The organism is Collimonas sp. (genome assembly GCF_035566555.1).
GTDB lineage: Bacteria > Pseudomonadota > Gammaproteobacteria > Burkholderiales > Burkholderiaceae_D > Collimonas.
This window is the reverse complement of the sequence record NZ_DATMRB010000032.1, coordinates 1-57,671: the sequence shown is the minus strand read 5'-3', so window position 1 is coordinate 57,671 and position 57,671 is coordinate 1. Positions and strand designations below refer to the sequence as shown.

Annotated in this window: 50 protein-coding genes and 1 tRNA gene (1 of these 51 running past the window's edge); 32 read left to right on the top strand and 19 right to left on the bottom strand. The window is 55.4% G+C overall.

Features of this window, described 5'->3' with window-relative positions; genetic code table 11:
* Positions 1-2,552 carry the 3' portion of an Hpt domain-containing protein gene (locus tag VNZ65_RS04930; protein WP_325666656.1) on the top strand. Its footprint begins 3,388 nt before the window's first position, so only the last 2,552 of its 5,940 coding nucleotides appear in the window; the start codon falls outside the window, past its left edge; it ends in the stop codon at positions 2,550-2,552.
* A gap of 52 nt (positions 2,553-2,604) precedes the next feature.
* On the opposite strand, the gene VNZ65_RS04925 is transcribed toward VNZ65_RS04930, so the two are convergent.
* Positions 2,605-4,092: a deoxyribodipyrimidine photo-lyase gene (locus tag VNZ65_RS04925; RefSeq protein WP_325666654.1), complete on the bottom strand. Its 1,488-nt coding sequence runs from the start codon at positions 4,090-4,092 to the stop codon at positions 2,605-2,607.
* 113 nt (positions 4,093-4,205) lie between these two features.
* On the opposite strand from VNZ65_RS04925, the gene VNZ65_RS04920 reads away from it, so the two are divergent.
* The 6 genes from VNZ65_RS04920 (at position 4,206) to VNZ65_RS04895 (ending at position 8,941) form a co-directional block, all read left to right on the top strand.
* Entirely contained in the window at positions 4,206-4,871 is a 666-nt protein-coding gene (locus VNZ65_RS04920; protein ID WP_062112126.1) for a YqgE/AlgH family protein, read from the top strand.
* Between the two features lie 30 nt (positions 4,872-4,901).
* Positions 4,902-5,309, top strand: a complete 408-nt coding sequence (ruvX, locus tag VNZ65_RS04915) for a Holliday junction resolvase RuvX (RefSeq protein ID WP_325666651.1) — start codon at positions 4,902-4,904, stop codon at positions 5,307-5,309.
* Positions 5,310-5,337: 28 nt separating this feature from the next.
* Positions 5,338-5,859: a bifunctional pyr operon transcriptional regulator/uracil phosphoribosyltransferase PyrR gene (gene pyrR, locus VNZ65_RS04910; RefSeq protein WP_325666649.1), complete on the top strand. Its 522-nt coding sequence runs from the start codon at positions 5,338-5,340 to the stop codon at positions 5,857-5,859.
* Entirely contained in the window at positions 5,852-6,811 is a 960-nt protein-coding gene (locus tag VNZ65_RS04905) for an aspartate carbamoyltransferase catalytic subunit (protein WP_014004791.1), read from the top strand. Before pyrR ends, VNZ65_RS04905 begins: the two co-directional genes overlap by 8 nt.
* 61 nt (positions 6,812-6,872) lie before the next feature.
* The gene (locus tag VNZ65_RS04900) at positions 6,873-8,162 is read left to right on the top strand and encodes a dihydroorotase (RefSeq protein ID WP_325666647.1); all 1,290 of its coding nucleotides are present in this window, start codon (positions 6,873-6,875) and stop codon (positions 8,160-8,162) included.
* Positions 8,159-8,941: a lysophospholipid acyltransferase family protein gene (locus VNZ65_RS04895; RefSeq protein WP_325666645.1), complete on the top strand. Its 783-nt coding sequence runs from the start codon at positions 8,159-8,161 to the stop codon at positions 8,939-8,941. The genes VNZ65_RS04900 and VNZ65_RS04895 overlap by 4 nt, the downstream gene beginning before the upstream one ends.
* A gap of 30 nt (positions 8,942-8,971) precedes the next feature.
* Here the strand turns inward: VNZ65_RS04895 and VNZ65_RS04890 are convergent, their stop codons facing one another.
* Positions 8,972-9,805 carry a symmetrical bis(5'-nucleosyl)-tetraphosphatase gene (locus VNZ65_RS04890; protein ID WP_325666643.1) on the bottom strand — a complete coding sequence of 278 codons (834 nt, stop codon included), beginning with the start codon at positions 9,803-9,805 and terminating at the stop codon, positions 8,972-8,974.
* A gap of 384 nt (positions 9,806-10,189) precedes the next feature.
* Here VNZ65_RS04890 and rfbB point away from each other — a divergent pair, with 384 nt between their 5' ends.
* The 16 genes from rfbB (at position 10,190) to waaC (ending at position 26,772) form a co-directional block, all read left to right on the top strand.
* A complete protein-coding gene (gene rfbB / locus VNZ65_RS04885) occupies positions 10,190-11,269 on the top strand; it encodes a dTDP-glucose 4,6-dehydratase (RefSeq protein WP_325666641.1) in 1,080 nt (359 codons plus the stop codon).
* The gene (rfbA, locus tag VNZ65_RS04880; protein ID WP_325666639.1) at positions 11,269-12,174 is read left to right on the top strand and encodes a glucose-1-phosphate thymidylyltransferase RfbA; all 906 of its coding nucleotides are present in this window, start codon (positions 11,269-11,271) and stop codon (positions 12,172-12,174) included. Before rfbB ends, rfbA begins: the two co-directional genes overlap by 1 nt.
* Positions 12,171-12,716, top strand: coding sequence for a dTDP-4-dehydrorhamnose 3,5-epimerase (rfbC, locus tag VNZ65_RS04875; RefSeq protein WP_325666638.1), 546 nt, complete (start codon positions 12,171-12,173; stop codon positions 12,714-12,716). Before rfbA ends, rfbC begins: the two co-directional genes overlap by 4 nt.
* A 341-nt stretch (positions 12,717-13,057) precedes the next feature.
* Positions 13,058-13,780, top strand: a complete 723-nt coding sequence (locus tag VNZ65_RS04870; RefSeq protein ID WP_325666637.1) for a GNAT family N-acetyltransferase — start codon at positions 13,058-13,060, stop codon at positions 13,778-13,780.
* On the top strand, positions 13,731-14,906 hold the full coding sequence (gene rffA, locus VNZ65_RS04865) for a dTDP-4-amino-4,6-dideoxygalactose transaminase (RefSeq protein ID WP_325666635.1): 1,176 nt from the start codon (positions 13,731-13,733) through the stop codon (positions 14,904-14,906). Before VNZ65_RS04870 ends, rffA begins: the two co-directional genes overlap by 50 nt.
* Positions 14,907-14,922: 16 nt before the next feature.
* Entirely contained in the window at positions 14,923-16,197 is a 1,275-nt protein-coding gene (locus tag VNZ65_RS04860; protein ID WP_325666634.1) for an O-antigen translocase, read from the top strand.
* 45 nt (positions 16,198-16,242) lie between these two features.
* The gene (locus tag VNZ65_RS04855; protein WP_325666632.1) at positions 16,243-17,160 is read left to right on the top strand and encodes a glycosyltransferase family 2 protein; all 918 of its coding nucleotides are present in this window, start codon (positions 16,243-16,245) and stop codon (positions 17,158-17,160) included.
* Positions 17,161-17,164: 4 nt separating this feature from the next.
* Complete coding sequence (locus VNZ65_RS04850) at positions 17,165-18,166, top strand: EpsG family protein (protein ID WP_325666630.1); 1,002 nt, start codon at positions 17,165-17,167, stop codon at positions 18,164-18,166.
* Positions 18,163-19,143, top strand: a complete 981-nt coding sequence (locus VNZ65_RS04845; RefSeq protein WP_325666628.1) for an NAD-dependent epimerase/dehydratase family protein — start codon at positions 18,163-18,165, stop codon at positions 19,141-19,143. The genes VNZ65_RS04850 and VNZ65_RS04845 overlap by 4 nt, the downstream gene beginning before the upstream one ends.
* Positions 19,140-20,279 carry a glycosyltransferase family 4 protein gene (locus VNZ65_RS04840; protein WP_325666626.1) on the top strand — a complete coding sequence of 380 codons (1,140 nt, stop codon included), beginning with the start codon at positions 19,140-19,142 and terminating at the stop codon, positions 20,277-20,279. Before VNZ65_RS04845 ends, VNZ65_RS04840 begins: the two co-directional genes overlap by 4 nt.
* 21 nt (positions 20,280-20,300) lie before the next feature.
* Positions 20,301-21,245: an SDR family oxidoreductase gene (locus tag VNZ65_RS04835; RefSeq protein WP_325666624.1), complete on the top strand. Its 945-nt coding sequence runs from the start codon at positions 20,301-20,303 to the stop codon at positions 21,243-21,245.
* Between the two features lie 11 nt (positions 21,246-21,256).
* Complete coding sequence (locus VNZ65_RS04830; protein ID WP_325666622.1) at positions 21,257-21,817, top strand: sugar transferase; 561 nt, start codon at positions 21,257-21,259, stop codon at positions 21,815-21,817.
* 59 nt (positions 21,818-21,876) lie between these two features.
* A complete protein-coding gene (locus tag VNZ65_RS04825) occupies positions 21,877-23,811 on the top strand; it encodes a nucleoside-diphosphate sugar epimerase/dehydratase (RefSeq protein ID WP_325666620.1) in 1,935 nt (644 codons plus the stop codon).
* A gap of 45 nt (positions 23,812-23,856) precedes the next feature.
* Positions 23,857-24,177 carry an H-NS histone family protein gene (locus VNZ65_RS04820; RefSeq protein ID WP_325666618.1) on the top strand — a complete coding sequence of 107 codons (321 nt, stop codon included), beginning with the start codon at positions 23,857-23,859 and terminating at the stop codon, positions 24,175-24,177.
* Between the two features lie 195 nt (positions 24,178-24,372).
* Entirely contained in the window at positions 24,373-25,761 is a 1,389-nt protein-coding gene (locus tag VNZ65_RS04815) for a phosphomannomutase/phosphoglucomutase (protein WP_325666616.1), read from the top strand.
* A 24-nt stretch (positions 25,762-25,785) separates the two neighbouring features.
* Positions 25,786-26,772, top strand: a complete 987-nt coding sequence (gene waaC, locus VNZ65_RS04810) for a lipopolysaccharide heptosyltransferase I (protein ID WP_325666615.1) — start codon at positions 25,786-25,788, stop codon at positions 26,770-26,772.
* A 6-nt stretch (positions 26,773-26,778) separates the two neighbouring features.
* Here the strand turns inward: waaC and VNZ65_RS04805 are convergent.
* The 7 genes from VNZ65_RS04805 to fdnG all read right to left on the bottom strand — a co-directional run bounded on the left by VNZ65_RS04805 (position 26,779) and on the right by fdnG (position 36,057).
* Positions 26,779-26,874 (bottom strand) — tRNA-Sec (locus tag VNZ65_RS04805).
* Between the two features lie 40 nt (positions 26,875-26,914).
* Positions 26,915-28,855: a selenocysteine-specific translation elongation factor gene (gene selB, locus VNZ65_RS04800; protein WP_325666613.1), complete on the bottom strand. Its 1,941-nt coding sequence runs from the start codon at positions 28,853-28,855 to the stop codon at positions 26,915-26,917.
* Entirely contained in the window at positions 28,852-30,294 is a 1,443-nt protein-coding gene (selA, locus tag VNZ65_RS04795) for an L-seryl-tRNA(Sec) selenium transferase (RefSeq protein WP_325666611.1), read from the bottom strand. Before selA ends, selB begins: the two co-directional genes overlap by 4 nt.
* A complete protein-coding gene (gene fdhE / locus VNZ65_RS04790) occupies positions 30,295-31,242 on the bottom strand; it encodes a formate dehydrogenase accessory protein FdhE (protein ID WP_325666609.1) in 948 nt (315 codons plus the stop codon).
* A gap of 128 nt (positions 31,243-31,370) precedes the next feature.
* The gene (locus VNZ65_RS04785; protein ID WP_325666607.1) at positions 31,371-32,012 is read right to left on the bottom strand and encodes a formate dehydrogenase subunit gamma; all 642 of its coding nucleotides are present in this window, start codon (positions 32,010-32,012) and stop codon (positions 31,371-31,373) included.
* Positions 32,009-32,980, bottom strand: coding sequence for a formate dehydrogenase subunit beta (gene fdxH, locus VNZ65_RS04780; RefSeq protein WP_325666605.1), 972 nt, complete (start codon positions 32,978-32,980; stop codon positions 32,009-32,011). The genes VNZ65_RS04785 and fdxH overlap by 4 nt, the downstream gene beginning before the upstream one ends.
* A gap of 8 nt (positions 32,981-32,988) precedes the next feature.
* Positions 32,989-36,057 (bottom strand): formate dehydrogenase-N subunit alpha, encoded by a 3,069-nt coding sequence (fdnG, locus tag VNZ65_RS04775; protein ID WP_325666603.1) that lies wholly within the window; start codon positions 36,055-36,057, stop codon positions 32,989-32,991.
* Between the two features lie 229 nt (positions 36,058-36,286).
* On the opposite strand from fdnG, the gene VNZ65_RS04770 reads away from it, so the two are divergent.
* The 4 genes from VNZ65_RS04770 (at position 36,287) to VNZ65_RS04755 (ending at position 40,118) form a co-directional block, all read left to right on the top strand.
* Positions 36,287-37,168 carry a Kdo hydroxylase family protein gene (locus VNZ65_RS04770; protein WP_325666601.1) on the top strand — a complete coding sequence of 294 codons (882 nt, stop codon included), beginning with the start codon at positions 36,287-36,289 and terminating at the stop codon, positions 37,166-37,168.
* A complete protein-coding gene (waaA, locus tag VNZ65_RS04765) occupies positions 37,165-38,511 on the top strand; it encodes a lipid IV(A) 3-deoxy-D-manno-octulosonic acid transferase (protein WP_325666599.1) in 1,347 nt (448 codons plus the stop codon). Before VNZ65_RS04770 ends, waaA begins: the two co-directional genes overlap by 4 nt.
* A gap of 2 nt (positions 38,512-38,513) precedes the next feature.
* Positions 38,514-39,314 (top strand): YdcF family protein, encoded by an 801-nt coding sequence (locus VNZ65_RS04760; RefSeq protein WP_325666597.1) that lies wholly within the window; start codon positions 38,514-38,516, stop codon positions 39,312-39,314.
* Positions 39,315-39,503: 189 nt separating this feature from the next.
* Positions 39,504-40,118 carry a 2'-5' RNA ligase family protein gene (locus VNZ65_RS04755; protein WP_325666595.1) on the top strand — a complete coding sequence of 205 codons (615 nt, stop codon included), beginning with the start codon at positions 39,504-39,506 and terminating at the stop codon, positions 40,116-40,118.
* 120 nt (positions 40,119-40,238) lie between these two features.
* Here the strand turns inward: VNZ65_RS04755 and VNZ65_RS04750 are convergent, their stop codons facing one another.
* The 3 genes from VNZ65_RS04750 to VNZ65_RS04740 are packed head-to-tail and all read right to left on the bottom strand — an operon-like array spanning position 40,239 to position 46,043.
* The gene (locus VNZ65_RS04750) at positions 40,239-41,669 is read right to left on the bottom strand and encodes an efflux transporter outer membrane subunit (RefSeq protein ID WP_325666593.1); all 1,431 of its coding nucleotides are present in this window, start codon (positions 41,667-41,669) and stop codon (positions 40,239-40,241) included.
* On the bottom strand, positions 41,662-44,814 hold the full coding sequence (locus VNZ65_RS04745) for an efflux RND transporter permease subunit (RefSeq protein WP_325666591.1): 3,153 nt from the start codon (positions 44,812-44,814) through the stop codon (positions 41,662-41,664). Before VNZ65_RS04745 ends, VNZ65_RS04750 begins: the two co-directional genes overlap by 8 nt.
* 11 nt (positions 44,815-44,825) lie before the next feature.
* Positions 44,826-46,043 (bottom strand): efflux RND transporter periplasmic adaptor subunit, encoded by a 1,218-nt coding sequence (locus VNZ65_RS04740; RefSeq protein WP_325666589.1) that lies wholly within the window; start codon positions 46,041-46,043, stop codon positions 44,826-44,828.
* Between the two features lie 272 nt (positions 46,044-46,315).
* On the opposite strand from VNZ65_RS04740, the gene VNZ65_RS04735 reads away from it, so the two are divergent.
* Positions 46,316-46,960 carry a TetR family transcriptional regulator gene (locus VNZ65_RS04735; protein ID WP_325666587.1) on the top strand — a complete coding sequence of 215 codons (645 nt, stop codon included), beginning with the start codon at positions 46,316-46,318 and terminating at the stop codon, positions 46,958-46,960.
* 110 nt (positions 46,961-47,070) lie between these two features.
* On the opposite strand, the gene VNZ65_RS04730 is transcribed toward VNZ65_RS04735, so the two are convergent.
* The 5 genes from VNZ65_RS04730 to VNZ65_RS04710 form a co-directional block, all read right to left on the bottom strand.
* Complete coding sequence (locus VNZ65_RS04730; RefSeq protein ID WP_325666586.1) at positions 47,071-48,372, bottom strand: TolC family outer membrane protein; 1,302 nt, start codon at positions 48,370-48,372, stop codon at positions 47,071-47,073.
* Positions 48,373-48,403: 31 nt separating this feature from the next.
* Positions 48,404-48,727 (bottom strand): rhodanese-like domain-containing protein, encoded by a 324-nt coding sequence (locus tag VNZ65_RS04725; protein ID WP_325666584.1) that lies wholly within the window; start codon positions 48,725-48,727, stop codon positions 48,404-48,406.
* Positions 48,728-48,735: 8 nt separating this feature from the next.
* A complete protein-coding gene (locus VNZ65_RS04720) occupies positions 48,736-49,401 on the bottom strand; it encodes a protein-L-isoaspartate O-methyltransferase (protein ID WP_325666582.1) in 666 nt (221 codons plus the stop codon).
* Positions 49,402-49,544: 143 nt separating this feature from the next.
* Positions 49,545-50,198: a TetR/AcrR family transcriptional regulator gene (locus tag VNZ65_RS04715; protein WP_325666580.1), complete on the bottom strand. Its 654-nt coding sequence runs from the start codon at positions 50,196-50,198 to the stop codon at positions 49,545-49,547.
* Between the two features lie 150 nt (positions 50,199-50,348).
* Positions 50,349-52,415, bottom strand: coding sequence for an aminotransferase class V-fold PLP-dependent enzyme (locus VNZ65_RS04710; protein WP_325666578.1), 2,067 nt, complete (start codon positions 52,413-52,415; stop codon positions 50,349-50,351).
* Between the two features lie 123 nt (positions 52,416-52,538).
* On the opposite strand from VNZ65_RS04710, the gene VNZ65_RS04705 reads away from it, so the two are divergent.
* The gene (locus tag VNZ65_RS04705; protein WP_325666576.1) at positions 52,539-53,018 is read left to right on the top strand and encodes an Lrp/AsnC family transcriptional regulator; all 480 of its coding nucleotides are present in this window, start codon (positions 52,539-52,541) and stop codon (positions 53,016-53,018) included.
* Positions 53,019-53,056: 38 nt separating this feature from the next.
* Here VNZ65_RS04705 and VNZ65_RS04700 read toward each other — a convergent pair whose 3' ends face one another.
* Together VNZ65_RS04700 and VNZ65_RS04695 are read right to left on the bottom strand one after the other, a co-directional pair.
* On the bottom strand, positions 53,057-54,739 hold the full coding sequence (locus VNZ65_RS04700; RefSeq protein WP_325666574.1) for a BBE domain-containing protein: 1,683 nt from the start codon (positions 54,737-54,739) through the stop codon (positions 53,057-53,059).
* A gap of 99 nt (positions 54,740-54,838) precedes the next feature.
* The gene (locus tag VNZ65_RS04695) at positions 54,839-55,558 is read right to left on the bottom strand and encodes a lytic polysaccharide monooxygenase (protein ID WP_325666572.1); all 720 of its coding nucleotides are present in this window, start codon (positions 55,556-55,558) and stop codon (positions 54,839-54,841) included.
* Between the two features lie 226 nt (positions 55,559-55,784).
* Here VNZ65_RS04695 and VNZ65_RS04690 point away from each other — a divergent pair, with 226 nt between their 5' ends.
* The 3 genes from VNZ65_RS04690 to VNZ65_RS04680 all read left to right on the top strand — a co-directional run bounded on the left by VNZ65_RS04690 (position 55,785) and on the right by VNZ65_RS04680 (position 57,618).
* Positions 55,785-56,054 (top strand): YkgJ family cysteine cluster protein, encoded by a 270-nt coding sequence (locus VNZ65_RS04690; RefSeq protein WP_325666570.1) that lies wholly within the window; start codon positions 55,785-55,787, stop codon positions 56,052-56,054.
* Between the two features lie 49 nt (positions 56,055-56,103).
* Positions 56,104-56,676, top strand: coding sequence for a DUF1439 domain-containing protein (locus VNZ65_RS04685; protein WP_325666568.1), 573 nt, complete (start codon positions 56,104-56,106; stop codon positions 56,674-56,676).
* Between the two features lie 96 nt (positions 56,677-56,772).
* The gene (locus VNZ65_RS04680; RefSeq protein WP_325666566.1) at positions 56,773-57,618 is read left to right on the top strand and encodes an undecaprenyl-diphosphate phosphatase; all 846 of its coding nucleotides are present in this window, start codon (positions 56,773-56,775) and stop codon (positions 57,616-57,618) included.
* Positions 57,619-57,671 lie beyond the last annotated feature (53 nt).

The following is a 57,671-nucleotide window of genomic DNA, read 5'->3' as shown; positions in this document are numbered from 1 at the left end:
CGATCGCCGCCGTGGCCGAATCTGCTGACAGCTGGAACGAAGCGCTGCACGTGCAGCCGCTCACGCTTGCCGCCGTAGCACCGCATCAGCCCGCCGTCGTGGCGGAAGCGCCGCATCTGTTCGAGGCACCCAAGGACGAGGATATCGATCCTGCACTGGTGGTGCGCGATGAGCTGGATCCAGATTTGTTGCCGGTGTTCCTGGAAGAGGGTAGCGACATGCTGCCGCAGATCGGCAGCGCCTTGCGCAGCTGGCAGGAAAACCCGGTCGGAACCACCAGCGCCCATCCGGTGCCGCAGGCGATCCTGCGCCATCTGCACACCATCAAGGGCAGCGCCCGCATGGCCGGTGCGATGGTGCTGGGCCAGCACATGCACGAGATGGAAAGCCACATCGAGGTGATTCTGCAAGCGGGCAGCTCGTCGCGCCACACGGTCGACGAATTGCTGGCGCACTATGACTGCGGCGTGCAGATGTTTGACAATCTGCGCAATCCGCAGGCCGCCAAGCCGGTGGCACCAGCTGCGCCGGTTGCTGCCGAGGCCGCAACTGACGCGCATGCGCCGGTCAACCTGCCGACCGTGATGCCTTCGCTGGCGGCTGGCGCGGTGGTTCGTACCGCGGCGCCGGTGCTTGCCAGCCACACAGGGCTGGTGTCGCAAGTGCGTGTCAATGCGGATATCCTTGACCGCCTGGTGAACCAGGCCGGTGAAGTATCGATCACCCGTTCGCGGCTTGAATCCGGTATCGGCACCTTGCAATTGTCTTTGTCGGAACTGACCGAAAACGTGGATCGCTTGCGCGGCCAGCTGCGTGAAATCGAGATCCAGGCCGAGGCGCAAATCAGTTCGCGCATGACGCTGGCCGGCGAACGCGAATTCGACCCGCTCGAGTTCGACCGTTTTACCCGGCTGCAGGAACTGACGCGGATGATGGCGGAGAGCGTCAACGACGTCGCCTCGCTGCAAAAGAACCTGACCAGCACGGTCGAAGGCGCCAATGTCGACTTGCTGACGCAACGCCGGCTGACGCGCGATCTGCAGCAGGACCTGATGCATGTGCGAATGGTGCAGTTTGCCAGTATCGGCGAACGTCTGTACCGGCTGACGCGCCAGGTCGCCAAGGAACTGGACAAGCGCGTCAACCTCGACATCCGCGGTAGTCACGTGGAAATCGACCGTAGCGTGCTGGAAAAGATGATCGCTCCGTTCGAGCATTTGCTGCGTAACGCTATCGTGCACGGGATTGAGTCACGGGAAGAGCGGCGCGCCGCGGGCAAGAGTGAAACCGGCGAACTGAAGATTGAAATCCGCCAGGACGGCAATGAAATCCTGATTCAGCTGTCGGACGACGGCCAAGGCTTGAACTTGCCGCGCATCCGCGACAAGGCGCGTACGGTCGGCTTGCTGGAAAGCGATCAGCAGTTGTCCGACCTGGAAACCACCGATCTGATTTTCCGCCCGGGGTTTTCTACCGCCGCCGATGTCACCGAGCTGGCCGGACGCGGCGTCGGCATGGACGTGGTGCGCTCGGAAGCAGCGTCGCTGGGCGGCCGCGTGGCGGTCACCAGCGATCCTGGCCAAGGCACGCATTTCACGATTCACTTGCCGCTGACTCTGGCAGTGACACAGGTAGTGTTGCTGACCACAGGCGGCAATACTTATGCCGTGCCGTCGGCGCTGGTGGAACAAGTGCAGCAGTTGAAGGCGAAGGCGCTGGCCGCCGCCTACAACGATGGCATGCTGATGTGGCAAGGACACAAGGTGCCTCTGCAATATCTGTCGACCCTGCTCGGCGATGCCGAGATGGTGCCGGTGGCGCAGCAGTATTCGCCGATCATCATTTTGCGCAGCGGCAATGACCGCGTAGCCTTGCATGTCGACGAAATCGTCGGTAACCGAGAAGTCGTGGTCAAGAATATCGGTCCGCAATTGTCGCGGATGATCGGGATTGCCGGCGCCACGGTGCTGGGTTCCGGCGATATCGTGCTGATCTTGAATCCGGTGCCTTTGATGCAGCTGCAACTGCAGCGTTCCGCACACGAACATCGGGCGCCGCGCCAGTCGCATCTGGCGACCCACGATGTGATGGGCGCGGTGGCCGAAATGGCAGTCAATCCGGAAGCCGTCTTGCCGCCAGCGGCACAGCCGGTGCAGGGTTTGCGCAGCCAGAGCGTGGTGATGGTGGTCGATGATTCCCTGACCGTGCGCCGGGTTACCCAGCGCCTGCTGTCGCGCGAAGGCTACCAGGTTGTGCTGGCGAAAGACGGCGTCGACGCGCTGGAGCAGCTGCAAGCGATTACCCCCGACGTCATGCTGGTGGATATCGAAATGCCGCGCATGGACGGTTTCGACTTGAGCCGCAATATCCGCAACGACGAACGCACGCGCCATATCCCGATCATCATGATCACCTCGCGTACCGCCTCCAAGCATCGTAGCTATGCGATGGAACTGGGCGTCAACGAGTATCTGGGCAAGCCGTATCAGGAAGATGAACTGATCCGCAGCATCAAGTCGTTCATCAACAAAGAAGCAAATACGCTGCAATAAAATTGAACGAGCGGGCGGCAGAGGTATTGCCGCCCGCTCGTTCAACTCCTTCTTACTCCCCAATCGCTTTCTTCACCACCGCATAACGCTGCAAGGTCAGTTTGCGCGCTTCATCGTGCTGCACCAAGGGCAGCGGATAATTTTCTCCCAGGCGGATACCCGCATCCTGCAAAACTTTTGCCGGCGCTAGCCATGGCGCATGGATATGCTTGTTGTCGAGACCGGCAAGCTGGGGCAGGTAGCGGCGAATGAATTTGCCCTCCGCATCGAATTTCTCGGATTGCGTAAGCGGATTGAAGATGCGGAAATAAGGCTGTGCATCGCAGCCGGACGAGGCCGCCCACTGCCAGCCGCCGTTGTTGGCGGCGAGATCGAAGTCGTTCAGCTGTTCGGCAAAATAGCGTTCGCCCCAGCGCCAGTCGACACCCAGGTCCTTGATCAAAAAAGAGGCAGCCACCATGCGCAGACGGTTATGCATATAGCCGCTTTGATTAAGCTGCAGCATCGCCGCATCTACCAGCGGATAGCCGGTGTGGCCGGCGCACCAGGCCTGGAACAGTGACTCTGCATGCGGGCCGCTTTCCCAATGGATCGCGTCATAATCCGGCTTGAAAGCGCGTTGTGCGACATGCGGGTGGTGATACAGGATCATGAAATAGAAATCGCGCCAGACCAGCTCCGACAGCCATACCGCAGCGCCGCTGGCGTCGGCGCCCTGGTGCAGGGCTTGATAGGCGGCGCGGGCCAGGGTACGGATCGATATGGTGCCGAAACGCAGGTGGACGGACAGATAGGAAGGACCCTTGATCGCGGGGAAGTTGCGGCTGTCTTCGTATTGACCGATGCGTGGCAGGAAATCCTCCAGCAGACTGGCGGCGCCTGACATGCCCGGCGTAATCTTCAAGGCGCCCAGATTGGTTTCTCGAAAACCGAGTTCTGCCAGGCTGGGAGTTTGTCCCGTTCCAGGCAAAGATGAGGCTAGCCGCGTTGCGTACCGTTCGATCGGGTACGGCTTCAAGAAGAACGGCCCGTCGGCCGCCGCCAGTCTTTTCATCCAGGCGTTCTTGTAAGGCGTGAATACGGAAAACGGCTGGCCTGCCAGGGTAAGTATTTCATCTTGCTCAAAAATCACCTGATCTTTGAAACTTTGCCAGCTGCAGCCGGCAGCGGCCAGGGTGCCGGCGACTGCGGCGTCGCGTTGCCTCGCCTGCGGTTCGTAATCGCGATTGCTGAACACGGCGTTAATGCTCAACTCGCTGGCCAAGGCCGGGATCACATCGGCGGCGCGGCCGTGACGGACGATCAGGCCGCCGCCCAGCTTGCGCAGTTCCAGGTCGAGTTCGACAATGCTGCCGCGAATGAATTCAAGGCGGCGATCAGCCGTCAGGCCGGCATCCAGCAAAGGCCGCAGGATGTCGGTATCAAAGACGAACGCGCAAAACACAGTCTTGCTGATTTTTAAGGCGTGATGCAGGGCGGCGTGGTCGAACACGCGCAAGTCGCGGCGAAACCAGACCAGGGATTTTTCAAGCTGGGGCATAGGGACAGTCCATTTAAAAATTCTTGCGAGGTAATGCCGAGGCCGTCTGCGAGCGACTTTACCCGAGAAGCCACACTATTCAAAGCGGCTTGCGCTGGTTTAAAACTGCTAAAATGCCGCCCATGGCCAAGCTAGATACAACCCCGGACGATTCGCCCGCGCGCAAGAGCGCGGCGAAGGCGTCGGGCGACCCGGATTCTCCCTCCCTGAATCTGACAAATCATTTCCTTATTGCAATGCCCTCCATGCTGGACCCGGTTTTTGGCGGCACCGTGGTGTATTTGTGTGAACATAATGCCAACGGCGCGCTCGGCGTGGTGATCAATAAACCTACCGACATGACCATGCAGCTGCTTTTCGAGCGTATCGACCTGAAGCTGGAAATCAGCCCGGAACTGGGTTTCGACGATCCGATCGGCGAGCGGCCGGTGATGTTCGGCGGCCCGGTCCAGGTTGAGCGCGGCTTTGTACTGCACACGCCGGGCAAGAGCTATTCGTCGACGCTGAATGTGACGGAACAGGTCGCCATGACTACCTCCAAGGATGTGCTGGAAGAAGTCGCTCAAGGCAGCGGACCGCAGCGCCTGCTGGTCAGCCTCGGTTGTTCCGGCTGGAGCGCGGGCCAGCTGGAAAGCGAAATCGTGCATAACGGCTGGCTGACGGTGGCTGCCGACCCGGCGATCATTTTCGACTTGCCGATTGCCGAGCGGTTTGCCGCTGCCGTCAATCTGCTTGGCATTTCGCCCTATATGCTGACCGCGGAATCCGGCCGTGCATGACTTGAACGGCGCTGTGCGCAGGAGCCTGGCATGAGCGGTTTGAGCGGTTTGAGCGGAACCGTGCTGGCTTTCGATTTTGGCCTGAAGCGTATCGGCGTGGCGGTCGGCAATACCTTGCTGAAGCAGGCGCAACCTTTGCAGGTTATCAGCGCCGCCACCAATGACGGCAAGTTTGCCGAAATTGCGCTGCTGATCAAGGAATGGCAGCCGGTGCTGTGCGTGGTCGGCTTGCCGCTGCATCCGGATGGCGCCGAGCATGAAATGAGCGTGCGCTGCCAGCGCTTCGCCAATCAGCTGCACGGCCGCTATGCGGTCGCCACGGTGCTGGTGGACGAGCGTTACTCGTCGGCGGTGATCAAGCAGCAGCGCGGCGAGGTGGTCGACGACCGCGCAGCGGCGATTATCTTGCAGCAGTATTTTGATGATTTATCCGAATGATACTGTTCGGTTTTGCGATGAAGATGCAATGACTACTATCACCCCCCAATTCGATGCCGAAGCGCTGTACCAGGCGCTTGAGGCAAAAGTAAAAAGCGCGCTGGCGCAGACAGACAATGTCGCCGTCATCGGCATCTACTCAGGCGGCGCCTGGATCGCCGAACGCCTGGTGGCAGCCCTGCAGCTGGATCCTGCGCAGCGGCTCGGCTTCATTGACGTTTCTTTCTACCGCGACGATTTTTCCGAAAAAGGCTTGCGCACCGATATCAAGCCGACCCAGATTCCCTTCGACGTCAACGGCGCCACCATCCTGCTGGTGGACGATGTGCTGTACACCGGCCGCACCACCCGCGCCGCCATCAATGAACTGTTCGATTACGGCCGCCCGGCAAAGATCATGCTGGCGGCGCTGGTCGACCGCGGCGAACGCGACTTGCCGGTGGCGGCCGATTTTGTCGCTGCCGCGGCCACGCTTCAACCGGGCCAGTCCCTGCAACTTCAACGCGCCGACGACGGCAGTTTTACTCTAGACATTCAAACCAATGCTTAATCCCCAACTTAATAAAAACGGCGAACTGCAGCATCTGTTGACGATCGAGGGCTTGCCGACATCCGTTGTCACGCACATCCTGGATACGGCTTCTTCCTTCGTCGGCGTCAGCGACCGCGATGTCAAGAAGGTGCCGCTGATGCGCGGCAAAAGCGTGTTCAACCTGTTTTTTGAAAATTCGACCCGTACCCGCACCACCTTCGAGATTGCTTCCAAGCGCCTGTCGGCCGACGTCATCAACCTGAACATATCCGCCTCCAGCGCCAGCAAGGGCGAATCGCTGCTGGACACCATCGACAACCTGTCGGCCATGCACGCCGACATGTTCGTGGTGCGCCATGCGCAATCCGGCGCGCCCTACCTGATCGCCAAGCACCTGACCGACACCAGGCAGCATCACGTGCACGTGGTGAATGCCGGCGACGGCCGCCATGCCCACCCGACCCAGGGCTTGCTGGACATGTACACCATCCGCCACTACAAAAAGGATTTCAGCAACCTGACGGTAGCAATCGTCGGCGACATCCTGCACAGCCGGGTGGCGCGTTCCGACATCCACGGCCTGACTACGCTGGGCGTGCCGGAAGTGCGCGCCATCGGCCCGCGCACCTTGCTGCCGAGCGGCCTGGAGCAAATGGGCGTACGCGTATTCACCGACATGAACGAAGGCTTGAAAGGCGTCGACGTCATCATCATGCTGCGCTTGCAGAATGAACGGATGAGCGGCGCGCTGCTGCCATCGGCACAGGAATTCTTCAAGAGCTACGGCCTGACGCCGGAACGGCTGGCGCTGGCCAAGCCGGATGCGATCGTGATGCACCCGGGGCCGATGAACCGCGGCGTCGAGATCGACTCGGCGGTGGCGGACGGCGCGCAGGCGGTGATCCTGCCGCAGGTGACATTCGGCATCGCGGTGCGGATGGCGGTCATGAGTATCCTGGCCGGGAATTGAAGCCACGCGCCACCAGCCTGAATCCAGATAAATAATTATAGAATCGCCATAACATCTACAGATGAAACTTCACATCAAAAACGGCCGTCTGATTGACCCCGCAAATCATATCGATGCTCAGCAAGATCTGTTTATCGCCGCCGGCAAGATCGTCGGCGTCGGCAGCGCTCCCGCCGATTTCACCGCCAACAAAACCATCGACGCCAGCGGCCTGGTGGTGGCTCCGGGCCTGGTGGACCTGAGCGCGCGTCTGCGCGAGCCGGGCTACGAATACAAGGCGACGCTGGAATCGGAAATGCAGGCGGCGATGCAGGGTGGCGTGACCAGCCTGGTCTGTCCGCCCGACACCGATCCGGTGCTGGACGAACCGGGCCTGGTGGAGATGCTGAAGCATCGCGCCAAGAGCCTGAACCAGGCGCACGTCTATCCGCTTGGCGCGCTGACGGTAGGACTGAAGGGGCAGGAACTGACAGAGATGGCCGAGCTGACCGACGCCGGCTGCATCGGCTTCGCCCAGGCCGAGGAGCCGATCCTGGACACCACGGTGCTGCTGCGCGCGCTGCAGTATGCGCGCACCTTCTCCTACACTGTCTGGCTGCGCCCGCAAGATCCTTATCTGGGCAACGGCGGCATCGCTCATAGCGGCCCGATCGCTTCGCGGCTTGGCCTGTCCGGCGTGCCGACCATGGCCGAGACGATACGGCTGCTGACCATTTTCGAGCTGGTGCGCGCCACCGGTGCGCGCGTGCATCTGTGCCGGATTTCCTCGGCCGAAGGCCTGGAACTGATACGCAATGCCAAGAAGGAAGGCCTGCCGATCAGCTGCGACGTCGGCGCCCACCACATCCACATGACCGACGTCGACATCGGTTTCTTCGATTCCAATGCCCGCATGACGCCGCCGTTCCGCTCGCAGCGCGACCGCGACGCGATTCGTCAGGCGCTGCTGGATGGCACCATCGACGCCATTTGCTCCGACCACACACCGGTCGACGACGACGAAAAACTGCTGCCGTTTGGCGAAGCCACACCCGGCGCCACCGGCCTGGAACTGCTGTTGTCGCTGGTCTTGAAGTGGGCCGAGGAATGCGTCGAAGTCGCACCGCAGCGCCTGAGCCGCGCGCTGGCAAAAATCACGACAGATGCAGCGCGCGTGGCTGGCTTGCCGGCCGGCCAGCTGGCGGTCGGCAGCATCGCCGACATCTGCCTGTTCGATCCGGCGGTGCGCTGGACCGTCGCCGCCAAAGAACTGGCCAGCCAGGGCAAGCATACGCCTTTCCTCGGGTATGAACTCAGTGGGCGCGTCAAGACCACGATCGTGGCCGGGCATATTACTTTTGAACGCGCATGAGGAGCTTGCAAAAGCGGCTGCAGTTTACCTGGCGCCTGACGCGCGTGCTGCTGCACCTGGTGGTCGGCCTGTGGACTTGCGCAGTGGTGTTTCCCTTCGCCGATGACACCGGCCGCCGCTGGCGCATCCGCCAATGGTCGGTTGAACTGCTGGCGATCTGCCGGGTGCAAGTCAGCTTGCATAATCCCGCCAACAGTGTCGCAGCGGTGCGGGCGCTGATCGTCGCCAATCACATATCGTGGCTTGACATCTTCGCCATCAACTCGATCCAGACCTGCAGTTTCGTCGGCAAGTCGGACATCCGCGACTGGCCGCTGCTCGGCTGGCTGTGTGAAAAGGGCGGCACCATCTTCATCGCGCGCGGCAAGCAGCGAGACGTGCGACGCATCTTCCAGGGGCTGGTCACCAGCATTGAAGCCGGCGAGCGGGTTGCCTTCTTCCCGGAAGGAACCACCGCGGCGCAAGGCGCGCTGCTGCCGTTCCACGCCAACCTGTTTGAAGCCGCGCTCGACGCCAAGGTGCCGGTACAGCCATATGCCCTGCGCTACCTGGATGGGCAAGGTGCACTGCATCCGGCAGCCGATTTCATCGGCGACATGAGTTTTGCGCAAAGCATGATCGCGATCCTACAGGGAGAACCGATGAAAGCCGAGCTGATCCAGCTGGCGCCCATCGAGACCGCCGGCCTGCACCGGCGGCAGCTGGCTGCGGCTGCACAAGCCTCGATTGCCGAAGCGCTGGGCCAGTCTCAAGCAGAGCAGGCCAGCGCCGCGGCTTGACCGTAATGGCATCCGCGGCCGGCTGCGGAGCTAGCCGGGGCGTTGCGCCTGCGGGCAACTGACTTGCAGCAAAGCCCGGTCAGCCAGTCGTACCGCAGTCAGTTTGCCGCCCCAGACGCAGCCGGTATCCAGCCCGATCAGATTGGGTCTCTGTATCAATCCCAGTGTCGACCAGTGTCCGAACACCACGGTAACGTCCGCCGTTTGCCGCTGCGGTGCATCGAACCACGGCAGGTAGCCGGGCAGGGAAATTCCCGTGCTTTCCTTCGCTGCCAGTTCCATCGTTCCGTCCTTGTCGCAAAAGCGCAGGCGCGTCAGGGCGTTGACTATGCAGCGCAGGCGGTCGTTGCCTTGAAGGTCATCGTTCCAGTGCAAAGGCTGGTTGCCGTACATCTCGCGTAAGAAGTCTACCCAGTCCGCTCCTTGCAGCACATCGGCTACTTCTTGTGCCAATGACAGTGTTTTTGTTGCAGACCATTGCGGCAACACGCCGGCATGCACAAACAAATGGTCTTGCTGGCACAGCGCCAAGGGCCGATGCCTGAGCCAGTCCAGCAGTTCATCCCGATCCGGCGCGTTCAGGATTTCATCCAAGGTATCGCTGCGGTGCAGTTTGCGGATGCCGTGGGCGGCGGCTAGCAGATGCAGATCGTGGTTGCCAAGTACAGATTGAGCGCGTTCGCCAAGGGAGCGTATCAGGCGCAATGTCTGTAGCGATTGCGGGCCGCGGTTCACCAGGTCGCCAACAAATATGAATGTGGCGCCGGGTGTGGCAGCTTCGATCTTGTCTATCAGGGTTCGAAGGCTCTGGTAACAGCCTTGCAGGTCGCCGATGGCATAGGTCAGAGGATTGAGGGTTGTCATGAGAGAAAATATACGGTGGTAGGAGCAGTGATTGTTATTGTAATTGGGCTCCAGGTTTCAGCGTTGATATTGAAGATCTTCCTTCAACCGCATATCGAATCGGGAATTGCTGTGATCTGACCGCAGGCACTTTTTATTGCAACGGAGGTCTTATATGCGCGTTTTTCATTATTCACCAAATTTCCACATTGGAAATACATTGTAGGAATGTACATCTATTTCACCAATTTTCAGCTCGGATTAATCCGAAATGTGGTGTAAAGGCCAGATTTCGTTAAATAATGAGAGATAATCCCAGCTTGGCCGAAAATTTTTATATTGCAAAAATGCAATTAATATAGAATGTGGCTTTTGATTTTTTTGCATTGTATTTAGGATAACCTCATGATCTTTGTCACTGGCGGCGCCGGCTTTATCGGTTCCAATTTCGTACTAGACTGGCTGGCGCAGAATGACGAGCCGGTGATTAATTTCGATAAGCTGACTTATGCTGGAAATATGAATAATCTGGCGAGCTTGCGGCTGGATCCGCGTCATATTTTTGTACAAGGGGATATTGGCGACACTGCTCAGGTAGCCGATTTGCTGGCTAAGCACAAACCACGCGCAATTGTGCATTTTGCAGCGGAAAGTCATGTTGACCGCTCAATCCACGGGCCAGCCGTTTTTGTGGAAACCAACGTCAACGGGACTTTCGGCTTGCTCGAGGCAACACGCGCCTACTGGAGTGTTCTACCGGATGCCGAAAAAGCGGCATTCCGTTTTCTTCACGTATCGACTGATGAAGTATACGGCACTCTAGGGCCGAACGATGCGCCGTTTACAGAAGCGACTCAGTACGCACCTAACAGTCCTTATTCGGCATCGAAGGCTGCATCAGATCATTTGGTTCGCTCCTATCATCATACTTACGGCTTGCCGACGCTGACGACCAACTGTTCCAATAATTACGGCTCTTACCATTTCCCCGAAAAATTGATCCCTTTGATCATTACCAACGCCCGCGCCGGCAAGCCGTTGCCAATATACGGCGACGGGCAGCAAGTGCGAGACTGGCTTTATGTTAACGACCACTGCGCCGCCATTCGTCGTGTGCTAGAAGCGGGCAAGCCCGGGGAGGTTTACAACGTTGGCGGCTGGAATGAGAAAGCTAATTTGGATGTAGTCCATACACTATGTGACATTCTGGATGAGCTTGATCCGAAGGAAACGGGCAGCTATCGCGACCAGATTACCTTCGTCACCGATCGTCCTGGTCACGACCGCCGCTACGCCATTGACGCTGCCAAGATTGCGCGTGAACTGAGTTGGAAGCCAGTGGAAACTTTTGATTCGGGCATCCGCAAGACAGTGCAGTGGTATTTGGCGAACCAGGACTGGGTAAAAAATGTCCTGTCCGGCGATTATCGGAAATGGGTCGAAAAAAATTATAATCAGCGTCAAAGTCTGCAGGAGAATCTGTAATGACATTATCGACATTTCAAAATCGCAGAGGGATTATTCTCGCAGGCGGTTCAGGTACACGTCTATATCCTGTGACCATGGCGGTCTCCAAGCAATTACTGCCCGTATATGATAAACCGATGATTTATTACCCGCTGAGTACACTGATGCTTGCGGGCATTCGGGACATATTAATCATCTCGACGCCACAGGATACCCCGCGTTTCGCGGAATTGCTGGGTGACGGCAGTCAGTGGGGAATCAATTTAAGCTATGCCGTTCAGCCGACGCCGGACGGCTTGGCCCAAGCTTTTATTATCGGGCGCGATTTTATCAATGGCGGGCCTTCCGCGTTGATTTTGGGTGATAATATTTTTTATGGTAGTAATTTTGAACAGAACTTGATGAAGGCATCAGCCGGTACGACTGGCGCAACTGTATTTGCCTATCACGTAACAGACCCCGAGCGCTATGGCGTAGTTGAGTTTAACGCACAGAGGCAAGTTTTGTCGCTTGAAGAAAAGCCGAGCAAACCTAAATCTAATTATGCAGTGACTGGGCTATATTTTTACGACGCCGACGTTATTGATATCGCCGCTCAAGTCCGCCCTTCCGAACGCGGAGAACTAGAAATAACGGATGTCAATCGAGAATACCTTGCGCGCGGAAGCCTTAGAGTAGAGCTGATGGGACGCGGGATGGCATGGCTGGATACTGGAACGCACGAATCGTTACTGGACGCTGCTCAATTCATTGCCACGATCGAAAAACGGCAAGGATTGAAAATTGCTTGCCCCGAGGAGATTGCCTATCGTAAAGCCTATATTGACGATGCTCAAGTAGAAAAGCTTGCGCAGCCGCTAATAAAAAATGAATATGGACAGTACTTATTACGATTGTTGGCTGAGCAAGTTTTTAGACCATGAAAATTGTTCCAACATCTCTTCCAGATGTACTGATCATCCAACCAAAAGTACTCAGTGACTTACGGGGTACACTTTGGGAGAGTTTTAACGAGCGCCAGTTTTCTGAAATAACAGGGCTGCAACCCCGGTTTGTTCAAGATAATCACACGATATCTATTAAAGGCGTTCTTCGTGGTTTGCATTATCAGTTGTGTCAGCCTCAAGGCAAGTTAGTACGTGTAGTCGCTGGGAAGGTATTTGATGTGGCAGTCGATATACGAAAACATTCTCCTAATTTCGGGAAATGGACTGGTGCAATTTTGTCTGCAGAAAACAAATTGCAGATGTGGATTCCTGAGGGCTTTGCGCACGGTTTTTTTGTACTGAGTGAATCTGCCGAGTTTCTTTATAAAGTAACCGATTATTATGCTCCGTACTGCGAACAGGCAATTTATTGGAATGACCCTACCATTGGAATTGCGTGGCCTAACGTAGATGCTCCCTTGTTATCGGAAAAGGATAGCGCTGCCAAATTGTTGAAAGATGCCGAGGTTTTTATATGAAAATTTTTCTTATTGGAAAATAACCTGATTTGTTATGAACTAGAGCCTGCCTTTCAAGGGCTTGGCGAAATCACCGCCATTATTTTTACGTAAATCAATTTAAACGGCCTTGGCCGAGCCGAGGGTATCCATACTATGGAACTTGTCCTTATTGTTAACACTGTGTATTTTTAAAAAATGAGAGTCAATTGTGATTTGCCGAAATGATATTTCATCTCAAGCTTTTGAAAAAATTAAATAGAATAATTTGAAATGACATCGGAAATTATAAATTTTAATACCTATATTAATGTATTTTTAGCGATTTACTTTATAAATCGACTTGATTGTTAAGAGTTTATATGAAAATTGCATTATCTGAATTGGATAAAAATCGCTTCGGCGTAACTACCGCAAAAATATCAATTGATGCTCAGGATGATATTGAAGAAATTATTTGTTGGTGCGAAGAAAAAAAAGTCGAAATGCTTATCGCGCGTTGCCCAACCGATTATATTAATTCTGTTCAGAAAATGGAAAGCCTAGGATTTTATCTTACTGATACATTGGTGTATTACAAAAATAAGGAAATTGTAAATACCCATAATGTAATTCCACCTGGATATGATTGGCGGCTTGCAACAATCGAAGATGCTGACACGGTCGGACGATTAGCTGGAAGGTCATTTAGCAATTATTTTGGCCATTATCATGCCGATCCCAAACTCAATAAATCAGATGCAGATCAAGTTTATTCGTCTTGGGCTGCTAATTCATGTAGAGGAAACTTTTTTTCAGATCCTGTTTTTCTTATTTGCCAAAAAGAACAAATAGTGGCATTTTTGGCCATGAAAAAAATTGATTCAAATGGGTGCGAAATTGTTCTAAACGGTGTTGATCCGCTTTTTCAGAACTTCGGTTTATACTCAGCATTGATTTCGACGGCAAAGAATTGGTCTTGGGAAAATAAACACGAGTATTTGCTCGTTTCCACTCAGATAACCAATATCGCACCTCAAAAAGTATGGTGTCGACATGGCTTTGAACCGTCAAATAGTTTTTATACTTTTCATAAATGGTTTTAAAATGATCCCTTTTAATCGCCCGTATTTAACTGGTAATGAACAAATTAATATTGCAGAGGTAATGGCTGGTCGAAAATTGGCTGGAGATGGAATTTTTACAAAGCAATGCCACGAATGGTTTGAGCGAATATATGGTTTCAAGAAAGCATTATTGACTACGTCTTGTACGGATGCTCTGGAGATGTGTGCGCTATTGCTGGATATTAAAGTTGGAGACGAGGTAATTGTACCGTCTTACACTTTTGTTTCTACCGCTAATGCATTTGCATTGCGTGGCGCAACAATAAGATTTGCGGATAGTCAGAAGGACAATCCGAACATTGCGGCCTCTGAAGTTGAGCGCTTAATTAATTCTCGAACTAAAGCTATTGTAGTAGTTCATTATGCTGGAATATCCTGCGACATGGATAGAATTTTGGCCATTGCGGAGAAACACAATGTCGCCGTTATTGAGGATGCTGCTCAAGCGATTGACTCTTATCATAATGGGCGGCCATTGGGCTCTTTGGGAGTAATGTCGGCATTTTCCTTTCATGAAACAAAGAATATTATTTGTGGAGAAGGAGGATTGTTAGCGATCAATGATTCAAAATATATCAAGCGAGCAGAAATCATTCGGGAAAAGGGAACCAACCGATCCTCTTTTTTCCGTGGAGAGGTCGATAAATACGGCTGGGTTGATGTTGGCTCATCGTTTCTACCATCAGATATATTGGCAGCATTTTTATTTGCTCAGATTCAAGCTCTTGAATCTATCCAAAATAAACGCAAGCATATATGGCAGCGTTATTGGGATATTTTTAGTAAAGCTAATTTAAAAGCTGATATTTTGCTTCCTCAAATCCCTGAATATGCTACTAATAATGCACATATGTTTTATTTGGTTTGTTCTAGTTTAGAGCAAAGAACTACATTAATCGATGAATTAAAAGCAAATAAGATTTCTGCAGTGTTTCATTATTTGTCGTTACATAAAAGTCCTTTCTTTATTGATAAACATGATGGTAGTGAATTACCAAATAGTGATCGTTATACAGATTGTCTTGTAAGATTACCGATGTTTGTTGAGCTAACTGACGATCAGATAGATGTTATTACACGTATTACGTTGTCAGTATTACGATAATGAGCAGGAGTACGAATTGAATTGGTGGAAGGCATCCACCGCTAGCGCAATTGCTCAGGCAGTGCGAATGTTAAGTGGGTTGATAATCATTAAAATCATTGCCGTTGTTCTTGGACCTGAAGGCTTTGGTCGGCTCGGGCATTTTATGAGCATGATTACCATTTTGACTGTACTGGCGGGAGGAGGTGTTTTAAATGGGATTGTTAAATATGTGGCAGAATATAAAGACAATCCGGAAAAACTATTCCCATTTTTATCGAATGCATTGGCATATTCATTAGTATTTTCATCATTGATATTTTTTGTGTTCTTACTTTTAGCCAAAAAAATATCATTATTTTTATTTGATAACGACAATGACGCTTGGTTATTTGTATTCTTAGGTTTTATTCAATTTTCATATGCCTTGGTGACATTCTGTAATGGCACTATAAATGGCTTAAGGGAAACAGGAAAATTTGCCAAAATAATAGTTGTTGGAACATTGATTGGGCTTCCCGTGTCTTGTTACGCGGTATATCGATTCGGATTCGCGGGAGCGGTGATAGGGCTTTCATTAATGAATGCCTGTTTGTTATTTCCGGGACTATTTGGATTTTACAGACTTGGTTTTCTAAAAAAAATCAAATTCGCATTTAATTTTGGAGATTTTAGAAGTATTTCCAAATTCAGTTTGATGCAAATTATTTCATTGGCAACACTACCGCTGGCTGAAATATATATTCGGAGTTTAATCATTCATGATGCCGGCTGGGAACAAGCCGGCTTATGGCAAAGTCTCATGCGCTTGTCTTCGGTTTATATAGGCTTCTTCACTACTTTTCTTTCCGCATACTATATGCCAACTTTATCTGGAATAATTGATAAAGATGAAGTAATTAGATATGTTTCTAAGTATCTCACAATTATTGGATGTGCATTTTTTGTTATAGCATCTTCAGTTTATATCTGCAGAAGTCTTGTGTTTTCAATTGTGTTTTCAAAAGATTTTGTTATTCCATCCAATTATGTGAAGTTTCAATTGATAGGGGATTTTTTTAAAATTCTATCATATGTGATTGGATTCCTAATTGTGGCAAAGGCCAAGACAAAATTGTATATTTTAAGTGAGTTTATACAGACTTTTTTTTACTTGGGTGTGGCAACGTTATTAATGAAATTCGGTAATGTCTATCAAGTTTTCCCGGCTTACGCATTATCAAATTTCTTATATTTTTTGATTTGTTTCTCAGGTTTTTTAATTTATGGGAAAACCTGGAATAGATGGCTTGATAAATTTTTGCGTCCTTAAAACTAAAAAATATTTTATTAATTCTGGAAATGGAAGTATAAAATTTTGGAATCACCAATAAAATTATCTGTCGTTATATCTTGTTATAAGCAACAAGATTATATTGCGGAATGCCTGGAAAGTGTATTAGGGCAAAAAGTCGATTTTGAATACGAAATAATTATTGCAGATGACTGCTCCCCTGATAATACTAGGGAAGTCATTCTCCAATTTTATAAAAGGCAGCCTAAGAAAATAAAGCTGTTATTTCAGGAAAAAAATGTAGGTGCTGCGAGAAATTATATCGATCTCCACAATCAGGCTGTCGGTGAGTATGTAGTGCATTTCGATGGCGATGACATTATGTTACCGGGAAAACTCCAGGAACAGGTTAACGTCTTGGATGCGGATCCGCAATGCAATGTCGTGTTTCATCGTGCCCGCTATTTTAGTGACGATCGAAGTTACATAGCCGATACGGGAAGCTTGTTCAAAGAAGATGGGACAATTGTAATCTCAAAGGCAGAGTTGGCTAGATGGGGAACAATTGCAGTTCACAGCTCATATGCGTATCGGAGAGCAACTAGAAAAACCAGAAAATATACTCAGGATTTCATGGAGTGGTTTTTTGCCTTTGAGTCGATACAAAACGGTGGTACGGCTGCGTATATTAATAAAATTCTTGTCGAGTATAGATGTAATCCTTTGGGAAACGCATATCTCGCAAGCTCTGCCGGGCGAGAGAAAGCATACTTAATCATAATTCGACATGTGATTTATTATTTTGAAAAAGAGCGATTTTTAAGAAGCGATTTGTATGCACATCAAATGATAAATATCGCAATGTATATCAAAAATGTTAAGAAAATAAAATGGTTTATGTTAGTTTTCTTAGTTAAAAATATATTTAATTTTAATCTGAGAAAAATAATTGAGACGATTCGAGTCAGAAAAATGGTTGGTCCTTTCAAAAAAAATCGCTAAATAAATGACTGCCAATAGATTAAAAATAAAATTTGAGTTTCTTTCGTATATTCTTTTGGGAATATTTACGACGTATTTTATCGGCACAAGGGCGGAATCGATAGGCTCTGATACGGCGACTTATAATCAATTTTTTGATTACGTGAAATTTGATACAGATTTGGATGCAAATTTTTCAAGAATCGAAATTGGCTTTTACTGGCTAACAAAATTAATTTCGTATTTTACGGATTCGAAAGAGTTATATCTTTCAATTATTTTTTTAATTCAATTTATTGGAATTACCTCTTTATTGAAAAAGAAAAGTAATATTTTTAAGCCATATTTGTTTTTGGCATTAATTTGGTTTTCATATCCATTTTTTTATTCGATAACACTGAATGTTTTACGGCAGGGACTGGCATTTGTATTTGTGATTTATGCGATTGATGCAAGATTGCAGAATAAGAGAATTTTTCCTTATATTTTACTGTTAGCCGGTGCCTTATTCCATTACGCAACATTATTATATGTTATAGGATTTATTGTTGTAGATATAAATATTAAAACTCGTCAGATTTTTTTTATTTGGCTTGTAACGATATTAATATCTTTTCTTGGATTAATGGATAAATTTATTTTATTGGTCCTGAAAAATTTAGTCGGACTTGATCCTTATTTTTCAACTTACCTTAATTCCAGCATCGATGATAATTATATAACGGGTTTTAGATTTGATTTTCTTGTATTTAGCGCAATCCCCGTTTTTTATTATCATGCAATTAAAAAATTTAACGGCGGTAGTGAAGATATATATTTAATATTTAAATTATATTTGTCGATGAATATAATTTACTGGTGTTTCACTGGCTTTCCATTTAATGATCGATTTGCTATTGCATCTTGGCTTTTAATGCCGCTATTAATTGATTTTGCTTTGCTTAAGAAAGTAAAATTACTTATTTTTTTTAAAATTGCAGTGATAATTTCTAGCGCATGCATGTTTTATTACTATTTATTCAAATGAATACAAATTCTAAAGTATGTGTGACCGGTGGTGCAGGTTTTATTGGCAAAATATTGATTGCAAGCCTGCAAAAGAATGGCGTAATTACGCATGTTCTTTCCCGGAAAAGCGGAGTGGATAAGCCGCTGTGCCGTTTTTTCATCGCGGATCTATCTCATGAGAAAAATAATTTTGATGATTTTCTTGACGACGTTGAGGTCATTTATCATTGTGCGGGGGAAATTTCAGACACCGCACTAATGTATCGAGTACATGTAAATGGTACGGAAAGATTATTGGAGGCAATACGTCAGAAATTAAAGATAACAAAAAAAACAATGCACTGGGTTCAATTGAGTAGTGTTGGAGCTTATGGACCTCCCACAGGCGATGCGCATGATATTCGTATAGTAACGGAGACGACATCACATGCGCCGCGTGGCCAATATGAAATTACCAAAACCCTTTCTGACGAATTGGTGATGAAATTCGCGGAGCAAGAGCCACTGTTTTCTTACACGATTTTGCGTCCGTCAAATGTCATTGGACCAACGATGACAAATCAATCATTGAGCCGATTGATTACAATGATCAAAAAAGGATATTTTTTCTATATCGGAAATCGATCAGCTATATCAACATATATTCATGTGGATGATGTTGTTTCCGCTTTGATGCTTTGTGCTAGCGATGTTCGCGCACGAGGGGAGATATTTAATTTATCAAACGACTGCAAATTATCAGACATAGTGAAAAATGTGGCTGATGATACTAAAATAAAGCCGCCGACTTTATGTGTTCCAGAAAAATCATTGAGATTTATAATTAAACTTTTTTCATTTTTGGTACGTGGTCCATTGACATCAGAAAGGATTGATGCGCTAGTGAAGCGGACAAATTATCCAGCGAAAAAAATAGAAAACATGCTGGGATTCGTTCCGCGGATCGAAATTCCGTCAGCGATAGTTGAAATGTTTAAGGAAAATCGGAAAAAATGAAACGTAAGCGAGTATGTATTGTTGCAACCGTTCCATTTGCTTTAATGATGTTCATGAAACCTCACATTTTCATGTTGTCTGAAAAATATGATTTGACTTTGATTGCGAAGGGAAAATCTTCAGAATTGGAGTTGCTTTTGAGGAATGGCGTAAAATTTATTCCAATTGATATAGAGAGAAAAATATCAATTTGGAATGATTTTTATGTATTAATCCAACTTTTTTTAATATTCCGTAAAAATCAATTTGATGCTGTACATTCGATAATGCCTAAAGCCGGCTTGTTAGCCATGCTGGCTGCATATTTTTCTCGTGTACCGACTCGAATACATACATTTACGGGGCAAGTGTGGGCCAATAAGACTGGATTGGTGCGCTTAATATTAAAATTGTTTGATAAAATCATAGCACTTTTTTCCACTAACTTATTAACTGATAGTTTTTCTCAACGTGATTTTTTGATAAATCAAAATATTTCTGATAATAAAAAAATTCGCGTTCTCGGTTATGGATCTGTATGCGGTGTAGATACGGGGCGATTTAAACAGAATTTAATCGTACGTAATAAAATACGTGCCTCACTCGGCATTCCGATAGATGCAATGGTTTTTCTTTATTTAGGCAGATTGAATAGAGATAAAGGAGTACTCGATTTGGCAGCTTCCTTTAACCGTCTGATAGACGAGTTGCCTAATGCACACCTTATGATGGTCGGTCCCGATGAAGAAGGTATCGCGGAGAATCTATATGAAATTTTAAAAAACTGTCGTCAAAAATTTCATCTGGTCGGATTTTCTGCTAAACCGGAGGATTATATGGCAAGTGCAGATATATTTTGCCTACAGAGTTATAGAGAGGGATTCGGGTCCGTAGTAGTTGAGGCTGCGGCTGTGGGCTTGCCTGCAATTGCATCAAATATTTATGGTTTGGTTGATGCCGTGGTTAATGGGGAAACTGGCATTCTGCATGAAGTCGGAAACATAGAGGAAATAACCCAGGCGATGCTTTTACTATCCTGCGATGACAATCTGCGAGCAAGAATGGGGAGCAATGCGGAATATCGTGTGAAGAAGAATTTTACGACGGATGTAATTAGGCAGGAAATGAGAATATTTTATGAGAAATTATTGGATTGACGGATTAAGTGTGGGTGGTATGTGAATACATTAAAAAAATTGATCACTGGTGCAAATGGGTTCGTTGGTAGCGCTCTTTGTGCGGAGTTGAGGCATCGGGGGACACCTGTCGTCGCTTCGGTTCGGAGGAAGGAATTTGATGCTCAATATGAAATTGGGGACATCACAGCCAACACCAATTGGAAATCGGCTCTTGAGGGATGTGATACAGTTTTTCATTTGGCGGCCCGGGTCCACTTGATGAACGACACGTCTAATGATCCTCTTGCCTCGTTTCGCGCCACCAATGTTGATGCGACTTTGAATTTGGCTCAGCAAGCTGCCGAAGCAAACATAAAGCGATTTGTATTTGCGAGCAGCGTCAAGGTAAATGGTGAGGAAACATTCAACAAACCATTTCTTGCCAGCGACGACCCACATCCCGTAGATCCTTATGGGCAATCAAAGCTTGAAGCGGAAATTGCGCTGAAGGAACTATCCTTAAGTAGTGGTATGGAGGTTGTTATTATTCGTCCTCCGTTGGTTTACGGTCCTGGGGTAAGAGCAAATTTTCTGAGATTAATGCAACTTGTTCAATGGAATGTTCCATTGCCATTAGGCGCCATCCACAATGCGAGAAGTATGGTCTCGCTAGATAATTTGGTGGATTTTTTGGTTATTTGTGGTCAGCATCCGAATGCTGCTGGAGAGATTTTCATGGTCTCGGATGACAACGACGTAAGCATCTCGCAGCTACTGCGTTTAATCGCATCTGCCATGGGGAAAAAAATATTTCTACCGCCAATTCCATCTAAATTAATTGAGGTGTGTGCCGGAATTTCTGGTAAAACTGCTATTGCCAACAGACTTTTAGGATCATTGCAGGTCGATATTGAGCACACTAAATTGACATTAAACTGGCAGCCCGTGGAGAGTTTGCAACAGGCAATTGCTAAGACGGTTGCACATTTTCAAAGACAACATTGATTGATTACTGAATGAAAAGAATATTTGATTTGACGTTGGCAATATTCGCATCGCTGATTTTGTCTTTGCCAGCAATTTTTGTTGCATTGTTGGTTAAATTAACCTCTCCCGGTCCGGTAATTTATTGGTCTGACCGTGTCGGTCGCAATAATAAAGTATTTAATATGCCTAAATTTCGCACGATGCGAATTGACACTCCGGCTGTGGCAACTCATTTGTTAACCAACCCAGAGAGATTTTTGACGCCGATTGGTTCTTTTCTACGGAAATCAAGCCTTGATGAACTGCCTCAATTATTAAGTATTATCAAGGGAGATATGAGTTTCGTTGGGCCTCGTCCTGCGTTATTTAATCAGGATGATTTAATAATTTTGAGAAAGAGCTATGGGGTCGACCAGCTTGTTCCGGGATTGACAGGCTGGGCACAAATTAATGGTCGTGACGAATTACCTATTGTCGAAAAAGTCAAATTGGATGCAGAGTATTTAAAAAATAAATCTATTTCACTAGATATAAAGATAGTTTTTCTAACTTTTCTGAAAGTCGTGCGAAGAGATGGAATAACGCATTGAATTATGTTAAATAACAATAAATCAATTTTTTTGGCTTTTACTTTGAAAATAATTTTCCTATGATCTCATTTCTCCAATTGTCGCGACTCCACAAGCAGATAATTGCAGGCTTATTAGATTTGGTATTTTTGCCATTAACATTTTGCCTGGCTGTTTGGCTGCGCCACGATGGTCTTGGCGGATTTCTATTGCATCAATATGCATTATTAATGATTGCCGCTCCCCTGATTTCTATACCAATTTTTATCAGGTTGGGATTATATCGCGCTGTTATTCGATTCATTGATCATAAGATTGTGTATATTGTGGTGCTAGGTGTGACACTTTCTGTGATCGCACTAGGCGCTCTCGGAACATTCACTCAAACCAATGGCTATTCTCGCGCCGTATTCGGTATTTATTGGGTGAGTGCAATCTTGTATGTGGCCGCTAGCCGTTTCCTTGCACGAAGTTTTTTATTGCGCGTGAGTAGCGTCACCGGTGCTGTACGCGTTGGCATATATGGGGCCGGCCAAGCGGGTACGCAATTGGCGAGTGCTCTTCGAGCTGGAAACGAATACCTGCCAGTTGTATTTGTTGATGACAAGAAGGAATTGCAGAGGGCGACCATTGCGGGAATTAAGGTTTTTGCGGCCGATGAATTACCCAAATTGATTTCGCAGTACAGCCTTAAAGAGGTGTTGCTTGCAATGCCGTCGCTAAGTAAATTAGAACAAAAATATATTCTTGATAAGCTTGAACCGCTCAAGGTAAAAATTAAAGTAACCCCCCCGATCAAAAGCTTGATTAATGGGGAATTGAGGGTGCAGGATATCCGCGAGGTGGAGATCGAAGATTTGTTGGGACGAGATCAGGTCGAGCCTAACCCCGATTTAATTTCCGCGTGTATTGTGAGTCAATCTGTTATGGTAACGGGGGCTGGCGGCTCCATTGGCTCCGAGCTTTGTCGACAGATCATTCGTCAACGCCCATCCCGGCTTATTTTGCTGGAAATGTCAGAATTTGGTCTGTATGCGATTGAACAAGAACTGAGCGAGTTGCAGCGCAGCCTAGGTCTCAACGTTGAATTGCTGCCCTTTTTAGGCTCTGTATTGGAGACCGAGAAGTGTGCACGCATCATGCGTACGTTTTCCGTAGAAACCGTTTATCACGCTGCGGCCTATAAACACGTGCCATTGGTAGAGCATAATCCCATCGAGGGTATTCGGAATAATGTGTTTGGTACCCTGAGTGTGGCCAAAGCTGCGATGGCTTCCGGGGTCAAATCATTCGTATTGATTTCGACAGACAAGGCAGTTCGTCCAACCAATGTGATGGGCTCTACCAAACGATTTGCTGAATTGATATTACAGGCGTTTTCTCGCGTACAAGCCAAGAGCGCATCGAAAACCAGATTCTGCATGGTACGGTTTGGCAATGTACTAGGTTCATCAGGCTCAGTAGTGCCGTTGTTCCGTAAACAGATCATGGCAGGTGGGCCGATCACATTGACGCATCCCGAAATCACCCGTTATTTCATGACAATTCCCGAGGCTGCGCAGCTGGTGTTGCAGGCTGGGGCAATGGGGCAGGGGGGAGATGTTTTTGTCCTGGACATGGGCGAACCGGTCAAGATCATCGATCTGGCGACTCGGATGGTGCATCTAAGCGGATTGGAAGTTCTAACGGATTTGACGCCAGACGGTACGATAGAAATTAACCATGTAGGTTTGCGTCCAGGCGAAAAATTATACGAAGAGTTGTTGATTGGCGAAAATGTTGAAGGCACTGAGCATCCATTGATCATGCGCGCGCAAGAAGTAGAGATATCGTGGGCGATATTGGAAGATTTGTTGAGTAAATTGGAAGATGCCTGCTCCAGGTTTGCCTATGAAGAGGTGCGTGAATTGCTACTGCGTACTGTCGCCGAGTACTCGCCGCAGTGCGGAATTGAAGATTTCATATGGCGCGCCAAACGTCGTTTATCAGAGACAAACGATACGACGCTGCATTAATTGACGTAGCAATAATTTGATTGAATTTCACCTATCGGGGGTACCATGGATTTATCTGGATTAACAGTAGCTGAGTTGCGTACATTGCAGGAGCAGGTCAAGCAGGCTTTGAAAGATCGCGAACATCTGGAACTGACCAAGGCACGCGAGCAGATCCTAGCGATTGCGCAAAGTGCGGGCATTTCATTGCAGGATTTGCTGGGCGCTCAGTCGCGTAGCAAGAGCGCTGCGCCCAAGGCAAAAGTAGCCGTCCGTTATCGCCATCCTTCGGATGCTTTACTGCAATGGACAGGCCGTGGGCGACAACCTAAGTGGGTTCAGGATTGGGTTGCTTCCGGCCAGTCTTTGGATGCCATCCGCGTATAACAATTGCTGTTGTTTTTATTTCCCGCGAAATAGCGCCGTTCTGATGAGCGCTACTTGAGTCGAAGATACGTGACTGGAACCAGGTGCGTATCTTTCGGCTCGCAAAACGCCATATCCATGCCGCAAGTGGCACGCGAACAATGTATTCGCCGCTGTTTTTTGCCGCCAAACGCTACATGCTTATCATATAGACTTATGCTCCAACTCTCCAAATCAATATTCAAAGCTTACGACATTCGCGGCATCGTCGGCAGCACGCTGGACGCCGGCATTGCACGACAGATCGGCCAGGCATTTGGCGCCGCGGTCCGTGCCAAAGGTGAGCAAGTGGCGATTATCGGCCGCGACGGCCGTTTGTCCGGGCCGGAGCTTGCCGCCGCCCTGGCAACTGGCTTACAGGATGCGGGGGTGGATGTGGTGGATCTGGGTGTCGTGGTAACACCTATGGTTTATTTCGCCACTCACGTACTTGGCGCGCAGTCTGGAATCATGGTCACCGGCAGCCACAACCCTCCCGATTACAATGGCTTCAAAATGGTGCTCGCTGGCGAGGCGATATACGGCGACACCATCCAGCAGCTGTATCAGGCTATCGCAAATGGCGCTGTCAAGGAAACTGTAGCGGCGCCGACCGGCAGCTATCGCCAGCACGACATCAAGGAAGCCTACCTGCAGCGCATCGTCAGCGACACCAAACTGGCGCGTCCGATGAAGATCGTGGTTGATTGCGGTAACGGTGTCGCCGGTGCGTTTGCAGGCGAGCTGTATCGCGCGCTCGGCTGCGAGGTGGAGGAACTGTTCTGCGAAGTGGACGGTACTTTCCCCAATCACCACCCCGATCCGGCCCATCCGGAAAACCTGCAGGATGTGATCCGCGCCCTGCATAACTCCGACGCCGAGATCGGCCTGGCGTTCGATGGCGATGGCGACCGTCTCGGCGTCGTCACCAAGGATGGCCAGATCATTTATCCGGACCGCCAGCTGATGCTGTTTGCTGCTGATGTGCTGACGCGTCATCCCGGCCGCGAGATTCTGTATGACGTTAAATGTACCCGTCATCTGGCGCCCTGGATTAGCGAGCATGGCGGCAAGCCGTTGATGTGGAAAACAGGTCATTCCCTGGTCAAAGCCAAGATGCGTGAAACCGGTGCGCCGTTGGGTGGCGAAATGAGCGGCCATGTTTTCTTCAAGGACCGTTGGTACGGCTTTGACGATGGCTTATACGCTGGCGTACGCCTGCTGGAATTGCTGAGTCGTGAAAGCAACCCGTCCGCAGTGCTGAACGCCTTGCCGCAATCGTCCAGCACGCCGGAGCTGCAATTGAAACTGGCAGAAGGCGAGAATTTCTCGCTGATCGAAAAAATGCAGAGCGAGGCGAGTTTCCCCGGATCGGAAGAGATCATCAAGATCGACGGCCTGCGGGTTGAATATGCCGATGGTTTTGGCCTGGCCCGTTCCTCGAATACCACTCCGGTTGTCGTGATGCGCTTTGAGGCAGAATCGGAACAGGCGCTGGCACGGATTCAATCCGAGTTCAAGCGTGTGATCCTGACTGCGAAGCCGGATGCAGCGCTGCCTTTCTAATCGACCTGACGAAGTGGCTACCGCTTGAACATTCTGATCGTCCGCGTCTCCTCGCTTGGAGATGTGATGCATAACATGCCAATGGTGTCGGATATCCGGCGCCATTATCCCGATGCGAATATCGACTGGGTCGTGGAAGAAGGCTACACTGGCCTGGTGCGCATGAATCCCGACGTGCGCCGCATTATCCCGATTGCACTGCGGCGTTGGCGCAAGAGCCTGTTGACTGCGGCGACACGAGCGGAAATTGCGAATTTCAGGAAGCAGCTGAAACAGGACGCCTACGATGTGGTGTTCGATACGCAGGGCTTGCTAAAGACCAGCGTCGTCATGCGCATGGTGCGCCTGGCACCCAATGGCCAGCGCATTGGCCTGGCGAACGCAACCGAGGGTTCCGGCTACGAGCCGCTGTCGCGCATATTCCATACCAAGAGTATCAAAGTGGGTTTGCACACGCACGCAGTATTGCGGGCCCGTGAAGTCGCGGCGCAGGCGCTTGGTTATAGCGTAGACACCGCGGCTGATTTCAATATGCATCCCGTGGCCCCGGAGCCTGCGGCCCTGCCTGCATGGTTGCCGGCCACGCCGTATGCCGTCTTCTTTCACAGCACGGCGCGCGCCGCTAAGCAATGGTCCGATGCCAATTGGGTGCGGATTGCGGCCCAGCTTGCGGGGCGGGGCCTGCCAGTGCTGCTGCCCTGGGGCAGCGCAGCGGAGAAAAGCAATGCCGAGCAATTGGCCAGCCAAATGAGTAATGCGCGCGTGTTGCCTAAGTTGCCCTTGATGGAAGCCGTGTTGCTGGCGCAGCGGGCCGCTTTGGTGATCGGTGTTGACACCGGCTTGACGCATATCGCGGCCGCCTTCAACCGCCCGACCATCGAACTGTACTGTGATTCGCCGCGCTGGAAAACCGAAGGCAACTGGTCGCCGCAGATCATCAACCTCGGGGAAATCGGCATGCCGCCGACGGTGGAGCAGGTTGCACAGGCAATCGACACGCTGGCGGCATGAGCCGAGTGGCGGAAGGCAGCAGGAGTCGAACCTACCCGGGAGTGACTGGCACCCCCCACCGGGTTTGAAGCCCGGCCGCATCACCGGATACGTATGCCTTCCTTGCTGCGCTATCTTATCCTGATTCACAATTTCTACGCTATCAGAACCAGTCCAGGCCGCCGCCGCGCAACACATGCGCATCACGCAAGCGTCGGGTATAACCTATACGATCAAAAAATTCCAGGATCTGAATCGCGCGCTTGCGCCCGAGACTAGTGGCGTCGCGCCAGCTTGCTGCATTCACGCCGGCAGCGGCCATCGGGCCGGTTTCCTTTTCCCGCTGCGCTATCAGAGTGCTCATCAGCGTAGCCAGCTCGCGCATGCGCAGATGGTGATAAAACAGATCCCGCTCAACCTGATAAACCAACCCTTGCCGCAGCAATTTTCGCAACAGCTGGCGTACCTGTTCCTCTGGCAGCGCATGGGTCCGCGCTAAGTCGCGCACCCAAGGTGGATCGAAGCCCGCTGCCGCCAGTTCGGGTAGCAATTGCTGCGCCAAGAGCTGCTCGCTTTCTGACAATGCTATCGCATGCTGCGGTAGGTGCAGCCATGCGCCGCTGCGCTGTAGCGTGCCTTCTTCGATGAGAGATGTCAGGACTGCCAGCCATAACGCGTTATCTAGTGTTGGCTGCGCCATGCGCCGCAGTCGCCCGCTATCGACACCTTGTTCATCGGGGAAACGCACATGAAAATCCGTGACTGCGTTGACTGCGCATGTTTTCAAGGACTGCCATTGAGCGGACAGCATGACAAATTTATCCTGCTCGGATGCGCCGGTGACGATGGTCTGTGCATCCGGCGGCAATGGCAATGCGTCCGGCGGCAAGCCTGTGAGCTGCATCAGTGCCGATAAACGCAAACCGCCAGGCGAAGCTGCTTGCAGCAAGGCGCTGAAGCCGTCGCCGTTCAGCATCTGCTCGATCGCATCGAGCCAGGCCTGCCGTTCCGGTGCGCGCCGCTTTCTGGCGGGCGCGGCCGGGTCGAGTACGTGGCCGCCGCCGATGGTCATGCTGGCTTGTGCATTGCGGACGATAAAGCGGTCACCCGGCGTCGCGCAGACTGGCGACGCAAACAGCAGCTGCACTCGGCAGCGATCGCCGGCGCTCAGCGCGTTCCCTTCCAGCAGCGTGAGGTGAGCAAGCTGATGCAGGGTGCCGAGATGTACATGCAGAGGGGAGCGATTGCGCAGCGCCTGGCCGGCGCTGGCTGATAGCTGTAGTTCCACGTCAATCCGGGTGGATGGCGTGCATGCGCGGGCATCGGCCAGCCAGTCGCCGCGTTGGATGGCGTCCTTGTCGATGCCGCTCAGGTTGAGCGCACTGCGCTGGCCTGCGTTGCCGCTGGCGGCGGGGCGGTTTTGCACGTGCAGGCTGCGTACGCGCACCGTGTCTCCGGCTGGCATCAGCGCCAGCCGATCACCGCTGTGGACTTGGCCGGAAAAAACGGTGCCGGTAACCACCGTGCCGTGCCCCGGCAGGGTGAAGACGCGGTCTATCGCCAGCCGGAACAGTCCATCGGCGCGGCGTGGCGGCATGCTCTGGGCGACGCCATGCAGATGCTGCTGCAAGGCGGCAGTTCCGTTATCCTGCGGCAGATTTGCCGCCACGGGAAAAATCGGAATGTCGGCCAGGGTGGTGCCTGCCAGCAGAGCTTGAATCTCGGTGGTGACTTCGACGACGCGGGCTGGATCGACGCGGTCGATCTTGGTCAAGGCGACGGCGCCAGCCTTAACGCCCAGCCATTGCAGGATCTCCAGGTGCTCGCGGGTTTGCGGCATGACGCCGTCATCCGCGGCGATCACCAGCAAGGCGAAATCGATGCCGGAGGCGCCTGCTACCATGGTGTGCACCAGGCGTTCGTGCCCGGGGACGTCGATGAAGCCCAGCACCTCGCCGTTCGGCAGCGCGGTGTAGGCATAGCCTAGCTCAATTGAAATGCCGCGTTCCTGTTCTTCCTTGAGGCGGTCGGTGTTGACCCCGGTCAGCGCCTTGATCAGCGTGGTCTTGCCATGATCGATATGGCCAGCGGTGCCGACGATCATAGGGAGAAATCCTGCAGTTGCGCGGTGAAGCTCGCTTCATCTTGCGGTTCCAGGCAGCGGCAATCCAGCCACAGGGCATCGCTGGCGATGCGCCCGATCACCGGCCGCGGCAGTTGTCGCAGCGCCTGCTCCAGCTTGTCGAGCGCGCGGCCGTGGCGTTTGCCGCCGGCGTTGTCTGCACGCAGCACCAAGCCGTAGCTCGGTAGCTGGTCGACCGGCAAGGCGCCGCTGCCGATCTGGCTGGACATTGCTTCACACGACACGGTATAGCGGTTTGCCAGGGCACTTTGCAAGACCGGCAGCAAGCGCTCTGCCTGCTCCTTTATCTGCGCTTGCGGGCGCGTCAGCAGGCGCAGGGTGGTCAGCCGCTCGGCCAGGAATTCCGGCGCCAGGTACAGGCGCAGCACCGGTTCCAGCGCGGCCAAGGTCAGTTTGCCGACCCGCAGTGCGCGTTTCAGCGGATTTTTCTTGATGCGGGCGATCAGGTCGGCACGGCCGACGATGATGCCGCATTGCGGCCCGCCCAGCAGCTTGTCGCCACTGAACGTGACCAGGTCGGCGCCGTGGCGTATGGTTTCGCGCACCGTGGTTTCCTGCGGCAAGCCCCACTGCGTCAGATCCAGCAGCGTGCCGCTGCCGAGATCGACCGTAACGGCGATGCCATGCGGCCGCGCCAGTTCTGCCAGCGTGGCGACGTCGACGCTGCTGGTGAAGCCGCTGATGGCGTAATTGCTGCAGTGGACTTTCATCAGCATGGCGCTGCGGGCGCTGATGGCATTGGCATAGTCGGCAGGATGGGTGCGGTTGGTGCTGCCGACTTCCACCAGTTTTGCGCCGGCGCGCTGCATGATGTCGGGCACCCGGAAGGCACCGCCGATTTCCACCAGTTCGCCGCGCGAGACGATGACTTCCTTCCGTTGCGCCAGCGCATTGAGCATCAGGAATACCGCGGCGGCGTTGTTATTGACGACGGTAACGGCTTCGGCGCCGGTGAGTTCGCGCAAGACATCTTCCACCAGGCTGTCGCGGTCGCCACGGCCGCCGGTTTCCAGGTCGAATTCAAGATTGCCGGGCGCGGTCAGGGCGCTGACCACTGCCTGCACCGCTTCGTCCGGCAGCAGCGCGCGTCCCAGGTTGGTGTGTAGCACGGTGCCGCTGAGATTGAACAGCGCGCGCAAATGCAAGCGGCCGGCGTCAATCAGCTGCTTTTCCAGCGTGGCGCAAAGCAGGAGCTCCTCGATCTCGCCAACAGACAGCTGGCCGGCCAGGGCCTTCACTCTGAGCGCATCCAGATGCTTGCGCAACGCGGCGGTCACCTGGGTCCGGCCATACTGTGCCAGCAAGGGTTTGACCTGCGGCAGATTCAGAATCCGGTCCACCGAAGGGATATTGCTGGCGGAAGCCAGGGCCGGACTGTTCAGCGGCTTCGATCCTGGCATTCAGTTCTCCGCCGATTGCCATAGCAAGGGATTGCCCTGGCGTCGCGCATAGGCGGTTTCTCCCATCAGCAGGTCCAGCGTCAGGCTTGCCAGGTCGTCCGCCACCGGTTCGAGGTAAGGGTCTTTTTCCTGGTAAAAAATCTTCAGCCAGCTGTGGCATTCATCGCAGGTCTCGGCCTTGATGGCGGCCGTGCCAGCTGGCTGCTCGTCTTCTATGGATTGGTAGGCGATTCCTTTGGTGGAATCGCAATACGCGCACTTGATGCGCACCATATGCCATTCGGCCGCGCACATGCCGCATTGCAGGTAACGATGGCCCTGCGACTGGCCATCCATCCGCACCACGCTGGCCACCGGCATGGAGCCGCAGCAGGGACACAGGCCCGGCGTATCGAGCAGAGGCACGTCGCGGACGTCGAAACGTGTCACCAGATCGCTGCAAACCACCTGCAAGGCTGCGGCATAGAAAGGCGCGCTGGCGGGATCGACGATTTCTTGATGACGCTGCAAGATGGCTTCGGCCTGACTGTCGCGCTGGTTGGCGCTGGTTTGCCGGATGCGTTCCAGCAGTTGCATCAGCGCTGGCGGCAGGCCGTCGGCTTTTGCCAGTTGCGCCAGCAGTTGCTCCAGCACTGTCTGCCAATGCGGACTGCGCACCTGGTCTGTCGCCAGGATCAGCGGCATCAGATGGGCTTGGGCGAGGTTGCTGCTGGCCTGGTCGCGGGCAGGTTGGTCCGATGCGCTGCTCAATCCGTTCAATGCCTGCTGCTGGGCTTGCGCCAGCGAGGCCATCAAATTCAGGTAGTCGCCGATCGGATTGCCGGCAGCCAGCTGTTTCAGGCGCTGCGCGCGGTCGTTGAAAATGCTGGCGCGTTGCGGCAGCCTGATGCGTGGAATCGCATTGTGATCCAGCGCTTCGATTTCGCCTGGTTCAAGGATACGTTGCAAGGTAGTTCCTTTTTCGCAGTAACCGGCAGCTTCGAAAAAGCATGCCACTGTTCATATTCGTGAATTACCTTTTGAAACACAAATTACCAATGTAGCTTAATTATGTTGCAAGAGTCGCATAGTTTATTTTACTCCCCAGTCGTTTTTCTGTACCACTCCGCATGATGCTTGCGCGCCCACGCACGGCTGACCGTGCCGCGGGTCATGGCGCCGACCGTTCCCTTGACCCAGATGGCGGCATAGATATGCACCACAATGCCGGCGATCAGGACAAAGCCGCACAGCGCATGGACTACCACGGCAAGCCGGATGACGAGGATAGGAAATAGCCAGGAAAACCATGCGCGCCAGATGACAATGCCCGACAGCAGCAAGCCGGCCATGCAGGCGATCATTACCCAGAACAGCATTTTCTGGCCGCCGTTATAGCGGCCCACGGGCGGCAGGTTTTCTTCGCGGTTGTTGACGACGTCGCCGACATTTTTCAGCCACTCGATGTCATTTTTCTCGATCAGGTTGTGATGCCAGAAACGTAAGGCCAGCAGGGTAAAGCAAATAAACATCAGCAGCCCGATGAAGGGATGCAGGATGCGGGTCCAGGGGCCGCCGCCCAGTACGAAACTGAGCCAGAACATGGAGGGATGAAACAAGGCCAGCCCCGACAGCGCCAGCACCACGAAGGTGATGGCGACCAGCCAGTGGTTGATGCGTTCACCGGCGTTGTAGCGGACGATATTGTCTTTGCCTGCATCTTGCGCGTGCTTGTTCATGGTGGCAGATCCTGTGCGTTGATGTTGGGATCGCTGGCATTGTTCTCGCGTGCCTGTGGCGAGGCGCGTCCGGAGGCACGGGATTCTTCCTCTTCCGCGGCCCTGTCTTCATCCGTGACTTCGTTCGGGCCGACCTTGATGTAGTGGAAGAAGCCGGCCAATGCGGTCAGGGCAATGCCCGCCAGCGCCAGCGGCTTGGCAGCGCCTTTCCATAGACCGACCAGCGGACTGATGCGGGGATTGTCCGGCAAGCCGTGATACAGCGATGGCTTGTCCGCGTGATGCAGCACATACATGACATGGGTGCCGCCCACGCCGGGCGGATCATACAAGCCAGCTTGCGCGAAGCCGCGTTCCTTGAGGTCGACGATACGTTCTGCTGCGTGCTCCTTCATGTCTTCCTTGGTGCCGAAGACGATGGCGCCGGTCGGACAGGTCTTGACGCAGGCCGGCTCCTGGCCGACCGCAACCCGGTCCGAGCACAGCGTGCATTTATACGCTTTGTTGTCCTTCTTCGAGATGCGCGGCACATCGAATGGACAGCCGGTCACGCAGTAGCCGCAGCCGATACAGTTTTCTTCATGAAAATCGACGATGCCATTGTTGTACTGGACAATCGCGCCGGGCGATGGGCAAGCCTTGAGGCAGCCCGGATCTTCACAGTGCATGCAGCCATCCTTGCGGATCAGCCACTCCAGGTTGCCGTCGGGATTTTCATACTCTGAAAAGCGCATCACGGTCCACGAGTGTTCCGTCATGTCGGGTGGATTGTCGAGCACGCCGACATTGACGCCGACCTCGTCGCGCAGATCGTTCCATTCCATACATGCGGTCTGGCAGGCTTTGCAGCCTATGCATTTGGTGACGTCGATCAGCTTGGCGACAGTGCCGGTCACCGGCTCACGCACGCCGGGCGGCGGCGTGGTGGTGGCGGAAACCCGCTTGATATCGAGGGATTGCAGGGCCATGGTTTCTCCTATGCCTTCTCAACCTTGACCAGGAACGACTTGAATTCCGGTGTTTGCGAATTGCCATCTCCCACGCCCGGCGTCAGCGTGTTAGCGAGATAGCCCGGTTTGGTCAGGCCCTTGAAACCCCAGTGGATCGGGATGCCGACGTGATGTACAGGTTTGCCTTCAATCGTCATTTTCTTGATGCGTTTGGTGACCACCGCCACGGCGACGATGTGGCCGCGCTTGGAGCTGACCTTGACCCGCTCGCCGGCGACCACTCCGACTTCCTTCGCCAGGTCTTCGCCGATTTCAACAAACTGCTCGGGCTGGATGATGGCGTTGAGGCGGGCGTGCTTGGTCCAGTAATGGAAATGCTCGGTGAGCCGGTAAGTGGTGCCGACATGCGGGAAGGCGTCGGCCTTGCCGAACATGGCGCGGTCGTCCGGGAATACGCGTGCGCCCGGATTGCTGGTAGCCGCCGGATTTTTCGGAAACAGCGGGTTGTAGCCGACCGGCGTTTCAAACGGTTCGTAGTGGACCGGGAACGGCCCCTCCGCCATGCCGGCCTTGGCAAAGAAACGCGCTACGCCTTCCGGATTCATGATGAACGGTCCCATGCCGCCGGCAGGCGCTTCATCCACCTTGAAGTCGGGAACATCGGCCCCGCCCCATTTTTGACCATTCCAGCCGATCAGCTTGCGCCTGGCGTCGAACGGCTTGCCATTGAGGTCGCACGAAGCGCGGTTGTACAGGATGCGGCGGTTGGCCGGCCAGGCCCAGGCCCAGTTGAGGGTCTGGCCGATGCCGGTCGGGTCTGCATTGTCGCGGCGCGCCATCTGGTTGCCGGCTTCGGTCCAGCAGCCGGCAAAGATCCAGCAGCCGGAGGCGGTGCTGCCATCGTCGCGCAGTTCGGCAAAACCGGCTATCTGTTCATTTTTCTTGCGCACGATCTTGCTGGCATCCTTGGGATCGGCCAGATCGCTCAGCGCGCGGCCGTTGAACTCCTTGGCCAGCTCTTCCGCAGTCGGACTTTCCGGATTAGCGTAGGGCCACGACAGCTTGACGATAGGATCCGGATACTTGCCGCCATCGGCGGCATACATCTTGCGCATTTTCAGGAACAGGGTCGACATGATTTCCAGGTCGCTGCGCGCTTCGCCCGGCGGCTCTGCGCCTTTCCAGTGCCATTGCAGCCAGCGGCCGGAGTTCACCAGAGAACCTTCTTCCTCGGCAAAGCAGGTGGTCGGCAGGCGGAACACTTCGGTCTGTATCTGGCTGGAGTCGACGTCGTTGAATTCACCGTAGTTTTTCCAGAACTCGGAGGTTTCGGTAGCGAGCGGGTCCATCACCACTAGGAACTTCAGCTTGGCCAGGCTGGCGCCGATCTTGCCCTTGTCCGGCGCTGCCGCCAGCGGGTTGAAGCCCTGCGCGATATAGCCGTTGACCTTGCCTTGCTTCATCAGCTCGAACACTTGCAGCATGTCGTAGGGCTTGTCCAGCTTGGGCAGGTAGTCGTAGCCCCAGTTGTTGTCCGCGGTGGCGGCGTCGCCCCACCAGGACTTCATCAGGCTGACGTGGAATTTGCCGTAGTTCTGCCAATAGCTCAGCTGATTGGGACGCAGCGGCTTGCTGGCGCGGGCGGCGATGTACTTGCCGAAATCCTGTTCGGATTCCGACGGCAGCGTCATGTAGCCCGGCAGCAGGTTGGTCATCAGTCCGAGATCGGTCAGGCCCTGGATATTCGAATGGCCGCGCAGGGCATTCATGCCGCCGCCGGCGATGCCGATATTGCCAAGCAGCAGTTGCACCATGGCGCCGGTGCGGATGATCTGCGAACCGATCGAATGCTGGGTCCAGCCGAGCGCATACAAGATGGTGCCGGCGCGCGTCGGCGAGGCGGTGGAGGCCAGCATCTCGCACACTTTCAGGAATTTGTCCTTGGGCGTGCCGCACACGCTTTCCACCATTTCCGGCGTATAGCGCTCGTAGTGATGCTTCATCAGGTTGAAGACGCAGCGCGGATGCGCCAGGGTCGGGTCGGTTTTGACAAAACCGTCCTCGCCCAGTTCGTAGTCCCAGCTGGTCTTGCTGTAGTTGTGCTTGTCCGCGTTGTAGCCGGAAAAAATGCCGTCCTCGAAGGTATAGTCTTCGCGCACGATGAAGCTGAAGTCCGTGTAGTTCTTGACGTACTCGTGCTGGATCTGGTCCTTTTCCAGCAGGTAGCGGATGACGCCGCCCAGGAAAATGATATCGGTGCCGGTACGGATGGGCGCATAGAAATCCGCCACTGAGGCCGAGCGCGTAAAGCGCGGATCGACCACGATCAGCTTTGCCTTGTTATGCGCCTTGGCTTCGGTCACCCATTTGAATCCGCATGGATGGGCTTCGGCGGCATTGCCGCCCATGATAAGTATTACATCCGCATTCTTGATGTCGACCCAATGATTCGTCATCGCTCCACGGCCAAACGTCGGGGCAAGACCTGCCACCGTCGGACCGTGTCAGACACGCGCCTGGTTGTCGAACGCTAGCATCCCGAGGCTGCGCATGGTTTTGTGGGTCAGGTAGCCGACTTCATTGCTGCTGGCCGAGGCTGCCAGCATGCCTGTGGTCAGCCAGCGGTTGACGGTCAGGCCTTCCGGCGTCTTTTCCACGAAATTGGCGTCGCGATCCTGTTTCATCAGGGTGGCGATGCGGTTCAGGGCATCGTCCCACGACATGCGTTTCCATTCCTTCGAACCCGGCGCCCGGTATTCCGGGTATTGCAGGCGGTTGGGACTGTGCACGAAATCCAGCAGGGACGCACCCTTGGGACAGAGCGTGCCGCGGTTGACCGGATGGTCCGGATCGCCTTCGATATGGATGATGCTGGCTTTGGCATTCTTGGCGCCGTCGCCGAGGCTGTACATCAGGATTCCGCAACTGACTGAGCAGTAGGGGCAGGTGTTGCGGGTTTCGACACTGCGCGTCAGCTTGTAGCTGCGGACTTCCGCCAGCGCGGGCGCCGGTGAAAATCCCATGAGCGCCAGGCTCGAGCCTGCCAGGGTAGCACCAGTGGTCCTGAGGAACTGGCGCCGCGACATGTGAACCATGGGTAGACCTCTCTTTGTGCATTAATGCCAAACAGTGTTCCAGACATGCTGTTTTATTATAGGATGGATTGTCGATTGACAATAGAAGGAAATGTGACTGCCATGCAGCACCAGCAATCTATCCAACCCCGTCAGTAAAACATTCTGAAACTTAACTATTTAGCAATTATATATCAGGCGGATAGATAGCGTGGTTCACGCCGTCATTGCAACGCGGCATAATACGGCCATGGAACAACAAATCATTGAAATCGATATTGCCGACTGGCAGATCAATACCCCCAACTCCGCCTGGATTTCCGCGCTGGAGGCTGGCAAAGTCCTGTATTTTCCCCATCTGAGCTTTGCCTTCACTGCCGATGAGCAGCGCTTCCTGACGCCAGCCATTCGCGATCCGAAGAGCCGCAACATCAGCCTCGACGCCAACGGCAAGCTCAAGGGTGCGCTGGGCGATGCGGCGGACCAGGCTGCGCTGGCGCAGATGATCGGGCGTTTCCGCAGTCAGGCGCAGCAACTGATACATTCTCTGCTGCCTGCTTATGCCGACGCGCGCAGCGAATTGCGCATGGCGCCCACCAGCTACCGGCCGATGCAGGTGGAAACCCGTTCCCAGTCCTGGCGCGCTGACGACCGCCGTCTGCATGTCGATGCTTTCCCTTCACGCCCGAATTACGGCGAGCGCATCCTGCGCGTGTTTGCCAACGTCAATCCGGAAGGCGTGCCGCGCGTCTGGCGGGTCGGCGAACCGTTTGAAGATGTCGCGCAGCGCTTCCTGCCGCGCGTAAAAGCCTATTCGCGCTGGCAGGCGCAGGCGCTGAACGCTCTGCATGTCACCAAATCCCTGCGTAGCGAATACGACCATCTGATGCTGCAGCTGCACGACGCCATGAAGTCCGATCCGGACTACCAGAAAAATGGTCTGCAAGTGACCCAGCCGTTTGCCGCCGGATCGGTGTGGGTCTGTTTTTCCGACCAGACGCCGCACGCGGTGATGGCCGGCCAGTACATGATGGAGCAAACCTTGCACCTGCCGGCCGCCAAGCAATACGACCCAGGCGCCAGCCCGCTGGCGATCCTGCGCCGCCTGACCGGCCGCGCGCTGACCGAATGAAGGCTGCAGCGGGGTTTGATGCAGGCCGGGCCTGGCGCATCCGTTTGCTGTATTCCGCAGTGTGGTGGCTGGCGATGCCGATGGTATTGCTGCGTCTGTGGCGGCGTGGCGGCAAGGAACCGGGTTATCGCCAGCATGTGGCCGAGCGCATCGGTTTTTATCCGCCTTTGCCGGCGCAGCTGGCCGCGTCCAGATTCATCTGGGTGCACGCGGTCTCGGTGGGCGAGACGCGTGCGGCTGAACCCTTGATCAAAGCCTTGCTTGAGGCTTATCCCGACCATGTGGTTCTGCTGACGCACATGACCGCGACCGGCCGCGCGACCGGCATGCAGCTGTTCGGGCAGTCGCCGCGCGTGCTGCAATCCTTTCTGCCTTACGACACCGGCTGGATGGCAGGCCGCTTCCTGCGCCATTTTTCGCCTTGCCTGTGCGTGCTGATGGAGACCGAAGTGTGGCCGAACCTGATCGTCCAGTGCGGACGCTACAAGGTGCCGGTGGCGCTGGCCAACGCGCGCCTGTCGGAGCGTTCCCTGCGGCGCGGCAAGCGCTTTGCCACGCTGATGACGGAAGCCGCCAGCGGCATGTCATGCGTCGGCGCGCAAACCGATGCGGATGCCGGACGTTTGCGGCAACTGGGCGGCAGCAATGTGCAGGTCACCGGCAACCTGAAATTCGACGTCACGCCGGCGCCGGGTTTGCTGGCGCTGGGCGTTGAACTGCGCGCGCAGATCGGCCAGCGTTCGGTGCTGCTCTGTGCCAGCACCCGCGAAGGCGAGGAAGAACTGATTCTTGCGGCATTGTCCAAACGCCTGCAAGACCCCGGCGCTGCCGCTGCGCTGCCGCCAGATTTGCTGGTAGTGATCGTGCCGCGCCATCCCCAGCGTTTTGACGAGGTGGCGGTGCTGGCGGCGGCAAAAGACCTGCCGCCATTACGCCGCAGCAGCCTCGGCCAGCAGCCGGTGTCGGCCCAGGTCAAGGTGCTGGTGGGCGATTCCATGGGCGAGATGTTTGCCTATTACGCCATGTGCGACGTGGCTTTCATCGGCGGCAGCCTGTTGCCCATGGGCGGACAGAACCTGATCGAAGCGTTCGCGGTCGGCAAACCGGTACTGATCGGCCCGCATACTTTCAATTTTTCCGATATCACCGAACAGGCGATCGCTGCCGGCGCGGCGCAGCGGGTGAGCGACGTCGGCCACATGCTGGACGCGGCCTTCCAGCTGCTGCAGAGCGACCCGCAACGGCAGTCCATGGGTCAGCACGCCATCCAGTTCGCGCAGCGGCATCGCGGCGCCACAGAGCGCACCATGGCGTTGCTGACGCCATTTATCAAGGTTCACTGAACATGCATGCCACTGTCATTGCAACCAAATTCATCAGCAGCCTGCTGCTTTTGCCTGCCAGTCTGATCTTGCTGTGCATCGTCGGCATGTTCTTGCGGCGCAGCTACCCTAGCGTCGGCTTCGTCCTCAGTTTCGCCTCTTTGCTATTGCTTCTGGTGCTGAGTTCGGAAGTAGGAGCGTTGCTGCTGGCCGCACCGCTCGAACGACGGGTGCCGGCAATGGAAGCGAGCGCAGCCGGCGGCGCGCAGGCGATTGTCATACTGGGTGGCGGCCGCATAAGCAACGCCCCTGAATACAATGGCGAAGATATACCCAATTACCAGACGCTGGCGCGCTTGCGCTATGGCGCCAGGCTGCAGCGCCAGACCGGCTTGCCGATATTGGTGTCGGGCGGCATGCCGGACGGCTCGCGGGTATCGGAAGCCGCGCTGATGGCAAACAGCTTGCAGGAAGATTTTTCGGTGCCGGTAAAGTGGCGTGAAGAGGCGTCGGACGATACTGCCCAGAATGCCCAATTCTCTGCCGTGATTCTGCAGCAGGCCGGCGTCAGGAAAATCTTGCTGGTGACGGACGCCTTGCACATGTCGCGCGCGCAGAGGATGTTCACGCAGGCCGGGCTGGAGGTGGTGATTGCGCCGAGCATATTTTTCAGCCATGAGCGCCTTACCATCAAGAGTTTCTTGCCATCCGGAGAGGGGTTGCGAAGAAGTGATTATGCCATGCATGAGTGGCTGGGGATATTGTGGTTCACGATCCGCTCGGGCCAGTCACAGCCAGCCGGCGAGATTGCGGTCGCCAGCTGATGTGGATTTGAGCGTAGCAAACAGAAACGCCGCACTTGTGCGGCGTTTTTCATTATGTCTATGCTTCCGCCCATTTCGTATCAGGCGCGATAAGCCGTATCGTAGGATCATCGATTCTGCGTCGCCGGAAGCGCCTTTTTCGTCGCCGTGGTAAGTTGTTGTCGACAGTTCATTTGGAAAAGCCATTGTATGTCTACCAGAAAGACGTCGTTGCCCGGTTTCGATTCCTCGCAAAAGCCGACAGACCGCTTGCTCTTTGCCGTTATGCCTGAGAAACCCGCTGTTGCACGTATCGAACAGCTTACTCGCGCATTGTGCCTCGAGCATGACTTGCGCGGCGCCGCGGTGCATGCAGAGCAGTTGCACATTACTCTTGTGATACTGGGTGAATATCTGGGGCTGCCGCCTGATCTGCTTGCTGCCGCGGCTGGCGCCGCTTCACAGATTGCACAGACGGCGTTCAGAGTCCGCTTTGACTATGTCCAGACCTTCCGCAACAAATCCCGCGTGACAGGAAATTATCCGATTGTTCTTTGCGGTGACGAGGGTGTTGTTGGTCTGGAGACTCTGCATCAAGGCCTGTCAACCAGATTGCGCAATCTCGGCTTTAAGGGCATCTCCACAAGCATGACGCCTCACGTGACCTTGCTGTATGAGCCCGAGCCGGTTCCCGGCCAGGCGGTAGCGGCAGTCGAGTGGACGGTGGGCGAATTCGTATTGTTACAGCGCCATATCGACCAGCGCCGTCCTTATTCCATTTTAGGCAGTTGGCCCTTGCAGAAGGTTTCCTGGCCGCTGCAGTGATCAGTCGAGAGCCGTTTCGGAAGCTGGCGACATATCCTTTGTGTGCAATGGGAGCGCACAATAAAAACGCCGCACAAGTGCGGCGTTTTTCATTACATCAGTGCGTTGGCTGAATCCAGGTCAGGATTTCGCCGCCACCACGGTATTTTCATTCAAGCCGCCACCCAGCGAACGGTACAGGTCGATCGCATTGTTCAAGCGCAGCTGCCGCGTCTGAATCAAGGCTTGCTGTGCCGTGAACAGATCGCGTTGTGCATTGAGGTGATCGGTGGAACTGGCGATGCCGTTCTTGTAGCGCAGATCGGTCAGTTTCACGCGTTCTTCCTGGGCCTTGACGTAAGCGTCCTGCGCCGCCAGCTGCTCATCCAGCGTGCTGCGGGCAACCAGCGCATCGGAGACTTCCCTGAATGCGCTCTGGATGGTTTTTTCGTAGTTGGCGATCGCCAGATTCTTGCGAATCTCGCTCAGCGACAGGTTGGCGCGGTTGCGTCCGCCTTCAAAGATCGGCAGCGTCAGTTGCGGCACGAACGACCAGGTACGGCTGCCCGCCGAGAACAGGCTGCCCAGCGAAGTGCTGGAATTGCCGATGCCGGCGGTCAGTGAAATGGTCGGAAAGAAGGCGGCGCGGGCGGCGCCGATATTCGCGTTGGCCGAGCGCAGCTGCTGCTCTGCCTGGCGGATATCGGGACGGCGGTTCAGCAAGTCGGACGGCAGGCCGGCCGGAATCTCGCTGACGATCTTTTCATCCGACAGCGATTGCGATGCCGGCAGTTCGCCTAGCGGCTTGCCGACCAGAAGCACCAGGGCATTGGTCGCCTGGCCGCGCTGGCGCACCAGCGTGGCCAGCGAGACGCGTGCCGATTGCACCAGCGTTTCCGAGTTGCGCAGGTCAAGCGCCGACGAGGCGCCGACGTCGAAACGCATCTTGTCCAGCTTGTAGTCGTCCAGGCGGCTGTCCAGCGTCTGCTGCGCCAGCTGCTGCTGTTCGGCATACGACTGCTCCGTCAGATAAGCTTGGGCAACTTGCGAAATCAAGCTGATTTGCGCCGATTGCTTTGCTTCTTCAGTGGCCAGGTAACTCGCCAGGGCCGCATCTTTCAGGCTGCGCACGCGGCCGAAGAAATCCAGCTCGAACGCTGTCATGTTCAGGCCTACCGAGTAGGCAGTACCTACTGCGGGCACGCCCGGGATCAGCTGGTCGGCGGCGGTCCGGCTACGGGTGCGGCTGAAATTGCCGTTGAAATTCGGTAGTGCATCGGCAGCCGTGATGTCGTACTGCGCCCGCGCTTCCTCGATGTTCAAGGCAGCGGTGCGCAGGTCACGGTTGTTTTCCAGCGCGGAGGCGATCAGCGCTTGCAGGCGCTGGTCAGGAAAGAAATCGCGCCAGCCGAGTTCCACTGCATCGAATTGCACCTTGCCGTCGGCGGCAGCCGGATAGCTGCCAGACACCGGCGCCTCCGGCCGCACGTAGGTCGGCGCCATGGTGCAACCCGAGAGCACGCCTGCCAGCAGCAGGGCGCCGGTCAGGCTCTTGGGGAAAGTGTTAAACATGCTGATTCTCCACATCTATTTTTTTGTTGGCGTCGTGCAGTTTCTGCTGGCGCTCGCTGCCCTTGAAGAACTTGCGCACCACCACGAAGAACACCGGCACCAGGAACACCGCCAGTACCGTCGCAGTGATCATGCCGCCCATGACGCCAGTACCGATGGCGCGCTGGCTGCCTGAACCGGCGCCGGTCTTGATCGCCAGCGGCAACACGCCGAGGATGAACGCAAACGAGGTCATCAGGATCGGACGGAAACGCAGATGGACTGCTTCCAGCGTCGCTTCGATCAGGCCCTTGCCTTCAGCCTGCAGGTCTTTGGCGAACTCGATGATCAGAATCGCGTTCTTGGCCGACAAGCCGACCACGGTAATCATACCGACCTTGAAGTAGACGTCGTTCGGCATGCCGCGCAAGGTAACCCCCAGCAGCGCGCCGAGAATACCCAGCGGCACCACCAGCATCACTGCCAGCGGGATCGAAGTGCTTTCATACAGAGCCGCCAGCACCAGGAACACGGCGATCAGCGACAGCAGGTACAGCATCGGCGCTTGCGAACCGGAAGTCTTTTCTTCCAGCGACTGGCCGGTCCATTCGAAGCCGAAGCCTGGCGGCAGCTTGGCAGTCAGCGCTTCCATTTCATCCATCGCTTCGCCGGTGCTATGGCCAGGCGAGGCGCCACCGGAGATTTTCATCGCCGGATAGCCGTTATAACGCGTCAGCTGCACCGGACCCTTGATCCATTCCGACGTAGTGAACGACGAGAACGGCACCATGGTGCCAGCGGTGTTCTTGACATACAGCTTGGCCAGGTCTTCCGGTTGCAGACGTTGCGGCGCATCTGCCTGCACGATCACGCGTTGCTGACGACCCTGGTTCGGGAAGTCATTGACATAGGAAGAACCGAGCGCAGTCGACAGCGTGCTGTTGATGGCGCTGAACGATACGCCCAGTGCATTCGCCTTGTCGCGGTCGATATTGAGCTGCAGCTGCGGCGAATCTTCCAGGCCTTCAGGACGCACACCGGCCAGTATCTTGCTCTGCGAAGCCATGCCGAGCAACTGGTTACGGGCATTGGTCAATGCAGCATGACCTTGTCCCGAACGGTCTTGCAGGCGGAAGGTGAAGCCGGTAGCGTTACCCAGTTCAGGGATCGGCGGCGGATTCAGCGGATAGACGATGGCGTCCTTGATTTGCGAAAACGCGCCAAATGCCTTGCCAGCGATGGCATCGGCCGATTCGGCAGGTCCGCGCTCGCTCCAGTCCTTCAGCGGCGTGAACACCAGGCCGGCATTCTGGCCGTTACCGGAGAAGCTGAAGCCGGTAATCGCCACCACATTGGCTACCGCGGGCAGTTTCGCGTAGTAAGCTTCGATCTGCTTGATGACTTCCAGGGTACGGTTGCTGCTGGCGCCAGCGGGCAATTGCACGTTGGTGACGATGTAACCCTGGTCTTCGCTCGGCAGGAACGATGCCGGCAGGCGTGTGTAAAGCAAGCCCACGCAAATCAGGATGGCGCCGTATACCAGCAGGTAGCGGCCGGTCTTGGTCAGCATCTTGGCGACGAAGCCTTGATAGCGGTTGGTGGTCGCGGTGAACCTGTTGTTGAACCAGCCGAAGAAGCCTTTCTTCTCCTGATGGTGGCCTTTTTCGACCGGTTTCAGGATGGTGGCGCACAGCGCAGGCGTCAGCGAAAATGCCATCAATACCGAGAACACCATCGAAGCCACCATGGCCAGCGAGAACTGTTTATAGATCGCGCCAACTGCACCACTGAAGAATGCCATCGGGATGAATACCGCAATCAGCACCAGCGTAATACCGATCAGCGCGCCGGTAATCTGGCCCATCGCCTTACGGGTTGCTTCACGCGGCGACAAGCCTTCTTCGCTCATGATGCGTTCGACGTTTTCCACCACCACGATCGCATCATCGATCAGGATACCGATTGCCAGCACCATGCCGAACATGGTCAGCACGTTGATCGAAAAACCAAACAACAGCAAGGTGGCAAAAGTACCCATCAGCGCCACCGGAACGACGATGGTTGGAATCAGGGTGTAGCGAATGTTTTGCAGGAACAGATACATCACCAGGAACACCAGGATGATCGCTTCTACCAGGGTCTTGACCACTTCTTCAATCGAAATCTTGACGAATTTCGAGGTGTCGTAAGGGATCTCGTACTTGACGCCGGCAGGGAAGTATTTCGACAGCTCCAGCATCTTGGCTTTGACTGCGGTTGCGGTGCCCAGGGCGTTGGCTGTCGGCGACAACTGCACGCCGACGAAGGAAGTCGGCTTGCCGTCGAGACGGCCGGCAGTGGCGTAAGACTGGCCGCCGATTTCGATGCGCGCAACGTCGCGCAGACGGACGATGGAACCGTCCGAATTGGCGCGCAGCTGGATTTTTCCGAATTGTTCGACGGTATTCAACTGACCGGTAGCGACCACGGTGGCAGAAATCTGCTGACTGCCTGGGCTAGGGAGATCACCCAGTGTACCGCCGGCGACCAGCGCATTTTGCGCGGTGATTGCAGCAGTGACATCTGCGGGAGTCAGGTTCAGACCAACCAGTTTGGCCGGATCGATCCAGATCCGCATGGCGCGTTCGGTACCGAACAGTTGTGCCTGGCCGACGCCTGGCACGCGTTTGATTTCATTCAGCACGTTACGCGACAAATAGTCGCCCAATGCGATTGGATCGAGCTTGCCGTCGGTCGAAGACAGACCGATAAACATCAGGAAGTTACTGCGTGACTTGGTGACTTGCACACCATTCTGCGTCACAACTGCCGGCAGCCGTGCTTCCACCCGTTTCAGGCGGTTCTGCACATCCACCGAAGCCAGGTCGGCGTTGGTTTCCGGCGAAAACGTGACAGTGATCGAAACCGAGCCGTCAGCCTGGCTTTGCGATTCGATGTACTGCAAGCCGTCGGCGCCGTTCATTTCCTGTTCGATCAGGCTGGTAACGCTATCGTCGATGGTTTGCGCGGTTGCGCCGGGATAGGCTGCGCTGACGACAATCGTCGGCGGTGCAATCGAAGGATACTGGGCCACCGGTAATTGCGTGATCGCCAGAGCACCCCCGAGCAGGATGAAAACGGCGAGCACCCACGCAAATACGGGGCGATCGATGAAAAACTTGCCCATCAGTAGGCTCCTTATTTAGCTTTAGATGTTGAATCAGCTTGCGGAGCGGCAGGTGCGGCTGCAGTTGCTGCAGCTGGGGCTGCGGCTGGTTTCCAGGGCGCTGGATTGACCACTGCGCCCGGTTTCACCTTTTGCAAACCATCGACGATGACCTTGTCGCCAGCTTTCAAGCCTTCAGTGACGATCCATTTGTCGCCTTGTGCGGTATCGGCTTTCACCGGCTGCACTGACACCTTGTTGTCAGCGCCGACCAGGAACACCGACGCGCCGTTGAGGTCGCGCTGGACAGCCTGTTGCGGCACGGTCAGGGCGTCAGCATTGACAGCCTGCTCAAGTTTGGCGCGCACATACATGCCTGGCAGCAGGGAGTGGTCCGGATTCGGGAACTCGGCGCGCAAGGTGACGGAACCGGTATTCGGATCCACCGTCAGGTCGGAAAACAGCAACTTGCCCGATTGCGGATAAGCGTGGCCATCTTCGGTTTCCAGCGTGACCTTGGCTTGGCCCTGGCCGGCGCTTTGCAGCTGGCCGTTGCGCATCGCTTCCTGCAACTTCAGGATGTCGGTGCTGGACTGGGTCAGGTTGACGTAGATCGGATCGATCTGCTGCACGGTTGCCAGCTGGGTGACTTCACCTTGGCCGACCAGCGCGCCTTCAGTCACCAATGCCTTGCCGATGCGGCCGGAAATCGGCGAAGTCACGGTGGCGTAGCCCAGGTTCAGGCTGGCGGTTTCGCGTGCGGCCTTGGCCGAGGCGACATCTGCCGCGGCTTGCTTTTGCGCTGCCACGGTGTCGTCGTAGTCCTGCTTGCTGACGGCATTCACTTCGACCAGCGGTTTATAGCGCTGGGCCTTGAGCGTGGCGGTAGTCAGATTTGCTTCAGCCTTGGCCAGTGCTGCCTGCGCGCTGTCGTAGGTGGCGCGCAATGGCGCCGGATCGATCAGGTACAGCGTCTGGCCAGCCTTGACGTCGCTGCCTTCGCGGAAAGTGCGCTTGAGCACGATACCGGCGGCGCGGGCGCCGATCTGGGCGATGCGGGTGGCTTCCAGGCGGCCTGGCAATTCGGTTGTGAGAGCAAGCCGTTCCGGTGCGATGGTGACGATGGAGACTCCGGCTGGAGGCGGCGCACCTTGAGCGTCCGGCTTTTTGCCGCAGGCGGCCACCGCGGACAATACCGCGACAGCCAGGGTGATACGCGTGAGACGACTGATAGAGCTAACTGAATTCATAAAATTCTCGCACGGTAATTGAGGAAAGACTGCAAATCTGACAGGTGACTCTGCTTCTGGAAATGACATAGGATATATAAGTAATTGCTTTGGTGCACCGGCGGCTACTGTTCCAGCGGAAAGCGGGTCGAGCGGCCGGAATCCTGCTATTATACATACATGCACGAATGTATGTGCTGGCTTGCGTAAATGCGAGTACCGAGTATATGTTGCTATTTAATTATTTGCTGCGATTGCACAAAGTATCGTAACAGTTTGGAGGTCGGCTCAAAATGGCTAGAAGTACAAAAGAAGAAGCACTGGAAACGCGTGGCCGCATCCTGGATGCGGCAGCGGAAGTGTTTCATCAGCACGGCGTGGCGCGCACTACGCTGGCGGATATAGCCAGTGCAGCCGACGTCACGCGCGGTGCTATCTATTGGCACTTCAAGAACAAGAGCGATTTATTCGATGCCATGTGCGAGCGGGTACGCCTGCCGATGGAAGCGATGATCGAAAAAACCGCCGACGAAAATGCGCACGATCCACTAAATCAATTCCGCAACCGATGTTTGTTTACCTTGCAAGAAGCGACGCTCAATCCGCAGTCGCGCAAAATCTTTGAAATCGTTCTGCACAAGTGCGAACTGGTGGATCCGCAGGATCCGATTTATATCCGCCAGCATGAGTGTTTTTTGCAGGGCCGTACCGACATAGAGCGCTTGCTGCGCTTTGCGGTCGCAAAAGGGCAGCTGCCGCGCGATCTAGATCCTATCTTGGCTGCGGTCATGGTGCAAGGGCTGTTGTTCGGAATTTTGCATAACTGGACTTTCAGCCCGCACAGTTTCGATCTCACCGAGAACGTATCGAAGGTGGTCGACAACTGCATCCACATGTTCAAGACCTCGCCGTTCATGCTGAAAAACGCGCCGGCCTGAGTGCATCGGGCTACGTTTGAATAGTATCCGCCAGCGGCCGCTTCAGGCGTGCAGGCCGGCGCAGAACGCCGCCGGCTGCGGCTGAGAGGCGGATACAGGCTGCTGCCGCTTCAATAAACTGCGGGCGTCAGCAAGACATTGACCTGCTGCAGATCTTCTTCTTTCAAGGTGCCTACCGCCGACTTCAGCTTGAGGCTGTTCATCAAGGTGTCGTAGCGCGCCTTGGCCAAATCCCTGCGTGTCGAAAACAGCTGCTGTTGCGCATTCAACACATCGATATTGATGCGCACGCCCACCTGGTAGCCCAAACGGTTGGAATCCAGCGATGACTGGCTCGAAATTTCCGCTGCTTCATAGGCTTTCACCTGGGCCAGGCCGCTGCTGACACCGAGGTAGGCCTGGCGCGCATTCAAGGCCGCGGTCCTGCGCGCATTTTCCAGATCGGCGCGGGCCTTGTCTTCCAGGGCGACTGCCTGGCGCACGCTGCTGTTGACGGCGCCGCCGGCATACAGAGGAATGGTCCACTGCACGCCGATCGAGTTGGCGGTCTGCGTAACATTGTTGAAAGGGATATCGCTGCCGCTGACGTCGGCGTGCGCGCGGCTGGCAATCAGGTCGACTGTCGGCAGATGGCCGGCGCGCGCTTTCTTGATGTCGTACTTGGCCGTATCCAGCGCTATCTGCTGGCCGACCACGCCGAAATTCTGGTCCTCGGCGCTGCTGACCCAGGTTTCTATCGCGGCCGGCTGCGGCGCGCTCAGCTGCACACCGGGACGCAAGGTCGCCAATGGCGCCGGCGGCTTGCCGATGATCTGCTGCAGCACATTGCGCGCGACTTCGAGATTGTTGGTGGCGGCGATTTCCTGCGCGATCACCAGATCGTAGCTGGCTTGCGCTTCGTTGGTATCGGTAATGGTCGCTGTGCCGACTTCAAAATTGCGCTTGGCGGATGCCAGCTGTTCGGCGATCGCGCTCTTCTGCGCCTGCAGGGAAGCCAGCACGTCCTGCGCCGTCAGCGTATCGAAGTAAGCCTGGCTGACACGCAGGATCAGGTCCTGCTGCGCCTGGGCGAAGCGGACTTCGCTGGCGGCCACCGACAGCTTGCTTTCCTGGTACTGCTGCCAGTAGGCGGGCCGGAACAGCGGTTGGGTCAGCTGCAGGCTGTAGTTGTTGGTGATGGTGTTCCACGATTGTCCGGAGCGGCTGTAATTGCCGCCAAAGCCGACCACCGGCAACAGCGCCGCGCGGCCCTGCACGCTGGCCTCGTTGCCGGCGCTGAGCGCGTAGCGGGCGCTGGTGTAGACCGGGTCGTTGGCCAGCGCCTGCTGGTAGGTTTGCACCAGATCGACGGCATGCGCGTTCACGGCCAGCAACGCGCTCACAATCAAGGAGGCCATCAGGGTATTGCGCATTGCACTCTCCGGGCGATGTCGGCAGGTTTGTTTAGTAGGTCGGCATGGCCGGATCAACCTGCTGCGCCCAGGCATGGACGCCGCCGGTCAGATTGCTTATCGCGGAAAATCCGTGGCGTTCGAGGAAGGCTGCGACCTGCATGCTGCGCGCGCCATGGTGACAGATGCAGACGATCGCCTGTTCTTCTTCCAGGTCGTTCAGGTGCGCCGGCACCGTCTGCATCGGCATCAGCTGTGCTGCCGCGATGTGGCAGGTCTCGTATTCCCACGGTTCCCGCACATCCAGCAGCAACGGCGTCGGCCGCTGCGGATCAGCGATCCAGGCGGCCAGTTCTGAGGCGGTGAGATGTTGCATAGGCTCGCTTAGAACTTGAACTGGGAATGTACAGCAGCTTCGCGCAACGGCTTGACGTCGGTTTCAAACAGATTGACCGTGCTGTAGCTGGTGTCCGAAGTGCGGGTGATGATCTGCGCAAACATCACGGGCGCGTCGCCCACGATGGCGACGAGACGGCCGCCGACATTGAGCTGCTTGAGGAAAGCGTCCGGCAGCACCGACAGCGAACCGGAAATGAAGATCACGTCGAAACTCTTGGTTTCGCTGAGGTCCCAGCCCTGGGCGCCGTTGCCCTGCATGACGTCGACATTGGTGATGCCATAGGCAGCCAGGTTGCCGGCGGCCAGCGCCTTCAATTCCGGATCGATTTCAACCGTGGTGACGTGTCTCGCCTTGTAGCACAGCAAGGCCGCCATATAGCCCGAGCCAGAGCCGATTTCCAATACCTGCTCATGTTTCTTGATGGCAGCTTCCTGCAGCAAGCGCGCTTCGATCTTCGGCGCCAGCATGCTTTCGCCGTTAGCGCCCGGCAGCGGGATCTCGGTATCGGAAAATGCCAGGCTCTTGTAGGCGGCCGGCACGAAATCTTCACGGCGGACTACCGTCAGCAATTCCAGAACGTCCAGGTCCAGCACGTTCCACGGGCGAATTTGCTGTTCGATCATATTGAAGCGGGCTTGTTCGATATTCATGGTTAAGGCTCGGTAATGAAAAATAAAGGGCTCATTCTATCAAAGGCCACCCTTAAAAACCTATTGCACGCTGTGGCAAAACTGGCAAAACACCGTTGTACAACGGTTATCCCGGATTTACGGCGCCTGAGCAGGGCCCATGCTCAGGGGGAAGCAGGGTCCGGCGGCTTTTGCAAGCCGTTCAGGCACAAATCGATGAAACTTTCCAGATAGCTGGCCGAATCCAGCGGTTCCGCATGGCAGGGGTTGAACGCTTGTTGCCACATCATCAGCATGATCACCGGCGCGATCACCACGTTGGCGGTCTGGCGCACGTCGATGGCGCGGAATTCGCCGCGTTCGACGCCGCGCTCCAGCATGCGCACTATCATGGCGTCGCCGCGGACGCTGACTTCTTCGCGGTAAAACGTCGCCAGCTCCGGGAAATTGGCCGATTCCGCCATCATCAGTTTGGTGATGCCTGCCACCTTGGTGGCGCCGATGCGCTCCCACCAGCCCAGGATCAGCTCGCGGAACAGATCGGCGCTGCTGCCGCCGTAGCCGTCGATGATGTCTTCGGCTTCATCCAGGATCGGCAGCATGCTTTCACGCACCACGGCCTTGAACAGCTCCTCCTTGTTTTCGAAATACAGGTACAGCGTCCCTTTCGACACCCCTGCCCTGGCCGCGACATCGCCCAGCCGGGTGGCGGCGAAACCGCGTTCGACGAATATGTCCAGCGCGGCCGCCAGCAGTTCCTGCGGACGCGCTTCTTTACGTCTTGCCCAACGGGGTTTGGAGCTGAAAGGGCAGTTCATGAATCCTTGGCTTTGCAAATTACTGACTTAAGAGTCATTAATGTAAGCGGCAATGCGCCGGGTGTCAACGTCGGATCTGCGATGGGAGGGAATTGCATGGCTGGCGCCGCCGGCTGTACACGACAGCCGGCGGGCTAAAACCTGGTGTTTTCAGGCTGCCTTGGGGTAATCCAGCTGGAGCGTGGTGCTGGCCAGGGCCAGTCCGCCATTGAGCTGCCAGGCGTTCCGGTAGCCGAGCCGGCGCAGGCAGGCGACGGCCTTGCCGCTGCGGTTGCCGCTGCGGCAGAAAAATACCAGGGGCACTTGAGCGCCATGCAGCCATTGGTGCAGGTGGGAGACAAGGCTGCTGAGCGGCACATGCAAGACCGTTTGCCCGGCTGCCGATGTCATCCCCGCAGCGTGCTCATAAGCTTCGCGCACATCGATCAGCAGCGTGCCGGGATGGGCGGCCAGGAACGGCGCAAGGGCCGCGGTTTCCAGGTTCATGTCGTCGGCGCTGCTATCTGTCGGGTGCTGTTCGGCACGCAAGCTGGTGCACAGCAGGCTGGTTTCGTCGCGTGCCGTACAGAGCAGGGTGTCTGGCGCGACGAGGGCCGGATCGAGCGCCGCCGCCGGCAACGCGCCGATGAAGGCAAAATGCGCCGCAGATGTTTCTGCTGTGGCATCGCCCAGCAGATAGATCTGGTGTTCGCCCTGACTCTTGCGCAGCAATGTCAGCGTACCCAGTGTGAGCTCGGCACTGTCCGGCGCCGGCCAGCCAAATGCGTCGCTGCCGCTGCCTGGTTCGCCATGGCTGCCCAGGGCCTGCGTCAGCTGCAGCCGGTTTTCTTCGTGTTCCGGCAGCGCGCCGGTGCTGAGAACGGCGCGCAGCTGATAGCCGCGGCTGCGCACATAGCTGGCCAGCCGCTCCGTCAGCAAGGGCGAAGGATCAATGATGACGCAGCTCTGGCTGGTTTCATCCGCCAGCAGCCAGGCATTGGCGCCGTCCAGGTGGAAACGCAGTACGTCGTCGGCGGCGCTTGCCGGCGTCGTGGCGGCGATGCCCTGGCGCCAGGCCACGCCGCAATGTTCGATGCGCGCGCAGGCGGCGCTGATGAAGGCTTCGTCGGCCAGCGGTCCGAACGACATGCGGATCGCCGAACTGCTGCGCCAGTGCGGCAGCTGCATCGCTTCCAGCACATAGCTGGGCGCGCTCTTGGCGGCGGAACAGGCGCTGCCGGAACTGACACGCAACTGGGCGGCGTCGAACAGGTCCAGCAATTCCTTGCTGGCCAGGCCCGGTACGGAAAAATTCAGGGTGGTCGGCAGCGTCTTTTCCAGCGGCTGGTTGAACACGATGTCGGGAAAGGCAATCCGCAGGCTGGCTACCAGGCGCGTGCGGAAATCGTAGAGTTGCCGATGGCTGCGGAAGGTGGCGCCATCTTCCAGGGCGCCCAGAACCGCACCCAGGGCGGCGATGCCAGCCATGTTTTCGGTGCCGGAGCGCTGTCCGGATTCCTGCCCGCCGCCCATGATCAAGGGCGTAAACGGCGCTCCCGGCCGTACATACAGCATGCCTATGCCTTTGGGCGCATACAGCTTGTGGCCGGAAAAAGTCGCGTAGTCGATGCGCGTCGCTTTCAGGTCCAGCGGCATCTTGCCCAGCGCCTGGACGCAGTCGACCAGCCAATAGGCGCTGCTGCCGCTGTGCTGCAATACCGCTTCTATCTGCGCCAGCTCGGAGATGACGCCAGTCTCGTTGTTGGCGGCCATGGTGCAAACCAGCGCGGCGTCGCCAGCCAGCTGGCGCAGGGCGGCGAGATCGTGCTGGCCATGCTGGTCGACCGGCAATTTTTTCAATTCGAGATGCAAGCCCAGCAAACGGTTCCAGTGCGCCAGGCTTTCGGGCACCGCCTTGTGTTCGGTTGCACCGTAGAGCAGGAAGCGGCCGATAGTCTGGCCGGCCGACTGCCGTTCGCGCAAGGCGCACAGCGCGGACAGCACGGCAGTCTGGATGCCCTCGGTGGCGCCGCTGTTGAACATCAGGCGGCCGTCGCCGGCGCCAAGCAGGCGCGCGGCGCGTTGCCGCACCTGGCTCATCATGGTCTTGGCCTGGATGCCGGTGGCATGGCTGCTGCTGGGGTTGCCAAAGCATTCTTTCATGGCGCGGGCGGCGGCGTCGATCGCGGCGGGCAAGACGGCAGTGGTGGCGTTGGCGTCGAGGTATATTTCAGTCATGGTTTTTCATCGGACAGTAAGCTTGTAAATAGTCTACTGTTTCGCATCGATAAAGACATTCTAAAAATCCCTGAATTTTGCTAATATGAAGAATATTTATACCTATATATATTACAAAACAGCATGAACGCACTCGACAAGTTTGATCACGCCATCCTTGCGGCGCTACAGATCGACGGCAGCCTGTCGGTCGCCGCGCTCAGCGAAAAGATCGATCTGTCCAGCACGCCATGCTGGAAACGCCTGAAACGACTGGAAGACGAGGGTTATATCGAACGCCGCGTCGCCATCGTCAACCGCGCGAAGATCGGCTTGCCGGTGACGGTGTTCGTCAGCGTGCGTACCGGCCAGCATGACGAAAAATGGCTGTCGAAGTTCGCGGCGGCCGTGACGGCCTTGCCGGAAGTCCAGGAATTCCATCGCATGAGCGGCGATGTCGACTATCTGCTGAAAGTCGTCACCACGGACATCCAGGGCTATGACCTTTTTTACAAGAAACTGATCAAGATCGCGCAGCTGTATGGTGTTTCATCGGCATTCTCGATGGAGCAGATCAAATCCACCACGGCGCTGCCGCTCGGACTGATCGCCAAGACCGGCTGAGCGGATTGCGCAGCATCCGCTCTTTGCCTGCGGCAGCGTCAAGGCATTTGCAGCGGAATCGACATTTCATGCCGGAACAGATTGCCCGGATCGATTTTCTGTTTCAGCGCGACCAGGAACTGCGCCTTGTCCATGTAGTACAGGGCAGGCCATTGCGGATCGACCCTGGTGTGCGCCGGGTCGCTGTATTTCATGTCGATATCGGGATAATTGATGTAGCAGCCTTGCCAGTCGGCCGATGGGTAGGGCTTGCCGGCGCTGGCTTCGGGCGTATAAGCCAGGATATAGGCATGGTACAGGCGGCTTAGCCAGGCCATGTGGAATTCATCGTCGGCGGCATCGGTCCAGTAGGTCTGGAACTGGCTTTTCAGAATCGAGCCGCGCTGCGGCACGCAGGTCTCATGGCTGCCGGCAAAGGCATTGATCGCGCCGCCATACGAGTCGATCTGCACCAGCGAGGCGTTGAGCCGCGGATCGTTGCCGTAGACGTACAGCACTTCCCATAGCTGGTCGCTGCCGGCAACCGGCACCGCCAGCGTCGGCTTGACCTGATAGCTCGATTTGTACTTGCCGCGCCGGTTGTCGCCCGAGCCATTGAACATCTGCGTCAGTGCGATCCAGTCCATGCGACGGGCGTTGCCGACGGCATCCTGGGCGCGCATGTTCATGCCGGCGTTTTTGCTGCGCTTGGGTGCAATATTCGGTTCCATGAAGGCATCGTTCAGACGGGCAGGCATGCCGGGGATATTGCTCATCGTGTGGACAAAATCGATGAATGGACCGTCTTTGCCGTTGCCGACATTGCCGTCGACGTCGGTGTACTGGATCACCAGGCCGATATTGCCGGCTGCGCGTGCATTCAGCTTGAACAGGGTGAACAGGCCGCCATTGCCGTTGTACGGCGCATTCCACTCGCTGTCGTGCCGCGCGAACCATTCGCCGTAGGTATCGAGCAAGCGCTTCAGCGCGCTGGCGCCGCCGGCGCGCTGGAGATCGTCCCAGGCATAGCTCAGGGCGAGGAAGTAAGCTTCTTTCGGCGCCTCCGGCAAATCCTTGAAGTAATAATTCAGGATGATGCCGAAATTGCCGCCGCCGGCGCCGCGGCAGGCGATGAACAGCTCGCGTTCGACGCCGTCGGAGGCCAGGTTCACGTGCCTGGCTGTCAGCCCTGTGCCTGTGCTGTTAGGCACCAGGATATCCACGCCCGCCAGCCAGTCGACGGTCAAGCCATGCAGGCGCGACAGCAAGCCGTAGCCGCCGCCGACGATGTGGCCGCCGGAACCGACCGAATAGCAGCTGCCGCCCGGCAGCGTCTTGCCGGTGCGCTTGTAGAGGTCGACATAGGCATCCCAGTTCTGATTGCCGGCCGCAACCCGGAATTTGTAGCGCACCGGATTGGCCGGCAGGACTTGGGACGCCAAGTCGCCGCTGCCGGAATAATCCATGCCGGTCATCAGGCCGACGTCGATGATGGCCAGTTTTTCGCCGGCGGATAATTTGTTGGAGACGAAACCCTCGTAGCAATGGCCGCCGCTGCGCACCGTGATGCGATTGCCGTTGTTGAGCGCGGCATTGGCAGCCTGCAAGGTTTCCTGCCAGGTCTTGCACACGTAAATGCTGCCGGCGCCGACATCGGGAGCAGCAGGGAAGCGCAGATTGAAGCCTTTCTGCAAGGCTGCATGGCGGCGGTCTTCATTGGTTACCTGTACAAAATCAGACATGCTTGTTCTCCGTCGGGTTGGACTGTGCTGCCAAAGATTTGCATGGCTGCCGGCGGCAATGCACTATGAGGTGGATTGCCGTTGGCCGCCTGCGCGGTTTTACTTTTTCGCGGCGCTGGCAACGATATTGACATCGCTGCAGTTGTAGAATCCCTCTCCGGCCGAGTCGACGCGCTGCCAGCGGGTATATAGAACGCGTTTGCCCAGCGTGTCCTTGAGATCAACATTCATCTCGTAGTAACCGGCCACCGGCTTGACATTGTCGAAACGGCCCACTTCTTCCAGATCATTCCAGGTCAGGCTGGCCTTGGCCGCGTCGTAACCCGGCTTGGAAAGATAAATCACCCAGAAACTGGGGTCATGCGCCATGGTGGCCTTGAATTTCAGGCGCATCGCCTGGTTCTGGTCCTTGGTGACGGTACTGACATGCCAGTCCGGCGAGGGCAGGTCCATCCCGGATTTGTCGTTGCCGGCAACGCTGTTGCCCGCCGAACACAGCTGGTGATCGGGAATGGCCTTTTTAACTGCCTCGAAATCATTGTAGTCGGCGATGTTCTTGGCATATTCGTTCCATTGATTGAACTGGATGGTGGCCTGACTCTGATTGTTGTCGTGCTTTTTGTAGACTTCCTGATAAGCGGCCCTGCAGGCAGGATTCTTGATGCCGGAGCCGTCTGCCGGCCAGCTGAAATCCTGGGCCTGGTAACAGTTCAGTTGCCGTGCAACGGGAAATTCCACCGCGCCATGCCTGGCTTCGGCGTGCGCAGCCAGGCAAAGCGCCTGGAAAGCCAGTCCGCAAGCGATGTGACGAATTTTCATACCGACTCCTTTTTCAATTGGGAGTGGTCATTACACAGTTTCTTTCGCCGCAGCGTCACTGTCACAGTTGGCAGGTCGCATTAGCACAGCAGTATCCCGCCGTTGCGCAAAAGGTGATGCAAGACGCGAATGCAAGTAGAATCTGGCCTTTGCTTCAATCTGCATTGCTGTCGGCTGCGCACCTCCCCATGCTTGTTAAACCTATATTGATCGCCGAGGCCGTCGCATGAGTGCGCCGGGCCTGAGTTGCCGTCCCGATTGCGGCGCCTGTTGCACGGCGCCGTCGATTTCCTCGGCGATCCCTGGCATGCCGAATGGCAAGCCGGCGGGTGTGCGCTGCATTCAGCTGGATCCGGCCAACCTGTGCCGGATTTTCGGCAGCCCGCAACGGCCTGCGGTTTGCGCCAGCTTGCAGCCTGCTGCAGACATGTGCGGCAGCTCGCGCTCGCACGCCATGCACTACCTGGCAAAGCTTGAGCAATTGACCGCAGGGTAGAATCGATCCTGTTGCAGCTCTCATTTGCCCGAAAACAAGGAAAATCTGAATGAAATCAAACTGGCCTGTCTCGGGCAAGGTAGTTGCTGTGCTGCTGGCGCTTTGTGCTGCACTCTTGCTGGCGTCTTGCGCCGCTCTGATCGGACCGCGCGATGTCGCCTTCCCGCTGGCAAAATTGCAGCAGTCGGTGGACAAGCGCTTGCCGTTTTCGCAACGCTACCTGGGCGTCTTCGAGATTACCGCCAGCAAGGCTCGGCTCAGCCTGCCGCCTGAGCAGAACCGCCTGGCCATGAACACCGACGTTACGGTAGCGCTGCCGCTGCTGGGCAAGTCGTGGAGCGGCACGATGGCGATCTCCGGCATTCTGACCCTGGATAATCCGCATAACGCGGTGACCCTGGCCGACCCGAAACTGGACAGCCTGCTGCTCAACGGCCTGGACGACAGCTATGCTGCGCAAGTCACGCAGATCGGCAACCTGCTGGCGCGGCAGCTGCTGGCCAGCCTGCCGCTGTATACTTTCAAGCCGGAGGATCTGCGCTATGCAGGGGTCGCTTTCATGCCGACCCGCATCGCCACCAAACCGGAAAACCTGGTGGTCACCTTCGAGCCGGTAAAATAGCGGCTTGCTTTAAGAAAAACTCTCGCTACGCGGCGCTGGCCGGGACGGTATCATTCCTCCTGCGGCGTTTGTCCTTACTTCTTACCCCCACACCACATGGATATAATTCTCGCGTTAAAAGTGCTCATCATGGGCCTGGTCGAAGGTTTTACCGAGTTCTTGCCGATCTCGTCGACCGGTCACCTGATCCTGGCAGGCAGCCTGCTGGACTTTACCGCCGATATCGGCCGCGAGAAAGCTGAAGTATTCGAAATCGCCATCCAGGCCGGCGCCATTTTCGCGGTCTGCTGGGAATACCGCACGCGCATTGCCGCCGTGCTGCGCGGCTTACCCAGTGATTCCAAGGCGCGCAAGCTGGTGCTCAACCTGGTGATTGCCTTCATCCCGGCGGCGATCCTGGGCCTGCTGTTCAGCAAGATGATCAAGGAAAAGCTGTTTGCGCCGCTGCCGGTGGCGATCGCGCTGATTGTCGGCGGCTTCGTGATTCTCTGGGTCGAGCGCCGCCACAAGACGCATGGCAGCGTCGCGCGAGTCGACTCGGTCGACGACATGACGGCGCTGGATGCCTTGAAGATCGGCTTTGCCCAGGCTTTTGCGCTGATCCCCGGCACCAGCCGCTCCGGCGCCACGATTATCGGCGGCATGCTGTTTGGCCTGTCGCGCAAGGCTGCTACCGAGTTCTCGTTTTTCCTGGCGATCCCGACACTGTTTGCCGCCACCATCTATTCCCTGTATAAAGACCGCGCACTGCTGTCGGCGAGCGACATCCCGCTGTTTTCGATAGGCACCGTGGCGGCTTTCGTCTCGGCCTTCCTGTGCGTGCGCTGGTTGCTGCGTTATATCAGCAGCCATGATTTCACCGCGTTTGCGTGGTATCGCATCGTCTTCGGCCTGGTGGTGATCGTGACGGGTTATGCCGGCTGGGTCAGCTGGGTGCATTGAAGCTGCCCGGGAAGGCAGCGCTGAACCGGCTTTTAGTACAGTAAGTACAGTAA

Coding starts and splice junctions, on each gene's coding strand:
- VNZ65_RS04925 (WP_325666654.1), bottom strand. CDS start 4,092: ATGCCCCAGCTTGAAAAATCCCTGGTCTGGTTTCGCCGCGACTTGCGC.
- VNZ65_RS04920 (WP_062112126.1), top strand. CDS start 4,206: ATGCCGCCCATGGCCAAGCTAGATACAACCCCGGACGATTCGCCCGCG.
- ruvX (WP_325666651.1), top strand. CDS start 4,902: ATGAGCGGTTTGAGCGGTTTGAGCGGAACCGTGCTGGCTTTCGATTTT.
- pyrR (WP_325666649.1), top strand. CDS start 5,338: ATGACTACTATCACCCCCCAATTCGATGCCGAAGCGCTGTACCAGGCG.
- VNZ65_RS04905 (WP_014004791.1), top strand. CDS start 5,852: ATGCTTAATCCCCAACTTAATAAAAACGGCGAACTGCAGCATCTGTTG.
- VNZ65_RS04900 (WP_325666647.1), top strand. CDS start 6,873: ATGAAACTTCACATCAAAAACGGCCGTCTGATTGACCCCGCAAATCAT.
- VNZ65_RS04895 (WP_325666645.1), top strand. CDS start 8,159: ATGAGGAGCTTGCAAAAGCGGCTGCAGTTTACCTGGCGCCTGACGCGC.
- VNZ65_RS04890 (WP_325666643.1), bottom strand. CDS start 9,805: ATGACAACCCTCAATCCTCTGACCTATGCCATCGGCGACCTGCAAGGC.
- rfbB (WP_325666641.1), top strand. CDS start 10,190: ATGATCTTTGTCACTGGCGGCGCCGGCTTTATCGGTTCCAATTTCGTA.
- rfbA (WP_325666639.1), top strand. CDS start 11,269: ATGACATTATCGACATTTCAAAATCGCAGAGGGATTATTCTCGCAGGC.
- rfbC (WP_325666638.1), top strand. CDS start 12,171: ATGAAAATTGTTCCAACATCTCTTCCAGATGTACTGATCATCCAACCA.
- VNZ65_RS04870 (WP_325666637.1), top strand. CDS start 13,058: ATGAAAATTGCATTATCTGAATTGGATAAAAATCGCTTCGGCGTAACT.
- rffA (WP_325666635.1), top strand. CDS start 13,731: ATGGCTTTGAACCGTCAAATAGTTTTTATACTTTTCATAAATGGTTTT.
- VNZ65_RS04850 (WP_325666630.1), top strand. CDS start 17,165: ATGACTGCCAATAGATTAAAAATAAAATTTGAGTTTCTTTCGTATATT.
- VNZ65_RS04845 (WP_325666628.1), top strand. CDS start 18,163: ATGAATACAAATTCTAAAGTATGTGTGACCGGTGGTGCAGGTTTTATT.
- VNZ65_RS04840 (WP_325666626.1), top strand. CDS start 19,140: ATGAAACGTAAGCGAGTATGTATTGTTGCAACCGTTCCATTTGCTTTA.
- VNZ65_RS04830 (WP_325666622.1), top strand. CDS start 21,257: ATGAAAAGAATATTTGATTTGACGTTGGCAATATTCGCATCGCTGATT.
- VNZ65_RS04825 (WP_325666620.1), top strand. CDS start 21,877: ATGATCTCATTTCTCCAATTGTCGCGACTCCACAAGCAGATAATTGCA.
- VNZ65_RS04820 (WP_325666618.1), top strand. CDS start 23,857: ATGGATTTATCTGGATTAACAGTAGCTGAGTTGCGTACATTGCAGGAG.
- VNZ65_RS04815 (WP_325666616.1), top strand. CDS start 24,373: ATGCTCCAACTCTCCAAATCAATATTCAAAGCTTACGACATTCGCGGC.
- selB (WP_325666613.1), bottom strand. CDS start 28,855: ATGATCGTCGGCACCGCTGGCCATATCGATCATGGCAAGACCACGCTG.
- selA (WP_325666611.1), bottom strand. CDS start 30,294: ATGCCAGGATCGAAGCCGCTGAACAGTCCGGCCCTGGCTTCCGCCAGC.
- VNZ65_RS04785 (WP_325666607.1), bottom strand. CDS start 32,012: ATGAACAAGCACGCGCAAGATGCAGGCAAAGACAATATCGTCCGCTAC.
- fdxH (WP_325666605.1), bottom strand. CDS start 32,980: ATGGCCCTGCAATCCCTCGATATCAAGCGGGTTTCCGCCACCACCACG.
- VNZ65_RS04770 (WP_325666601.1), top strand. CDS start 36,287: ATGGAACAACAAATCATTGAAATCGATATTGCCGACTGGCAGATCAAT.
- waaA (WP_325666599.1), top strand. CDS start 37,165: ATGAAGGCTGCAGCGGGGTTTGATGCAGGCCGGGCCTGGCGCATCCGT.
- VNZ65_RS04760 (WP_325666597.1), top strand. CDS start 38,514: ATGCATGCCACTGTCATTGCAACCAAATTCATCAGCAGCCTGCTGCTT.
- VNZ65_RS04755 (WP_325666595.1), top strand. CDS start 39,504: ATGTCTACCAGAAAGACGTCGTTGCCCGGTTTCGATTCCTCGCAAAAG.
- VNZ65_RS04750 (WP_325666593.1), bottom strand. CDS start 41,669: ATGTTTAACACTTTCCCCAAGAGCCTGACCGGCGCCCTGCTGCTGGCA.
- VNZ65_RS04745 (WP_325666591.1), bottom strand. CDS start 44,814: ATGGGCAAGTTTTTCATCGATCGCCCCGTATTTGCGTGGGTGCTCGCC.
- VNZ65_RS04740 (WP_325666589.1), bottom strand. CDS start 46,043: ATGAATTCAGTTAGCTCTATCAGTCGTCTCACGCGTATCACCCTGGCT.
- VNZ65_RS04735 (WP_325666587.1), top strand. CDS start 46,316: ATGGCTAGAAGTACAAAAGAAGAAGCACTGGAAACGCGTGGCCGCATC.
- VNZ65_RS04730 (WP_325666586.1), bottom strand. CDS start 48,372: ATGCGCAATACCCTGATGGCCTCCTTGATTGTGAGCGCGTTGCTGGCC.
- VNZ65_RS04725 (WP_325666584.1), bottom strand. CDS start 48,727: ATGCAACATCTCACCGCCTCAGAACTGGCCGCCTGGATCGCTGATCCG.
- VNZ65_RS04720 (WP_325666582.1), bottom strand. CDS start 49,401: ATGAATATCGAACAAGCCCGCTTCAATATGATCGAACAGCAAATTCGC.
- VNZ65_RS04715 (WP_325666580.1), bottom strand. CDS start 50,198: ATGAACTGCCCTTTCAGCTCCAAACCCCGTTGGGCAAGACGTAAAGAA.
- VNZ65_RS04710 (WP_325666578.1), bottom strand. CDS start 52,415: ATGACTGAAATATACCTCGACGCCAACGCCACCACTGCCGTCTTGCCC.
- VNZ65_RS04705 (WP_325666576.1), top strand. CDS start 52,539: ATGAACGCACTCGACAAGTTTGATCACGCCATCCTTGCGGCGCTACAG.
- VNZ65_RS04700 (WP_325666574.1), bottom strand. CDS start 54,739: ATGTCTGATTTTGTACAGGTAACCAATGAAGACCGCCGCCATGCAGCC.
- VNZ65_RS04695 (WP_325666572.1), bottom strand. CDS start 55,558: ATGAAAATTCGTCACATCGCTTGCGGACTGGCTTTCCAGGCGCTTTGC.
- VNZ65_RS04690 (WP_325666570.1), top strand. CDS start 55,785: ATGAGTGCGCCGGGCCTGAGTTGCCGTCCCGATTGCGGCGCCTGTTGC.
- VNZ65_RS04685 (WP_325666568.1), top strand. CDS start 56,104: ATGAAATCAAACTGGCCTGTCTCGGGCAAGGTAGTTGCTGTGCTGCTG.
- VNZ65_RS04680 (WP_325666566.1), top strand. CDS start 56,773: ATGGATATAATTCTCGCGTTAAAAGTGCTCATCATGGGCCTGGTCGAA.